Origin of the sequence: Kribbella sp. NPDC056861 (assembly GCF_040687575.1) — a bacterium.
GTDB lineage: Bacteria > Actinomycetota > Actinomycetes > Propionibacteriales > Kribbellaceae > Kribbella.
Genome location: NZ_JBFBNQ010000004.1, coordinates 922747 through 977928 on the forward strand (window position 1 = coordinate 922747; position 55182 = coordinate 977928).

The window sequence follows — 55182 nt, forward strand, 5'->3', positions numbered from 1 at the left end:
GCCCGACGGCGTACCTGGACGACATCGTCGGCAGCTTCATCCCGCGCGATCGCCGCCCGCTGCTCGACCAGGCGTACGACGGCGGCCGGATCTGCCGCGAGGGCGACCCGGAGTGGCGCGACGACGTGCCGGTGCGGGTCGAGACCATCCCGGTACGCCGGGGCAGCCGGGTGATCGCCGTGATCGCGCGCAACACCAACCTGCTCGGCGTCCGGACGCCGAGCCGGCTGGAGATCGCCTACCTGCAGAGCGCCACCGATCTGGCCCGGATGATCACCGACGGCATCTTCCCGTACGGCGGGGAGCGGCTGCTCTCGACCACGCCTCGGGTCGGAGACGGCTGTATCCGGGTGGATCGTCACGGCATGGTGACGTTCGCCAGCCCGAACGCGTTGTCCGCCTACCGCCGGATGGGTCTCGTCACCGACCTGGTCGGCAGCCGGCTGAAGGAGGTCACCGGGGAGCTGATCCACAGCGGGCAGAAGGTGGACGACGTGCTCGCGTCGGTGCTCACCGGCCGGGCCGCCCAGGAGATCGAGATCGAGAACTCCGACGCCACCTTGTTCCTGCGGGCGATCCCGCTGCGCGCCGACAGCGAGCACGTGGGCGCGCTGATCCTGCTCCGGGACGTGACGGAGCTGCGGAGCAGGGAACGGGAGCTGGTCACCAAGGAGGCGACCATCCGGGAGATTCATCATCGCGTCAAGAACAACTTGCAGACCGTCGCCGCGTTACTCCGGATGCAGGCCCGGCGCATCACAGTGCCCGAAGCCCAGGCTGCGCTGGCCGAGGCCGTCCGCAGAGTGGGATCGATCGCGATCGTGCACGAGACGCTGTCGGAGTCCTTCGACGAGCACGTGGACTTCGACGACGTCGCCGACCGGGTGGCCGCGATGGTCGCCGACGTGTCCACGGTCTCGACCCAGGTGGCGATCAGCCGCAGCGGCAGTTTCGGCGTACTGGACTCCGAGATCGCCACCCCGCTGGCGATGGTGCTGACCGAGCTGATGCAGAACTCGGTCGAACACGCCTTCAGCAGCAGGTCGGACGAGGACGCGCACGGCACCATCGAGCTGGCCGCCCAGCGATCGGTGGGCCGGCTGCGGGTGGTGGTGACCGACGACGGCAAGGGGCTGCCGGACAGCTTCGACTCCGAGACGTCCGGCAACCTGGGGTTGTCGATCGTCCGCACGCTGGTGATCGGCGAACTCGACGGAGTACTGGAATTTCACCCAAGGCCGGATGGGCCCGGTACGACGGTCGTTCTTGATTTTCCGGTCAAGGAGTAACTCTCGTTATTTCTGAACAGCCGTGGGTCCTTGTCCACAGTTCTTCAGGAACAACGCGAGTTTTTGCCGCAGTACAAGGGGAAATCGAAAGGCCCCGCGGATCCCGCGGGGCCTGCATCGAAAATCGTCTCAGGCAGTACGGATGCGAGCGCGGGCGTTGCGGCGCTTCAGAGCGCGTCGCTCGTCCTCACTCAGACCGCCCCAGACACCGTGGTCCTGGCCGGCTTCCAGTGCCCAGGCCAGGCACTGCTCACGTACGTCGCAGCGACGGCACACCTGCTTGGCCTCCTCGATCTGCATGATCGCGGGCCCGGTGTTGCCGATGGGGAAAAATAGTTCCGGGTCCTCATCGAGGCAAATGGCCCGGTGGCGCCAATCCATGGCGGATCCCATCTCTCTCAGTAGTTTTCGCGCTGACGGCTAGGTCTGTGCCCAGTCAGCGCGCTCGTACTCGCACGGGGGTGGTGCGAAGCGTTGTGAACGTTTTCACGAACGACTCCATGTTCCCAATCTCGGGTGAACGAAACAAGGGTTATGGACTTGTCGATCCGATCACAACACTTCCTTAACACTACGAACCGGTGCACAACGGTTTACCCCGTCCGGAAACCGGACAGTTGAACCTTGGTGCGATCACCCGTTCACTGCAAGTAACCGATCCAACAGCCCTGGGGTTACGCAGAATCTTCAATCCCTGTGGGGCTGAGCTTCTCCGGCCCGCGAGCACCCGGGGGAGGAGGGTCGTCGTCCCCGAAGCTCGGCGACTGGGCTCACTCCCGCGCCGAGCCCAGCACTACGCTGGAGCACGTGCCGACCGAAACGACGCCGCCCAGTGCTCCTCGCCCGCTCAAGCTAGCCGCGGCGGTGGTCGCTGGGGAAGGGCTGGTGCTCGCTGTTCTGGGAATTGCCGAAGCAATAACCATCCACAGTGACCGCCTGCTGCTCGGCGTGACCACAGCGGGCTTCCTGTTCCTGTACGGCGCCGGTTTGCTCTTCGCGGCCCGGGGGCTCTACCGGTTGTCGACGTGGAGTCGAGGGCCGGCGGTGTTCGCCCAACTGATCCAGCTCTTCATGGCCTACAGCTTCTGGGGTGGCTCCACCAAGTTCGTGTCGGTGATCCTCGCGGTCGCCGCTGTCACCGTGCTGGTGGCGCTGTTCCGGAAAGAGTCGATGGAGGCCTTGGCCGACGATCCGACCAAGGACCACCCGGTGCTCTAGCTCACTCCTTCAGCAGGCCCGCGCGGAGCTCGGTGAGCGTGCGGGCCAGCAGCCGGGAGACGTGCATCTGCGAGATGCCGATCTCCTCGGCGATCTGGGACTGCGTCATGCCGCGGAAGAACCGCAGCGTCAGGATCCGCTTCTCGCGGTGGTCCAGTTGCGCCAGGAGCGGCTTGAGCGACTCCCGGTACTCGACGCTCTCCAGCGCCTCGTCCTCGCCTCCCAGGCCGTCCAGGACCGTGGTGGCGTCCGCCTCGTTCTGGTCTGGGGCGTCCAGCGACAACGTGTTGTAGGCGTTCGCCGACTCCAGGCCCTCGATGATCAGGTCCGCGGACAGGCCCAGCCGCTCGGACAGCTCGCCGACGGTCGGGGCGCGGCCCTGCTCCTGGGTCAGCTCGGCGGTCGCCGCGGTCAGCGACAGCCGCAGCTCCTGCAGCCGCCGGGGCACCCGGATCGCCCAGCCCTTGTCCCGGAAGTACCGCTTGATCTCGCCCAGGATCGTCGGCGTCGCGTACGTCGAGAACTCGACCCCGCGCTCGGAGTCGAACCGGTCGACCGCCTTGATCAGGCCGATGGTGGCCACCTGGACCAGGTCGTCGTACGGTTCGCCGCGGTTGCGGAAGCGCCGGGCCAGGTGCTCCACCAGCGGCATGTGCAGCGAGACCAGGCCGTCGCGGGCCGCGGTGTGCGCGGGCTCGCCCGGGCTCGACGCCCCCATCGCGGCGAAGAAGGTGGCGGTCTTGGTGCGCAGGTCGGGTTCCTGCGGCTCGTTGCCTACGGGGCGGTCGTCGGTCACGCCTACTCCGGGGTGATCGCGGAGGACGACACCGTGATGGTGAGCCGCCCGTCGACGGTCTCAGCGGCGGCGGACTCCACCAGCGCGGTCAGCACGGTCCAGCCGAACGAGGAGGTGTCCGGCTTCCAGCCGTTCGGCACGGTGGCCGTGGTGCTGACCGTCAGCTGCGGCGGAGCGATCGCGAAGACCAGGTCCAGCACGCCGTCGGAGGCCTGCGGGAGCAGCAGCGAGCAGGCCTCGTCCACCGCGATCCGCAGATCGTCGATCGCGTCCACGGTGAAGTTGTTGCGGGCGGCGAGGTTGCCGACCACGGACCGCGGTACGGCGATGTAGGCGCTGTCCGCGGGAATGCTGAGGCGGACCTCAACGGGTCGTTCGGTGCTGCTCACAGTGTTTGCCTCCCAGGCGGGGCCGGAACTCCTGGGCGCACGGCCCACCGGGGTACATCTTCCACGCTGTGGCCGTTCTATGCACGATCCGTGCGCGAAGACAGCCAGGAGGCCGGCCCCGAACTGCGGAACCGGCCTCCGGACCTGCTGCGGATCGGACTCAGGCGTCCTCGACGTGGGTCGGATCGAGCACCCGGCGCAGGAAGGTGCGGGTGCGCTCCTGCTGCGGGTTGCCGATCACCTCGGCCGGCGGGCCCTGCTCGACGATCACGCCGCCGTCCATGAAGACGACCCGGTCGGCCACCTCCCGGGCGAAGGCCATCTCGTGGGTGACCACGAGCATCGTCATCCCGTCCAGGGCGAGCTTGCGCATCACCGTCAGGACGTCGCCGACCAACTCCGGGTCGAGGGCCGACGTGGGCTCGTCGAAGAGCATCAGCGCCGGGTCCATCGACAGCGCCCGGGCGATCGCCACCCGCTGCTGCTGCCCACCGGACAACTGCATCGGGTAGGCGTTCACCTTCTCGGTCAGGCCGACCCGGTCCAGGTTGCCCAGTGCGACCTTGGCCGACTCGGCCGCGCTGCGACGCAGTACGGTCTGCTGCGCCACGGTGCAGTTCGCCAGTACGGACAGGTGCGGGAACAGGTTGAACTGCTGAAACACCATGCCGATCCGGGCCCGGGCGGCGTCCAGGTGGCAGTCCGGGTCGGTGATGTCCTCGCCGCTGACCAGCACCTGACCCTGCTCCGGTACTTCGAGCAGGTTCACGCACCGCAGCAGCGTCGACTTGCCCGAGCCGGACGGCCCGATCACGCAGACCACCTCGCCCTGCTCGACGGTGAAGTCGATGCCGCGCAGGACGTGGTTGCTGCCGAACGACTTGTGCAGGTTCTTGATCTCTACCAGTGCCGCCATCAGTTCGCCCTCGCAGCCTTGGCTTCCAGCCAGCGGACCAGCAGGCCCAGTGGCAGGGTGATGATCAGATAGCAGAACCCGGCGGTGACCAGCGGCGTCAGGTTCGACGCCGTGTTGGCCAGGTCGCGGCCGAAGCCGGTCAGCTCGTACGCCGCCGCCGTGGTGCCGATGATGAAGACCAGCGACGAGTCCTTGACCAGCAGGATCAGGTCGTTGGCCAGCGGCGGCAGCACGATCCGGAACGCCTGTGGCAGCACGATCTTCCGGGTCGCCAGGCCGACCGGCATCCCGAGTGAACGGGCAGCCTCGATCTGGCCTCGCGGTACCGCCTGAATGCCGGCCCGGATCACCTCGGCCATGTAGGCCGCGGCGACGATCCCGAGCGCCAGCCAGACCGTGCCGTACGGGTCGAACGGGATGACCAGGTCCTCGAACGCCAGCGGCAGCAGGCTGAACGCGACGAACACCACGATGGCCGGCAGGCCACGGAAGAACTCGATGTACGCCGTGGCCAGCCAGCGGTACGGCGCCACCTGGCTGAGCCGCATCAGGGCCAGCACGGTGCCGCCGATCAGGCCGATCACGAACGCGCCGGCGGTGTACTCCAGCGTCTTCAGGAAGGCGCCGGGCAGTCCGGAGACGAACGACTCCTTGATGAACTTCGGGCTGAAGAAGACGTCGATGATCTGGCCCCAGTCGGCCGTGAAGGCGGCCACCAGGACGATCACGATCAGGACGGCGTACTGGATGCCGCGGGACCGCCTGGCCCGCTGCCGCGGACTCAGGCCCCGCCGCGGCTCAGGGACAGTCTCGGTGGAGGTCACTTCTTCGGCTCAACCCCGAACCACTTCTTGAAGATCTCGTTGTACTTGCCGCTGGTCTTCGCCTCGGCCAGCAGTTCGTTGAACCGGGTGATCAGCTTGGTGGCCGACTCGTCGTCCTTCTTGGCCGCGAAACCGTACTGCTCGCCGGTGTCGAACTCGGCGGTCACCTCGGTGTCGGGGTTGTCCTTGACGAAGGAGAACAGCGCGCCGTTGTCGTTGACCGCGGCATCGACCCGGCCGGACTTGACGTTGTTGGTCTGCAGCGCGAGGTCGTTGAAGACGACCACCTCGAAGCCGATCTTCTTGGAGGCCTCGGTGGCGTAGTCCTTGCCGGTGGTGTCGGCCTGGACGCCGACCTTCTTGCCCTTCAGGTCCTCGAGCGTCTTGTAGGGGGCGCCCTTCTTGACCAGCAGCACCTGGGTGGCGTCCATGTACGGGTCGGTGATCCCGATCGCGGCCTTGCGGGCCGGGTTGATCGTCATCGCGCCCATGCCCATGTCGCACTTCTTCGCCTGGTACGCCGCACCGGAGGTGACCTGGGCCCACTCGATGCTGACCACTTCCTGCTTCAGGCCGAGGTCGTTGGCCAGCAGGTCCAGCAAGTCGACGTCGAAGCCGATCACCTTGGTGCCGTCCTTGTACTCGAACGGCTTGTACGACAGGTGCGTGCAGACGGTCAGCTGACCCGGCTTGACCAGCGTGATGCCGGCCGCCTTGGCCTTGTCCTCGCCTCCTCCGCCGCTGCCCGAATCGTCGCTGCCACAAGCTGACAACGCGAGTGCGAGCACGGCGACCGAGGCTACGGCGATCGTGCGGCGACTCTTGCGGAGGGTGGGGACGATGTTCATCGCTATGACTCCTCGACAGTGGATCCGGAACGCCGGTCCAGGCGGTGCCCGGGCCGGATTCTTGGCATCCTGACACAGCAGGGAGGCGGCTGGCGGCTGGTAACCCCGGACGAGACTCGATCGTCACCGGGCGGTGCCGGAGTGGCGGCCCTCACAGACCAGACCAGTGCGGGCCGTGGTTTACTCGTAGCCACGGGTGACCCCCTGGCAACGGCGCCGTTCGACGCACCCCCACCGAACGCCCACTCTCCGTAACTCTGCCTGCACTCCGACGTAAAGGGTCCCTTTTCATGGTTGCCGAAGTCGTTCCGTCCACTGCCGGTCACGGTGCCGATCAGTCCGCCGATCCGTACGCCGGTGACCCGGTCTTCGAGCTGCACCTCGGCGGCAAGATCGAGGTGACGTCGACGGTCCAGGTGAGCACCGCCGACGAGCTCTCGCTGGCCTACACCCCTGGTGTCGCCCGCGTCTGTACTGCGATCGCCGAGGACCCGTCGCTGGCCCGCAAGTACACCTGGCGGTCCAACGTGGTCGCGGTCGTCACCGACGGCACCGCAGTACTGGGGCTCGGTGACATCGGGCCGGCCGCGTCGCTGCCGGTGATGGAGGGCAAAGCCCTGCTGTTCAAGGAGTTCGGCGGCGTCGACTCGGTGCCGATCGCGCTGGACTGCACCGACGTGGACGAGTTCGTCGAGACCGTGGTCCGGATGGCGCCGAGCTTCGGCGGCATCAACCTGGAGGACATCTCCGCGCCGCGCTGCTTCGAGATCGAGCGCCGGCTGAAGGAACGCCTGGACATCCCGGTCTTCCACGACGACCAGCACGGTACGGCGGTCGTCGTGCTGGCCGCGTTGCGCAACGCGTTGCGCGTGACGGGCAAGTCGATCGAGGACATTCGCGTCGTGATCTCCGGCGCTGGTGCCGCCGGTGTCGCTTGCGCCCGGATCCTGTTGCAGGCGGGCGTCGGCGACCTGGCGGTGGTGGACAGCAAGGGCGTGCTTCACGAGGACCGCGCGGACCTGAACCCGGTCAAGCTGTCGCTGGCCAAGGACACCAACAGCGGCGGCCTCTCCGGCCGGCTGGTCGATGCGCTGGACGGCGCCGACGTCTTCCTCGGTGTCTCCGGCGGCACGGTGCCGGAGGAGGTCGTCGCGCGGATGGCGCCGGGCGCGATGATCTTCGCCCTCGCCAACCCGAACCCCGAGGTCCACCCCGACATCGCCCACCGGCACGCCGCCGTGGTCGCCACCGGCCGCTCCGACTTCCCGAACCAGCTCAACAACGTGCTCGCGTTCCCGGGTATCTTCCGCGGCGCGTTCGACGTGAACGCCAGCCGGATCACCGAGGGCATGAAGCTGGCCGCCGCCGAAGCGCTCGCCGCACTGATCCCGGCCGAGGACCTGCGCCCGGACTACATCATCCCGTCACCGTTCGATGCCCGAGTCGCGCCGGCAGTCGCCGCCGCAGTCGCCGCGGCGGCACGGGCCGACGGCGTAGCCCGCGACTGAGTGGCCAACTAGTTCTAGGGTGATGACCATGCTTGCTGCGTACGCCGCCAGGTTTGCTCCGGACGATCCGGTCTCCGCGTTGGAGGTGGGGGAGCGGCCTGAGCCGGTGGCGCCGGACGGGTGGGTGACCGTCGACGTCAAGGCGACCGCGCTGAACCATCACGACCTGTGGTCGTTGAAGGGGGTCGGGCTGCCGGAGCAGAACCTGCCGATGATCCTCGGCTGCGACGCGGCCGGGCTCGACCCGGACGGCAACGAGGTGGTCGTGCACGCGGTCATCTCGGATCCTGGGTGGAAGGGTGACGAGACGCTCGACCCCAAGCGGTCGCTGCTGAGTGAGCGGTATCAGGGGACGCTGGCCGAGAAGATCGCGGTACCGGCGCAGAACGTCGTACCGATGCCTGCTGGGTTGAGCTTCGAGGAGGCTGCGTGTCTGCCGACCGCGTGGCTGACGGCGTACCGGATGTTGTTCACGCAGTCGGAGCTCAAGCCTGGCGACACCGTGCTCGTGCAGGGCGCGGGTGGTGGGGTTGCAACTTCGCTGATCACGCTCGCTCGTGCGGCCGGGTTGCGCGTTTGGGCGACGAGTCGCGATGAGGGCAAGCGGGCCAAGGCCGTGGAGATCGGCGCGCACGAAGCATTTGAGTCTGGCGCGCGGCTGCCGGAGCGGGTGGATGCCGTGATGGAGACCGTCGGGCAGGCGACCTGGTCGCACTCGCTGAAGTCGCTCAAGCAGGGCGGCACCGTGGTGATCTCCGGCGCGACCAGCGGCCAGGCGCCGAAGTCCGCGGAGCTGAACCGGATCTTCTTCCTGCAACTGCGGGTGCAAGGCTCGACGATGGGCACCCGCGCGGAGCTTGCCCAGCTGGTCCGGTTCATGGCGAACGCCGGCATCAAGCCGCACCTCGACAGCACCTTCGCGCTCGCCGACGCGCGGGACGCGTTCGCGAAGCTGAACTCGGGTGACGTGTTCGGGAAGATCGTCTTGACTGTCTGAATGGAGATCGAGATTCGCCGGGCCGAGGTCGCGGACGCCGAGGCCGGTGCCTGGTGCCAACTGAAGTGCTGGCAGGAGGCGTACGCCGAACTGCTGGATCCTGACCGGCTGGCCGAGCGAACCGCTGACCTCGACCTCCGGATCGAGCGCTGGACGAGCCGGCTCGAAGAGGGCGTACTGCGCTGGGTCGCGATCAACCCGGATCCCGCGGCGCCGGTCCAGGATCAGGTGATCGGGTTCGCCTCACCCGGGCCGACCCGGGACGAGGACGCGCCGACGCCGCTGGAGCTCTACGCGATCTACGTCCGGGCGAAGTGGTGGGGCAGCGGCCTGGCGCACCGGTTGATGGATGTTGCCATCGGCAAGGAGGCGGCCAGCCTGTGGGTGCTGGCCGGGAACGAGCGGGCGAAGGCCTTCTACCGCCGGTACGGCTTCGTCGAGGACGGCGCCCCGATCGACGAGCCGTTCTTCGGCGTACCGGAGATCAGGATGGTGCGGCCGGCCCAGGAAGCGGTGGGGTAGCCGCCCGGTAGCCGGACAGGGGTTGCCCTGCTTTGATACACGATCTATGTTACATAGAGACTGTTGTATCTGAGCGGGAGGTTCTCCATGCACGGCACGGACGAGACCGCACAACGGCTGCTCGACTCCTCGGCCCGGTTGTCCCGGGATCCGGAGACGGAGATCGACTGGGACGCCCCGCTCGGTGACGGCTACGGACTGAGCCCCGAATGGAGCACCCTCTACGGCACGGCTTACTGGGAAGAGCTGACCGAAGTCCAGCGCCGGGAGCTGACCAGGCACGAGGCCGCCTCGGTCGCCTCCACCGGGATCTGGTTCGAGCTCATCCTTCAGCAGTTGATCCTCCGCGATGTCTATGCCTTGAATCCGGCCGGCGCGGAGTTCCAGTGGTCGCTGACCGAGATCGCCGACGAGTGCCGGCACTCGATCATGTTCGCCCGGGCGACCGGCCGGCTGGTCGACGTGGAGTACCGGCCGCGGCCGCTCGCCCGCGAACTGGGCCGGGCGTTCAAGACCGTGGCCACCGGCGAATCGGCGTACGCCGCGATCCTGGTCGCCGAGGAGGTGCTCGACGTGATGCAGCGGGACTGGATGCGCGACCGCCGGGTCGAGCCGCTGGTCCGGACGGTGAACCACATCCACGTCGTCGAGGAGTCGCGGCACATGGTGTTCGCCCGCGAGGAGACCCGGCAGCGGCTGATCGGCGCGAGTGGTCCGCGGCGCTGGGTGAGTGCACTGGTGATCGCGCTGGCCGCCGACATGATCGTGAGCAGCATGGTGACCCGGGCGGTCTACGCGAATGCCGGGCTCGACGCCGACCGGGCGGTGCGGGAGGCACGGCACAACGAGCATCACCGCGCGCTGCTTCGGTCGAGCTGCGCCAACCTGATGGACTTCCTCGGCGAGGTCGGGCTGCTGACGCCCGCTGCGACGCGGGTCTATCGGCGGACCGGACTGCGCTGATGACGTATGTGATCGCGGGGGACTGCTGCTCCGACGCGAGTTGCGTGGCGGTCTGCCCGATGAACAGCATCCATCCATCGCCGGGGGAGCCGGGGTTCGGTACGACGGATGGGTTGTTCATCGATCCGCGCACTTGTATCGACTGTGGCGCGTGCGCTGATATCTGCCCGGTGGGCGCTGCCAAGCCTGCCGATCAGGCGACGCCGGTCGAGGTGGAGTTGAATCGGGCGCACTATGCGTCGGCTCCTGCACTCGATGCTCTTGATCTGGGCAGTTGGGTGCCGCCGACTTTCTCGCCCTGGACGGGCGGCCCTCGCCGCGTCGCAGTCGTCGGCGCCGGACCGGCGGGGATGTATGCGGCTCGGGAGTTGTTGCTGCGCAGTACGGCCGAGGTGACGGTCTACGACCGCCTGCCGGTCGTCGGCGGCCTCGCCCGCTTCGGCGTCGCGCCCGATCACCCGCTGACCAAGCAGATCGTCGCCACCTTCGAGCGAGTGCTCTCGCATCCCCGCGTGAACTGGCGACCCGGCACCGAGGCGATCACAGCAGACCTCGAAACCCGGTACGACGCGGTCGTGCACGCCGTCGGCTCCTTCCGCTCCCGCCGCCTCGGCATCCCCGGCGAGGACTCCGACCGCAGCTGCACAGCCGCCGACATAGTTGCCTGGTACAACGGTCGCCCCGGCGCGACCCAGCTCCCGGTCCAGCTCGTCGGCCCCCGCGCGGTGATCGTCGGCAACGGCAACGTCGCCCTCGACCTGGCCCGGCTGCTCGTCAGCGACACCCAACGCCTGGCCACCCTCGACCTCCCGCCCGCGGTCCGCGACACGTTGGCGACCAGCGGAATCACCGAGGTGGTAATCATCGCCCGCCGCGGCCGCGATGCAGCGGCGTACTCCGCCTCCGCCCTCCGCGATCTCCACACCCTGGAAAATGTCGAAGTCGTGTTCGATGCCGAAGAACTCAGCTCCCCGCCTCGCCCTGGACGACGGATCGTCTTCCGCTTCAACACCTCGCCTACAGCGTGGGATCCGGCAGTCGGACTCTCTGTCGACGGTCAGACGATCTCAGCCGGCAATCTCTTCACCGCGATCGGCTTCGTCGGGCAACCAGTCCCCGGCCTGCCGTTCGACGACCTGCGAGGCATCGTGCCGAACGACCGCGGCGCAGTACTCGACCGCCCCGGCCACTACGTCACCGGCTGGATCAAACGCGGAGCGCAAGGCGGCATCGGCGCCAACAAGGCCTGCGCCGCCGAGACCGTGCGGACGCTCCTCACCGCGGCGCCCCGAGAGGCGCTGACAGCGGCACCGATGTGACACAAGCCCGCTGTGACGTTTCATGGCTGAAACATTGCCGTCGCACCGGGGCAACGAGGCTGGCGCACGCTGGTCGTACCGCGGGAAACCCCCTCGGGTTCGATCCGCCCGATCGATGACGTGAGCAGGAGTGCCCATGAGGCCGACCTTGACGGTGATCGCCGACCCCGCCGACCGCTGGATGATGCGTGCCGCGTGCATCGGCCAGGCGCCGTCGTACGACGAGACCGCGAGTGCCTGGGAGCAGCGCAAGGCGCAGGCGATCTGCCTGACCTCGTGCCCGGTGATCGACGAATGCCGTGAGTGGGCCCGCCGGACCAAGTTCACCGGCACCGCCGCGGGGGAGAAGTTCCTCTCCGGCCGTCGCCGCGGCCGCCCCGGTCCGCAGGAGCGGCGCCGCCCGACCCCGATGGTCGAAGAGCAGCAGCAAGCCAGCTAGCTGCGGCTCAGACCCCGACCAACTCTCGCTCCTGTTCCGCTGCAACCTTCGGGGTGCGGCGGAACGGTGACGTCAGGGTGGCAACGACGTACTGGCGGTTGTGGATCACCGCTGCGATCGCCAGCACCAGGTAGATGCCAGACAGGATGTACCGCCCCGTCTGCCCCGGTACTACGAACTGCACGGCGAACAGCCCCAGCAGCGTCCAGGCGGCCCAGCGCGGGAAGCGCAGGCTCAGCAGCACCGCCAGGCCCAGCAGGGTCTGGGTAGCGGTCAGCAGGAACTCCTCGACCTGGCGCCCGTCCAGCGGCAGCGCGGCAGGGCCGCCGCCGATGCCGTAGGCGATCGGGAGGCTGCCGATCAGCAGGGTCCACTGGTTCACCTTCGCGGAGATCAGCAGGCCGAGAGCGGCGCCGCCCTTGCCGCGCCAGGCGAACAGGATCGCCACGATGAACTCGGGCGCCTCGGAGGCCAGTGGAGCCAGCCACTGCACCAGCAGGAACTGGTCGATGCCCAGCGCGTGCCCACCCTCGACCAGCGAGTCCGCGAACGGCTCGGCCGACAGCAGGATGATCGCGGCCGCGACCAGGAACATCGAGACGACCGTGATCCGCCGCTGAACCTTGTCCAGCCCGCCGATCCGCGCGGCCGGCCCGACCAGGTCAGGCTCCTCGTCGTGCTCCGAGGCAGCGGCGCGCCAGAGGTAGTAGGCGAAGAAGGCCAGCAATGCGATCCCCAGCAGCAGGTGGATCTGACCGGTGATCGGGATGACGAAGGCGACGATGCTGGCGACCGCCAGGAAGCCGAGCTCGCGCCGGTAGCCCGAGTCGAGCACCAGGGCCTTGATCGTGCGGCCGCTGCGCTTGCTGGCGACGTACAGGCTGATCAGGACGACGCTGGACCAGCCGAGGCCGAGCAGCAGCCGGTTGGAGCCGGTCATGTTGGCGGCGGCGTACGCGACGTACTCCGGTTGGCTGCCGGCCGTGTGGGCGAAGTACAGATCCACCGCGTACTCCGGCAGCACCGCGATCACCGCGAGCAGCGCGATCGCCAGGCCGCCCGAGATGTCGACCTCCGCGGCCTCGGCCGCCCAGGCCAGCACGAACGACGCCGCGACCACGCCGAGCCCGAAGACAACGATCGACACCAGGGCCGACGGATGCGCGCCGCTCAGCCGCAGAGCAACGGCCGGAACCGCTGCGAGAAGCAGCAGGAGGACGGGGCGCAGGGCTCTGATCACATGGTCAATAATCCCACCGTTTCGATACTTTCGCAATTGCGCAAGTATGAGACCGTCCTCACCCACGGGGTGCCGCGTTCCCTGCAGGCTCCGCAGCGGTCACAATGACTGCGCAATGACGACACCTCCGGAACCGACGCGAGCGCAGCTCGACGCCGCCGCCAGCACCTTCGCGATGCTCTCGGCGCCCGTCCGGCTGCACCTGGTCTCGCTGGCCGCGCAGGGCGAGTACGACGTGGGCACGCTGGCCGAGCGGGTCGGGGTCAGCATCGCGACCGCCAGCCAGCATCTCGGCAAGCTGCGGCTGGCCGGCATCATCACCGCCCGCCGCGAAGGCCGCCGGCACATCTACACCGTCGACGACCCGCACGTGCTCAACATGGTCGACCAGATCTTCGAGCACATCGCCCCCGACGGCTCGCTGGCCCCGGACCCACCGCTGCGCCGTCGCCCGCCGCACACCGACTAGCCCGTACTGCGTATCACTCGCTGCTCGTGATGTGCCGCAGGTAGCGCTCCGGCGTCTCCAGGTAGGCACGCCAGTTCTGCACGAGCTGCAGGTCGTCCCACGTCGACTCACGGATGCCCCACTCGCCGACCTCAAGAATCGTCGCGCCAGGCAACGCCGAGATGACGGGGGAGTGGGTCGCGCAGAGCACCTGCGACCCGGAGTCGGCCAGCTGCTCGAGCACACCGACCACGGCCAGGCTGGACGAGAAGGACAGCGCGGACTCGGGCTCGTCGAGGCAGTAGAAGCCGCGACGGGTGAAGCGGTCGCCGATCAGGCTGAGGAAGCTCTCGCCGTGACTCATCCGGTGGAACGGCAGGTCCTGCGGACCGCTCGTCCGTGGGTTGTCCTCCAGATACGTGTAGAAGCCGTGCATGGTCTCCGCGCGGAGGAAGTACCCGGCCCTGGCTGCACCGGTGCCGCGCGTCAGGTGGATCTCCTCGTACAGCGGCGACTCGGTCACCCGCGTGGTCAACCGGGCGCCGGTCGAGCCGCCTTCCGGCGACATCCCATAGGCGACGGCGATCGCCTCGACCAGGGTCGACTTGCCCGCGCCGTTCTCGCCGACCAGGAAGGTGACGCCCGGGTCGAGGTCCAGCCCGTCGTCAGCAGTTGCCGGACCGCGGGGATGGTGTGCGGCCAAGCGTCAGAAACGCTGATGCCCTCCGCCGCGGCAACCCGGCGTACTGGGTGAACGGCGAAGGGCATCTACTCAAGCTAGACCACAACGGACTAGAGGATGTGCCGCAGGTACCTCTCGGGTGCATCCAGGTAGGCGCGCCAGTTCTGGACGAGTTCGAGGTCGGTCCAGGTGGACTCGCGGATACCCCAGGCGCCCACCTCGAGGATCCTGGCACCGGGGAGTGAGCAGACCACGGGGGAGTGGGTCGCGCAGAGGACCTGCGCACCACCGCCGGCCAGTTCGTTGAGGACGCCGACGAGGGCGAGGCTGGAGGAGAAGGACAACGCCGACTCGGGCTCGTCCAGGCAGTAGAGCCCGGGGCTGTCGAATCGGCTGCGCAGTACTTCGAGGAAGCCCTCGCCATGGCTCAACTCGTGGAAGTTGGGATCGCGTCCACCGGGGTTCTGCTCCAGATACGTGTAGTACCCGTGCATGGTCTCCGCGCGGAGGAAGAATCCCCACCGAGGGGACCCGGCCCCCCGAGTCAGCCGGATCTCGCTCGACAGCGGGGACTCCGTCGCCCGCGTGGTCAGGCGTGCGCCGGTCGAGCCGCCCTCGGGGGACATCCCGAACGCGACCGCGATCGCCTCGACCAGGGTCGACTTGCCCGCGCCGTTCTCGCCGACCAGGAAGGTGACGCCCGGGCCGAGGTCCAGCCCGTCGGTCAGCAGCTGCCGCACCGCCGGGATGGTGTGCGGCCAAGCGTCCGAAACGCTGATGCCCTCCGCCGCGGCAACCCGGCGTACGGGGTGAACGGCGAAGGGCATCTGCTCAAACTAGAGGACGGCGGGGTTAGTCGTCGTCATCGTCCAGGCGCGCCAGCCAGGTGGCGAAGCGCTCGATCGGGGTCTCGAACTCGGGGTTCAGGTCGACGAACTCGCGCAGCCGCTCGGCGACCCAGGCCAACGGGACTTCTTCCTCGCCCCGCCGGCCCTCGAGCTCCTCAATCCCTCTGTCGGTGAAGTACACGTCAGCTGAAGGCCTGCTTCATCAGCGTCGCGTTCTCGGCGACGTGCACGCTGTGCGAGCCGACCGAGGTGGCCGACATGGCCGGCCGGGAGACCCGGTAGAACGGCTTGCCGGCCAGGTGCTCGGTCAGGTTGAGCGCCATGAACGGCCACGGACCCTGGTTGGCCGGCTCGTCCTGCACCCAGCGGATCTCCTGCAGGTTCGGGTACTTCGCCAGCTCGGCCTTGATCTCCTCGGCCGGCAGCGGGTAGAGCTGCTCGATCCGCAGTACGGCGGTGCTGAGCTTGTCCGGCTCGGCCTTCTTCCGCTCGGCCAGCAGGTCGTAGATGATCCGGCCCGAGGACAGGATCACCCGCTCGACGGTGGCCGGGTTCTGCTCGGCCTCCGTGTCGCCGATCACCGGGCGGAAGGTACCGCTGGTCAGCTCCTCCGGCTGCGACACCGCTGCCTTCAACCGGAGCAGCTGCTTCGGCGTGAAGACGATCAGCGGGTTGTGCTCCTCCTGCAGCGTGTGCCGCCGCAGCAGGTGGAAGTACGACGCGGGCGTCGACGGCTGCGCCACCGTCATCGCGTTCTCCGCGCACAGCGCCATGAAGCGCTCGATCCGGGCGGACGAGTGGTCCGGGCCCTGACCTTCGTAGCCGTGCGGCAGCAGCAGCACGACCCCGGACTTCTGGCCCCACTTCGCCTCACCGGCCGAGATGTACTCGTCGATGATCGACTGGGCGCCGTTCACGAAGTCGCCGAACTGCGCCTCCCAGAGCACCAGCGCGTCCGGCCGCGCCACGGAGTACCCGTACTCGAAGCCGAGCGCGGCGTACTCGCTGAGCAGCGAGTCGTAGACGTAGAAGTTCGCCTGGTTCTCGTCCAGGTTCTGCAGCGGGACGTAGTCCTGGCCGTTCACCCGGTCGATCACCGCTGCGAACCGCTGGACGAACGTGCCCCGCCGGCTGTCCTGGCCCGCGAGCCGGACCGGACGCCCGGCCAGCAGCAGCGAACCGAAGGCGGTGATCTCCGCGCTGGCCCAGTCGACCGGGCCCTGCGTGATCGCGCCGGCCCGGCGCTGCAGCTGCGGCATCACCTTCGGGTGCGCGGTGAAGCCCTCCGGCAGCGTGGTGTACGCGTCGGCGATCTTCTTCAGCACCTCCGGCGTGGTCGCGGTCGCGTCCGGGCCCTCCGGCTTGTCGGGGTAGACCGGGACGGTGACGTACGGCGCCGGGGTGTCCGGCTGGCTCTTCGCCTCGCGGACCTCGACGAAGACCCGCTCCAGCCGCTGCTGGAAGTCGCGCATCGCCTGCTCGGCCTCTTCGACCGTGATGTCGCCACGGCCGATCAGGGCCTCGGTGTAGAGCTTGCGGACCGAGCGCTTCTGCTCGATCAGGTCGTACATCAGCGGCTGGGTGAAGCTCGGGTCGTCGCCCTCGTTGTGACCGCGGCGGCGGTAGCAGACCAGGTCGATGACGACGTCCTTGTTGAACGCCTGGCGGTACTCGAAGGCCAGGTCCGCGACCCGGATGCAGGCCTCGGGGTCGTCGCCGTTGACGTGGAAGATCGGCGCCTGGACCATCCGCGCGACGTCGGTGCAGTACATCGACGAGCGCGACGAGGCCGGCGAGGTGGTGAAGCCGACCTGGTTGTTGACGATCACGTGGATCGTGCCGCCGGTGCGGTAGCCGCGCAGCTGGGACAGGTTCAGCGTCTCGGCCACGACGCCCTGGCCGGCGAAGGCCGCGTCACCGTGGACGAGGACCGGCAGCACCGGGAAGGCCGCGCCCTGGTCGAGGATGTCCTGCTTGGCCCGGACGATGCCCTCGAGCACCGGGTCGACGGTCTCCAGGTGGGACGGGTTCGCCGCCACCGACACCTTGATCTTGTCGCCGAACTCGGAGACGAACTCGCCCTCGGCGCCCAAGTGGTACTTGACGTCACCGGAGCCCTGGACCGTGCGCGGGTCGATGTTGCCGTCGAACTCGCGGAAGATCTGCCCGTACGACTTGCCGACGATGTTCGCCAGCACGTTCAGCCGGCCGCGGTGCGCCATCCCGATGGTGACCTCGTCGAGGCCGGCCCCGGCGGCTTCCTCGCACAGTTCGTCGAGCAGCGGGATGGTGGTCTCGCCGCCCTCCAGCGAGAAGCGCTTCTGGCCGACGTACTTGGTCTGCAGGAAGGTCTCGAACGCCTCGGCCTCGTTCAGCTTGGCCAGGATCCGGAGCTGCTCCTCGCGCGGCGGCTTGGTGTGCGGCCGCTCGACCCGCTCCTGGATCCACTTGCGCTGCTCGGGGTCCTGGATGTGCATGTACTCGATGCCGGTGGTGCGGCAGTACGAGTCGCGCAGGATGCCGAGGATGTCGCGCAGCTTGAGGAACCGGCGGTCGCTCTGCGCCCCGAAGGAGCCGGTGGCGAACTCGCGGTCCAGGTCCCACAGGGTCAGGCCGTGGGTGGCCACGTCCAGGTCGGGGTGGCTGCGCTGCTTGTACTCCAGCGGGTCGGTGTCGGCCATGATGTGGCCGCGCACCCGGTACGCGTGGATCAGCTCGAGGATCCGGGCCTGCTTGCTGATGTCCTCCTCGTGGCTGTGCGGGAGGTCGGCGGCCCAGCGGATCGGCTCGTAGGGGATCCGCAGCGACTGGAAGATCTCGTCGTAGAAGCCCTCGTCGCCGAGCAGCAGGCGGTGCAGCCGGCGCAGGAACTCACCCGACTGGGCGCCCTGGATGATCCGGTGGTCGTACGTCGAGGTCAGCGTCATCACCTTGGAGACGGCCAGCTTGGCCATCGTCTCCTCGGCCGCGCCCTGGTACTCCGTCGGGTAGTCCATCGCACCGACGCCGATGATGCAGCCCTGGCCGGTCATCAGCCGCGGTACCGAGTGCTGGGTGCCGATCGTGCCGGGGTTGGTCAGGCTGATCGTGGTGCCCTGGAAGTCGGGCAGGGCCAGCTTGTTGTCGCGGGCCCGCCGGACGACGTCCTCGTAGGCCATCCAGAACTCGGCGAACGTCATCGACTCGGTCGCCTTGATCGACGGCACCAGCAGCTGCCGGGTGCCGTCCGGCTTCGACATGTCGATGGCCAGGCCGAGGTTGATGTGCTCGGGCTGGACCAGGGTCGGCTTGCCCTCGGTCTCGTCGTACGACGCGTTCATCTCGGGCAGCGTCTTGAGCGCCTTCACCAGGGCCCAGCCGACCAGGTGGGTGAAGGAGATCTTGCCACCGCGAGCCCGGCGCAGGTGGTTGTTGATGACGATCCGGTTGTCGATCAGCAGCTTGACCGGCACCTGCCGCACGCTGGTCGCGGTCGGCACCTGGAGGCTGAGCTCCATGTTCTGCGCGGTCCGGGCTGGGGCTCCGCGCAGGATCTTCCGCGCCGCGTCCGTGCTGGTCGCGGGTGCGGGCTTGGTCTGCGCGCTGGGCGGCTGGTTCACCGTGCCTCCGGTCGGGGCGCCGCCGGCGGCGGGCGCTGCCTTCTGTGTCGAAGCTGCTGTCTGGGGCTGCTGGGCTTGCTGTGCCGCGGCGGTCGGCTGACCCGCGGCAGGCTGAGCAGGGCTCGCCGCTGCGGCGGGGGCCGGCGCTGCCGGAGAAGGGGCAGCTGCCGCGGCCGCTGCGGCCGGCTGGCTCGAGGACGGCGCCGCGGGCGCAGTACCGCGGCTCGGCGCCTCCGGCGTCTTGTTGTCCGACACCGCGTCGGGTCGGGGAGCGTCGGCCGGGCTGGACGTCACCGGCTTCGCATCACCCGGGCTGTTCTGCTTGAAGCTGTCGCCCTCGAAGTAGGCGCTCCAGGCCGGATCCACCGACTTGGGATCCTTGAGGTAGCTCTCGTACATCTCGTCGACCAGCCATTCGTTCGCACCGAAGGCTGCAAGGGAGTCAGATTCTGATGGCTCGGTGGCCACTTGGCAGTTCGCCTCTTCCGATCGGGTCAGATACCACGGGATGTCTGCAGAAGTTATGAGGGACTTCCCGAGGCAAGGTTAATAGCTGCCGCAACAGATCCGCAGCCCGGGATCACCGGACCAGTCGATCGAGTGGTTGGTGTCGCGGAAGTTGATCGATCGAGGGCTGGAACACTGTGGTGGCAGGTGTTCCAGCAATCGGCTGATCGCGGGTCGTCGTCGGCAACTGGACTGACGCGCGGGGAACCGCCGGAGACGTTGCAGGTGTGGGTTTCCAGGCGGCGTCCAGGGGTATTCCTGATTCCGGCGCACGCCTGTCTGGCCACTGTATGCAGTCGAGGTCTTGCGGGCGGTGATGGTCGACTGTTGAGCGGGGTGTGGCCAACGTCACTCTGGGGATCAGTCCAGTTCTCACCGATTGGCCAGGCGACGGACCAGTTTGAGCCCGGACCAGGTGGCATCGATCGCACACACCTTCACGTCCACCACCCCGAGCGGCAGGGCCAGCTCGCGGACGCCGTTCTCGTCCAGATCGGTCGGTACGCCGGACGCGCGCTTCGGCCAGGCGACCCAGATCATCCCCGCCGGCGCGGTTTTCGCCAGCAACGGCGGCAGTCTGGCGGCCAGCCGGGCCCGATCGGGGCAGAACGCGAGCACCACCTCGTACTGCGCTCCGCGGCCGGCCCTGGTGACCGTCCTGGCGTCGTCCGGCAGCCCCTCGATCACGAACCCGGGCGGCGCGTTGTCGAGCAGCACGGTGAGGCCGGGTTTGATCCCGAGCTTTCCGGCAAGCGGCTTCCCGGAGTACCCCGTTGTCATATGGCCGATCATCGACGCTCGGCGGCGCGGTGCCAAGCGCCGGATGTGGCCGCCGGCGACCGGGCCGGGCGGCATACTGACCGAATGGCGTTGACGGATGAGGCGATCGTCAAGATCAAGGACATGATCACCTCGGGGGAGCTGGGCCCGGGCGACCGGTTGCCCAAGGAGGCGGACCTCGCCGCCCGGCTGGGGCTGTCGCGGAACTCGCTGCGCGAAGCCGTGAAAGCGCTCACCCTGGTCAACGTGCTCGACGTCCGGCACGGCGACGGCACCTACGTGACGTCGCTCGACTCGGCGCACCTGCTCGACGCGCTGAGCTTCATGGTCGATCTGCACCAGGACGACTCGGTCCTGCAGTTCTTCGAGGTACGTCGGTTGCTCGAGCCTGGCGTCGCCGCGCTGGCGGCCGTCCGGATCAGCCGCGAGCAGCTTGCCGATTTGCGGTTGCTGACCAGCGATCTGACTGCTGAGGCTGGGGTGGATGAGTTGGTGGCTAATGATCTCCGCTTCCACCGAGGCATCGCTGAGGCCAGCGGGAATGCGGTGGTCTGCTCGCTGCTCGACGGGATCTCAGGTGCGACGCAGCGGGCGCGTATCTGGCGCGGGGTGACGCAGGCTGGGGCTGTCGAACGCACGCTGGCGGAGCACACGGCGATCCTCGATGCCATCGAGATCGGCGACACGGATGCTGCGCGGGCGTGGATGACAGCGCATATCGCCGGCGTTGAGAACTGGCTCCGCAAAGCCCGCTGAACAAGCAAGAGCAACAGACAAGAGCAACAGACAGTGCCCCCGTCGGCGCCGGGTTGCTGCGGCAGCCGGAGGTGGCCCGCAGTGGCTAGCTGATATTCCAATCCCGCACCAGGTGTAAGCCCTCGGCGAGCGTGTGCCGCTCGACTGCGAAGCGGGCAATGAAAACCAGCTGTCGGGTAGTTGCAGATGATTGGACAGATGACCGACGACCAGCCTCGGTGAGATCGGGCCGGGGGACATCTCCGAGGACTGCGCCTTCCATCCGGTCCTCTGCACCTACGTCAACGAGGACGAGATCGGTAGCACCTCGCTCATCGACGCCACGCCTATACGAGCGTGCCCCTCAGCAGCTATGTGCTCATCAAGCTCCCCATCGACGAGGTCATCGAGTCTAGGCCTACGGTGCGACCGTCGGGAAATGGGTTGAACGAACGTCGGGCCACCTTCTACTCTGGTTGGCGTCACATTTCCTGCGTCAGGAGCCTGGGTTGTCGAACTGAGATCTCTCTTCAGTAGCGGTTGATCGCCACCGGTCGGTGTGTGGTCTCGTTCGAGATCTCGGAGTACAACCTGATGTCTTATTCCCTGACGTGTACTGACCTCTTTTTCGCCTGGCCGGACGGCGACGTGCTGTTCGACGGGCTGACCTTCGTCGCGGGGCCGGTGCGGTCCGGGCTGGTCGGGCGCAACGGCGCCGGCAAGTCCACGCTGCTGCGGCTGATCGCCGGGCGCCTCACGCCGCAACGCGGGGCGATTCGGGTCAGTGGTGAGCTCGGCTACCTGCCGCAGGACCTCACGCTCGACACCGCGTTGCGCGTCGACCAGGCGCTCGGCATCGCGGAGATCCGCGCCGCGATCACCGCGATCGAGCAGGGCGACGCCTCCGAGGCGAACTTCGCGGTCGTCGGCGACGGCTGGGACGTGGAGGAGCGGGCCGAGGCGACGCTCGGCAAGCTCGGGCTCGGCGCGATCACTCTCGACCGCAGCGTCGGCGAACTGTCCGGTGGCGAGACGATCCTGCTCGGCCTGGCCGCCGAACTCCTCAAGCGCCCCGACGTGCTGCTGCTCGACGAACCCACCAACAACCTCGACCTGCGCGCCCGCAAACACCTGTACGACGCGGTCGACGCGTTCCGCGGCGCGCTGGTGATCGTCAGCCACGATCGCGAGTTGCTCGACCGGGTCGACCAGATCGGTGACCTGCGCAAGGGCGAGGTGACCTGGTACGGCGGCAACCTCACGGCGTACGAGGAAGCGGTCGCGCTGGAGCAGGAGGCGGCCGAGCGGATGGTCCGATCGGCCGAGTCCGACCTCAAGAAGCAGAAACGCGAACTGGTCGAGGCGCGCATGAAGATGGATCGCCGCCGAGCGGCGGGCCAGCGTGCCTTCGAGCAAGGCGGTATCCCGAAGATCATCGCCGGTGGGCTGAAGCGTTCGGCGCAGGTGTCGGCCGGCAAACACCTCGGCATGCACAGCGATCGCCTCGATGCCGCCCAGGACGCGCTCGCCGACGCGGAGGAGAAGGTCCACGACGACGACAAGATCCGCGTGGACCTGCCGAAGACCACGGTCCCAGCAGGCCGGATCGTCCTGCGCCTAGAGGACTACGTACTACGTACCGGCCTGCACGCCGACCTCGAAATCAGAGGCCCCGAGCGCATCGCCCTGACCGGCCCCAATGGTGCTGGCAAGAGCACTCTCCTCCACGCCCTCACCGCCGACGAACTACCCCTGGTCCCATGGCGCCTGCTACCCCAGCGCCTCGACCTACTCCAGGATTCCTTGTCCGTAGTGGAAAACCTGGCCCTCCTCGCCCCCAGCGTCGAGAACCAGGACCGCCGAGCCCGCCTGGCCCGCTTCCTCTTCCGCGGCCGCGCGGCGGACCAGCCGGTCAGCACCCTGTCCGGCGGCGAACGCTTCCGCGCCACCCTCGCCGCCCTCCTCCTCGCCGAGCCCCCACCCCAACTCCTGATGCTCGACGAACCCACCAACAACCTCGACCTGGCCAGCGTCGCCCAACTCCAGGACGCCCTCGCGTCGTACAACGGAGCCCTGGTGATCGCCAGCCACGACCTCCCTTTCCTCCGCGAGATCGGCATCACCCGCTGGCTCCACCTCGACCACAACCAATTGACCGAGATCGACCCGCTCTAACGAAGCTTGCTATCGGCAAGCACTTGGACCTGCCGCGCGAACGCGATCAGGTCCGGCTCGTTGAAAGTGGGGGAGCTGCTGCCGATCTTCACGGCGTACGTCGCGGTCGCGAAGGAGACATAGGCCTCGCGATGCACCACGCCCCGGAGGGAGTAGGTCCGCAGGACGTACCGCGAGCGCACGCCGAGGCCGGGGATCGGACGCTCGACGATGAAAGCAGATTCGGTGCCGTCGATCCGAATCCTGGTGCACTGGGGTGCGGCCAGCGGATGCAGAGCTATGTACTTCTCACCCCAGGCAAGCGGCAGTGAAACCAGGTTGACGGACAAGGAGACATCGGTGTCGGCCGGGTGAGCAAGGGCGGTCGGCAGATACGGCCACTTGGCGTAGGTGTTCCCCAGTTGGCCGCCCGCCCACACCGCCAGCCGGCACGCTTCAGGCTCGACCTGGTGCCCCGCGAGCGGGTCCTCGCGCGGGGAGCCGTCCCCGCCGGCGAGTTCGGAGTACAGGTTCAGCTGGTGTTTCCCGTACTTCGTCGGTAGCGCGGCCAGCAGTTGCCGGTGAGTGTTCGGGAACTTGATGTCGTACAGCGTCGGCGGAGTCGCCGAGGGTGAGGTCGCAGCGGCGGGAGTCGACGCCGAGGGGGAAGGCGCCGGTGTCGAGACCAGGTCCGTGCAGCAGCCGGTCAGGAGCAGCAGGGCCAGGGCGGCTGCGATGCAGGAGCGGAGTCGGGTGGTCATCAGTTGTCGCGGGGGAGGGCGGCGGCGAGCATCGACTGGTCGGCGCCGTACTCCTCGAAGCGGTCGATCTCCACGAAGCCGAGTTTCTTCAACAGGCGCAGGGAGGACTCGTTGGTTGTCTGCGTCACGGCGACCACCTGCTCATCCGGTACGACGCTCGCGAGCCAGCGCAGTACTGCGGTGATCGCCTCCTGCGCATACCCCCTGCCCCAATACTCCGGCAGCAGCAGATAGCCCAGGTCGACCGGCCTGACCAAGGGTTCCGTCCGGTCGTTCCGCTTCACACTCACGCCGCCGACGAACTCGCCGGTCGCCCGCTCGCGGATCACGAACGACGCCGGCCGGGTCCCGTACGGCGGTTGCACGGCGATCTCCGCCTCGCCGCGGGACATCGCGCCGCCCAGATACCGGTAGACGTCCGGCGAGGTGAGCATCGCGATCAGCCCGTCACGATCCTCTGGGCGCGACTCCCGCAGTACGAGCCGCTCGGTCGTCAGCTCGCCGATCGGCCAGGTGTCGAGTTCGAGGTCCGCCATCGGGCCATCCAACCAGTCAGGCGTCGAAGGCCTGGCGGGAGGTTTCGATCTGGGTGAAGTACTGGTGGGTCCAGTCGCACATCTGGTGGACCGTGGCGCGGAGCGCGTGGCCGGGCTCGGTCAGGGTGTACTCGACCCGCGGCGGCACGGTCGGGTAGACGGTGCGCACGGCCAGGCCGTTGCGTTCGAGCATCCGGAGGTTCTGGGTGAGCATCTTGTGGCTGATGCCGTCGACCCGGTCGCGGAGTTCGCTGAACCGCTGGGTGCCCTCACCGAGGATGTCGATGATCAGGAACGCCCACTTGTTGGCGATGTCGGAGAAGATCTCCCGCGCCAGCGTGTCCGCGCGGGTGAAATCGGCCTGGTCGAGCTCGTCGCCGACCTGCTTGGTTCCCATTTGGTGCCCCAGTCACGAAAAAGTGCGTTCTTCCGGTCTGCCTCACACTCTCCTATGGTTTCTGAGTAACCGCAAGTGACCACGACAGAGGAGCCAGACCAGCCATGCCGATCACCTTCGTCAACCCGCCCGGCCTGCCGCAGTTCGACATCTATCACCAGGTGGCCGTCGCGAGCGGCTCCCGGCTGGCCTTCATCGCCGGCCAGGTCTCCTGGGACGCAGACCAGAAGACCGTCGGCGCCGGCGACCTCGCCGCCCAGGTCGAGCAGTGCTACCTCAACATCGCCAAGGCCCTGGACGGCATCGGCGCGACCTTCGACAACGTCGCCAAACTCACCGTGTACGTCGTCGACTACACCCCTGACAAGCTCGCCGTCTTCCTCGAAGGCGCAGCGGCAGCCGCCAAGAAGCTGGGCATCACCCCTGCCCCGCCCGCCAGCCTGATCGGCGTCGCGGCCCTGGACATCCCCGATCACCTGGTCGAAATCGAAGCCACCGCCGCCCTCGACTAACCCGGGGTCGGCGCGTCTTCGCGCAGCAGTCCGGCTGATTTGAGGTCTGACCAAACCCCGTCCGGTACTGCGGTACGCGCCAGCTCAGCGTTGGCGTGAACCTCGGCCGCGGTGCGGCACCCGACCGCGATCCCCGCCACAGCAGGGTGGAACAGTGGAAACTTCAGCGCGACCGCAGGCAGCGTCACGCCATGGGCGTCGCAGACATCGGCCAGTTTGTTCGCCTTCTCGATCAGGGCGGCCGGCGCCGGCGCATAGTTGAAGGTCGCGTCGGCCGGCGGTCGTGCCTGGGACAGCAGACCGGAGTTGAAGACGCCGACGGCAACCACCTGGACGTCGTTCTCCGTGCAGGCCGGCAGCACGTCGTCGAGACCGTCGGGGTCCAGGACGGTGTAGCGGCCGGCCAGCATGATCACGTCGAGGTCGACCTCGCGGACGAAGCGGGTCAGCATCGCGGCTTGGTTCATGCCTGAGCCGATCGCTTGAATCACACCTTGATCCCTGAGTTCGATCAAGGCAGGAAACGCCGTCGCCACCGCCTCGTCGTAGTGGTCGTCCGGGTCGTGGACGAACACCACGTCGAGCCGATCCGTGTCGAGTCGTCGCAGCGAGTCCTCGATGCTCTGCAGAACCCCGTCCCGGCTGAAGTCCCAGCGTCGGCGCCGTTTCGACACGACCGCGAAGCCTTGGTCATCAGCCACAGCGGTGTCGGCCTCGTAGATGATCCGCCCGACCTTCGACGACAGCACATAAGACGACCGCGGCTTCCCGGCCAGCCCCGCCCCGAGCCGCTCCTCGGCAAGACCGAGACCGTAATGCGGCGCAGTGTCGAAGTACCGCCAGCCCTCGTCCCAGGCAGCCTGGACGGTGGCGACCGCCTCGGCGTCCGGGACGGGGGAGAAGAGCCCGGCCAGAGGAGCGCCGCCGAGGCCGATGCGGTTGTCGTCGGCAAAGAGTTTCATGAGCGGGCCGCCGGGAGTCGCAGGTTCTGCATGCCGCCGTCGACGGCCAGCGCAGTACCGGTTGTCGAGCCGGCCAGTGGGCTCGCCAGATAGGCGATTGCCGCGGCGACCTCGTCGGCCGAGACCAGTCGGCCCATCGGCTGCCGGGCTTCCAACGCGGCGCGCTCGGCGGCCGGATCGGTCGCGACATCGAGGAGTCGTCCGACCCACGGCGTGTCCGCAGTACCGGGGTTGACGCAGTTGACCCGGATGCCTTCGCGCACGTGATCGGCCGCCATCGCCATCGTCAACGCCAGTACCGCGCCCTTGCTCGCGCTGTACAACGCGCGATTCGGCAGCCCGGCCGTCGCGGCGATCGAGCAGGTGTTGACGATCGCGGCCGCCGCGGACCGACGCAGGTACGGCAGCGTGGCGCGGGTGACCCGGGCGACGCCGACGACGTTGACATCGAGTACGCGATGCCATTCCTCGTCGTCGTTGCCCGCGACCGTGCCCTGGGCGCCGATGCCCGCGTTGTTCACCAGGATGTCGATGCCGCCGAGCTGCAGCGCCGCCGCCGACACCGCGTCCCGCACCGAGCTGTCGTCGCTGACGTCAGCGGCGATCCCGATCAGCGGAGCGGGGACGTCCGGCTTCAGGTCGAAGACCACCACCTGGGCGCCGCGCGCCGCGAGCAGGGAAGCCGTCGCCAGGCCGATTCCCTGCGCTCCTCCGGTCACCACGGCCTTGAGGCCGGCGAAATCCGTCACTGATCGCTCTCCTTAGTCAGCTCGGTCCAGATCCGGCCGGCCGGGTACCGGTAGTCGGCCAGCGTCTTCGCGTCCATCTCCGCGCTGAAGCCGGGCCTCAGCGGTACGACATAGTTTCCGTCCTTGATCACGACCGGTTCCAGGAAGTGCTCGTGCAGGTGGTCGACGAACTCGATCACCCGGTCTTCGGTGCTGCCACTGACCGCGATCAGGTCGAACATCGACAGGTGCTGCACCAGCTCACACAGCCCTACCCCACCAGCATGAGGGCACACCGGTACGCCGAACTTCGCCGCCAGCAGCAGGATCGCGATGTTCTCGTTCACCCCGGCCACCCGGGCCGAGTCGATCTGCAGGAACGACAGCGACCCGGCCTGCAGCAACTGCTTGAAGACCACCCGATTCTGCACGTGCTCACCGGTCGCCAGCCGCACCGGCGCGACCGCCCGCGCGATCGCCGCGTGCCCGAGGATGTCGTCCGGGCTGGTCGGCTCCTCGACCCACCACACGTCGTACGGCGCCAGCGCCTCGATCCAGCTGATCGCCTCGGCGACGTCCCAGCGCTGGTTGGCGTCGATCGCGATCCGGATCCCCGGGCCGACCGCCTCGCGGGCCAGCCGCATCCGGCGGACGTCGTCGTCGAGGTTCGCACCGACCTTGAGCTTGATCTGGGTGAAACCCTCGGCGACCGCCTCGTGGCAGAGCCGGACCAGCTTCGCGTCGTCGTACCCGAGCCAGCCGGGAGTGGTCGTGTACGCCGGGTAGCCGCGCTCGCGGAGCAGCTTCTCGCGCTCGGCGCGGCCGGGCTGGGCGGCGTACAGGATCTCCATGGCCTCGTCGCGGGTGAGCGCGTCGGTGAGGTAGCGGAAGTCGACCAGGTCGACGATCTGCTCGGGGGAGAGGTCCGACAGCAGCTTCCACAGCGGTACGCCGGCGCGCTTGGCGGCCAGGTCCCAGACGGCGTTGACGACCGCGCCGATCGCCATGTGCATGACGCCCTTCTCCGGCCCCAGCCACCGTAACTGCGAGTCGTGAACCAAGGACTTCCAGAAAGCCCCGAGGTCGTTCAGTGTCGCCTCGACGTCCAGCCCGACCACGTGATCGCGCAGCGCCTCGATCGCCGCCGTCTGGACGTCGTTGCCGCGACCGATGGTGAAGGCGAACCCGTGCCCCTCCAGTTCGTCGCCGGCGTCGGTCCGCAGGATCAGGTACGCCGCGGAGTAGTCCGGGTCGGCGTTCATCGCGTCCGAGCCGTCCAGGTCCAGCGATGTGGGGAAGCGGACGTCGTACGTCTCGACCTCGGTGAAACGCGGCATGCGGGGATCCGTTCTGGGCAGTGATCCGATCTGTCTCGTAGATCCTATAGGATATGTGAGTCGCTGGGTACGGGCTTTCCGATTTGCCCGGAGACCCGGTGGATAGAGTCGGGACGTGGCTGACGACGGGGTTCTGCGGTTGGGTGGGCGCAGCTTCGCGCCCGGGGAGTTCGCGCTGATGGCGATCGTGAACCGGACGCCTGACTCGTTCTTCGACCGCGGCGCCACCTTCGCCACCGAAGCGGCGTACGAGGCGATCGACCGGGCGGTGGCCGACGGCGCGGATCTGGTCGACATCGGTGGCGTCAAAGCGGGGTACGGCGAGCCCGTCAGCGAGGAGGAGGAGCTCCGCCGTACGGTCGACTTCGTGGCCGGTATCCGCGAGCGGCACCCCGAGCTCGTGATCAGCGTCGACACCTACCGCAGCGCGGTGGCCCGAAGGGTCGGCGCCGCCGGGGCGAACCTGATCAACGACACCTGGGCCGGCTCGGACCCTGACATGCCCGCCGCGGCAGCCGAGGTCGGTGCCGGACTGGTCTGCAGCCACGTCGGCGGTCTCACTCCACGCACCGACCCGCACCGGATGGCGTACGCCGACGTCGTGGCCGACGTGATCGCGACGACCACCCGCCTCGCCGAGCGCGCGGTGGCCGAAGGCGTCAGCCGCGACGCGCTCGTCATCGACCCGACCCACGACTTCGGCAAGAACACCCTGCAGTCCCTCGAGCTCACCCGCCGGCTGGACGAACTGGTCGCCACCGGCTGGCCCGTACTCGTTGCCGTCTCCAACAAAGACTTCATCGGCGAGACCCTCGACCTGCCACCCGGCCAGCGCGGCAACGGGACGATCGCCGCACTGAGCGTCTCGGCCTGGCTGGGCGCCCGCGTCTTCCGGGTGCACGACGTGCCCGCCGCCCGGCAGGCGCTCGACCTGATCGCCGTACTACGCGGCGCAGCCCTGCCCGCTGGAACCCGGAGGAGCCTGGCGTGATCCGACAACTGTCCGACCTCACCGACGACGAGGTGATCGCGACGTACCAGGTCGACGATCGCTCGAAGCCGCACCTGCGCAGCAACTTCGTCTCCACGGTCGACGGGGCGGTCGAGATCGACGGCCAGTCGAAATCGCTGTCGACCAAGGCGGACCAGGAAGTGTTCGGCAAGCTGCGGATGCTGTCCGACGTCGTACTGGTCGGCGCGGGCACGGTGCGTGCCGAGGGCTACAAGCCGCTGAGGCTGGGGGCCGAGCGCAGGAAGTGGCGACAGGCGCACGGGCTCCCGGAGAACCCGACCCTCGCAGTCGTCTCGGCGCGGCTGGATCTCGACCCGGTCGACCCGGTCCTCGCGGAGGCGCCGATCCGGCCGATCGTGCTCACTCATGCCGCCGCCGCGCCTGACCGCCGGGAGGCGCTGAGCGAGGTTGCCGACGTACTGGACTGCGGTGAGTCGGAGGTCGACCTCGCTGCGGTGATCGCGACGCTGGCGGAGCGCGGGTTGCCGCAGATCCTGTGCGAGGGCGGGCCGCATCTGCTCGGCGCGCTGACCGCGGCCGACTTGGTGGACGAGATGTGCTTCTCGCTGGTCCCGTTGCTGGCCGGTCCCGGCTCCGGGCGCATCACTGCCGGTCCGGACTCGACAGCCGCCCGCAAGCTCGTACTGCGATCCGCTCTGCTCGCCGACGACGGCACCCTCCTCATGCGCTACCTCCGGGCCGCCTGATGCCAGTCGTCAGCGCAGCCGTCTGCCCCCACCCGCCGCTGCTGGTCCCCGAGGTGGCCGGTGGCGCCGCTGCCGAGCTGGACGACCTCCGAGCAGCTTGCCTGGCCGCCATCGACCCACTGGCTGCCGCCGACTCCCTGGTGATCGTCGGAACGGGACCAGCCACCGGCACCCGGTACGACGCCTCCGCAGCCGGCAGCTTCGGCCCGTACGGCGCCCACTCGGTCCACGTCGGCTCCGGGGACGCAGTACTGCCCCTGTCTCTCGCAGTAGGCGCCTGGCTCGTCAACCAGAGCAAAGCCGCCGACCTACCCCGTACGTCGATCACTGTCGCCGTCGACGAGCTCCCCGCAGCCTGCCTGGACCTAGGCCGCGACCTGGCCCACGGCCCCGACCGCATCGCCCTACTGGTGATGGGCGACGGCTCCCCGCGCCGCAGCGAGCACTCACCGGTCCACCTGCACCCCCGCGCCGAACTCTTCGACACCACGGTCGCGGCCGCTCTCGACCTGGCAGACCACACCACCCTCGCCGCCCTGGACCCAGACCTGGCCACCGAACTCCACGCGGCAGGCCGAGCCCCCTGGCAAGTACTGGCCGGCGCAACCACAACAGCAGCCCTCCGCGGCCACCTCAGCTACCACGCTGCGCCGTACGGCGTCGGCTACTTCGTCGCCAGCTGGACGCCCTAAACCGCAACAACCTGTACTTCGGGCCAGCGGCTCGCACTGGCCGCGAGATCCGTGTGCCCAGCCTCGGCCAGCTGGTTGGTCAGCTCGACCCGAGCAGCCTTGATCGCATCAGCCGCTTCCTCTGCCGTCGGATAAGGCCCCGACCAGTTGCAGACCGCGTCCCCGGCAAACCACTCACCTGCAGCCGACTGCTTCACGTGAGAAGCCGCCAGCCGGTCAGCCGGAAACGCGTCACCGCGCTCCGCCGTCAACTGCAACACGGCATCAACCGTCACCACCTCCGCGCTCAGCTCAGTCAACGGCCGCAAATAAACAGCATCACTGAACACGAACTCATACCCCTCCGGAGCCCGCTCCTCCAACCACCCCAGAGCCTCCCGCGCAGTCTCCGCCAGCAACGCAGAGTTCTCGGAGTCCTTCAGCGTGTGCACCCCACACATCCGCGTATGCGTCGGCCGAAGCTCGTTCTGCCACAGCCGAACCTGCAACTCCTCCCGCCCCGACAACCGCCGCCCAAGAATCCGCGCCAGCCCGACCACATCGAAGTTCAGCTCATCCGGCGTCCGCTTCCGCCCCGGCTCGAACGGCTCACCCGGCAACGACCCATGCGTCGTCCAAGGCCCCACATGCCACCGCTCCAACGCAGCCATACCCCCGACCCTACCGAGCGTGGCAGTGGCGGACCGTAGGCTGGCGGTATGAACTACACCGCGGGACGGCTCGCGGACATGCTGGATGGTGAGGTGTCCTGGCTGTCCGTGCGTACTGCGTCCGCGGTGCCCGGGCCTGACTGGATCTCCTGTGCCGAGTTGCTCGGGGACCAGCAGGCGGGTGGTGATCCGACGTACGGGTGGCGCAAGGCACTGCTGGACGACTACGGCCGGGAGTACGCGATTGATCCGCCGTTGCAGGTCGCCGCGATGTTCGTGCTCATGTGGTACGTCTCGGTGCCCGCCATGGTCGCCGGGCTCGCCACTGCGCTTACAGGTGTCTCGCCGGATGTGTCTCCCGAGTCGCTGGCCTTCCGCAGGCATCCGACGGCGCACTACCCGACAGAGGTCGCGCTGCTGTCCGACAGCCTGGTGCCGATGGCTACGGCTGCCCAGCAGGTCGACGAGCACACCAGGGCGTTCACCGACAGCTACCGGCCTGGGGTGAAGATCAGTTCGCGCCAGAAGCGTGGTGCCGTCGACGACGAGCTCCGTGGCGCTCTCCGGCTTCCGGAAGAGGCACTGCAGGCCGCCGAGGCCGCCGAGGCGTTCCGGATCGACCTGGACCAGCAGGTCCGCACCTCTTGTTGCTTCTTCTACGCGCTGCCCAACGTCAAGCCCTGCGGCGGCTGCCCCCGCATCAAAGCCTGAAGGACTCAGGCGTCGACCCGGCACCGGTCACCAGGTCCGTCAGGTAGCGGGCGATCAGCGGCACGAACTTGAAGCCCTCCCCGTGGAACCCGGTCGCCACGCTGATCGGCCCGCGCCGGTCGACCACGAAATCACCCCGCACGGTGTTGTCGTAGACGCAGCTGATCGCCTCCGAGCGGGTCACGTCCAGCCCCGGGAACCACTCCTCGGCGTACGCGATCAGCGCCGCGTCACGGGTGGGCTCGACCAGGAAGTCGCGCTCCTCGAGCGAGATCCGCGGCCCGGTCGCGTGCAGCCCGATCTTGACCCCGCGCCCCTCCTCGAACACCCCGTACGCCGGGGTGCCCTCCCGCCGGTCCACGAACACCGGCCACGGCGTCGACTCGTCCACCGGCGCGAAGAACCGCGGCTGCTCCTGGGACGCCGAGATCGCCGGCACCTCCAGCGCACCCGCCAGCAGCTCAGCAGTCCAAGGCCCAGCCGTCACCACCACCTGCCCAGCCCGTACTACGCCCGCTGCCGTCTCCACCTCGACGCCATCCCCGACAACCCGCACAGCAGTCGCCGCACACCCTGTACGGAACTCAACCCCCAACCCCCGCGCCGACGCCCGGATAGCCGTCAGCGCCTGCTCAGCCAGCGCCCGCGCCGACCCCGGTTGGTACAGCACCTGGGAGTCGAACCGCATCCCCGGCCACCGCTCCATAGCTGCCGCCGGCTCCAGTACCTCGTACTGCACGCCATGCCGCTCCAGTAGCGCCGCAGACTCGGCTACCTGCGGCTCAGCCAGCCCGTGGTCGACACCGCCGACCACATCCAGCATCTGTACGCCGGTCTCGTCCTCCAGCTCCGACCACAGCACCTTCGCGCGTGCTGCCCGCAGCAGCTCGGCCTCGTCGTCGATCGACAACCGGAACAGCCTGGTACCTCCGTGCGAGCCACCTTTGGAGTGGCCCAGCTCGTACTGCTCCAGCACCAGCACCTCACGGCCGGCGACCGCCAGCGCACGGGCAGCGGCCGAGCCCATCGCCCCGGCTCCGACCACCACGACGTCATAGGTCTCCATGGAGCCTTCCTACCGTCCGCATTCCGCCCAGGGCGCCATCGGTTCGCTCAAAGCGCAACGACCACCGTCAGCAGTTCGCAGTACCGGAAAGGCCGTTTGAAGCGCTACAAAAGGGATCTGAGGTTGTGCGCGGAATATTGTCGGTGGCCTCGGGCACTGTGTCGATCATGACTTCGACACAGTGTTCGACGGCCCCATCCCCAGCCGTCACGTCATCGAGGGGTAACCCACAATCGGTTGTCCGCACCCAGGGCCACGGTTAGGTTCGCTGACGTGACCACGTCCGGCGAGTTCCCGTCGACCACCCCGATCGGCTCCCGCGTGGAAGCCGAGGGGTACGTCGCGATGGTCTGTTTCAAGCACGGTCCGCCGCTGCTGCACGGCGTCGAGCTGGAGTGGACGGTGCACCATGCGGATGACCCGCACCGCCCGCTCGATGCCTCCCATCTCAGCAAAGCCCTGGGCGCGCACGCGCCCGCGACCCTGGTCCAGGACAGCCCACAGCTGCCTCTCGGCCGGGGTTCTCTGGTCACTGTGGAGCCCGGTGGCCAGGTGGAGATCTCCGGCGCCGCCTCCGCCTCGATTCCCAGGCTGATCGAGGACACCACCGCCGATGCCGCGGAGCTGACCGCTCTGCTGGCCGCCGAAAACCTCAGGCCGGGTGACCACGGCCTCGACGCCTTTCGCCCGCCGCACCGCATCCTGACCGTCCCGCGCTACGTGACCATGCACTGCGCCCTGACGAAGGTCGGCCCACACGGCCCGCGGATGATGTGCAGCACGGCCGGCCTGCAGGTCTGCCTCGACGCAGGCGAAGCAGACCAGACCGCCCTGCGCTGGCGAGCCCTGCACGACCTCGGGCCGGCGCTGATCGCCCTGTTCGCCAACTCGCGCCACCGCGAAGGCGCCGACACCGGTTGGGCCTCGGCCCGGACGGAGGCGACCTTCGGCACCTACGCCCCGTTCACCGAGCCGCCACCCCTCGACGGTGATCCAGCCGAGCTCTGGGCCCGTACTGCGATGGAGGCGCCCGTCCTCTGTCTCCGTCGAGGCGACAACTGGGACGCGCCTCCCGGGCTCACCTTCGGGGCCTGGGCCGACGGCGCATTGGGAGCTGACAGACCGACGTACGGAGATCTGGAGTATCACCTCTCGACCCTGTTCCCACCAGTGCGACCACGCGGGTATCTGGAGGTCCGGTACCTCGACACTCAGCAGGGCGACGGCTGGATCGCGCCAACCCTGGTGCTGGCGACCTTGCTGTCCGACCCGGCCATCACCGATCAGGCGTTGGCTGCTGCGGCACCGGCCGCCGGGCGCTGGATCCCGGCCGCGCGGGACGGGCTGGACGACAAGCTCACCCTGCAGGCCGCGCGCGAGCTGGTCGAGCTCGCCACCACGCACTTGAGCCGCACCGGAGTGGATCAGGACCTGATCTCCACGGTCGGCGACCGACTGCACTGCATCGTCGACGACACCCAGAGAAGGCGAGCATCATGACCCACCAGTTGTCCGACCTGACCGCCGAGGAGCTGCGCTCGTTCGTCGCCGAGCAGCTGACCCGGTCCCGCGACCGGACCGTCCAGCTGACCGACGCGGTGGACACCGACGACCTGGTCCGGCAGCACTCCAAGCTGATGTCGCCGCTGGTCTGGGACTACGCCCACATCGGCAACCAGGAAGAGCTCTGGCTGGTCCGTGACGTCGGCGGCCGCGAACCGGTCCGGCAGGACATCGACGAGCTGTACGACGCCTTCATGCACGCTCGCGCCGACCGTCCTTCGTTGCCGTTGCTCAGCCCGACCGAGACCAAGCAGTACGTCGTCGAGGTCCGGAACAAGGTGCTCGACGTGCTCGATCACGTGAAGTTCGGCGGCGACCGCGAACTGGTCGAGAACGCCTTCGCCTTCGGCATGATCGTGCAGCACGAGCAACAGCACGACGAGACGATGCTCGCCACCCACCAGCTTCGCACCGGTGCCCCGGTGCTCGACGCGCCTGCCCCGCCGCCCGGCCGCCGGCTGGCGACGCCTGAGGTGTTCGTGCCGGGCGGCGTGTTCGAGATGGGCACCTCGATCGAGCCGTGGGCGCTCGACAACGAGCGGCCCGCCCACCCGGTGCGCGTCGCGCCGTACGTGATCGACACCGGGCTGGTCACCAACGGCGACTACCTGAAGTTCGTCACAGGCGGCGGCTATCAGGACCCGCAGTGGTGGTCGGAGGCCGGTTGGGCACATGTGCAGAAGGCATCGCTGGTCGCGCCGCGCTTCTGGGGCACCGAGGACGGCAACTGGCTGCGCACGAGATTCGGCCACCGGGAGCTGTTGCCGCTGGACGAGCCGGTGATGCACGTCTGCTTCTACGAGGCCGAGGCGTACGCGAAGTGGGCCGGCAAGCGACTGCCGACCGAGGAGGAGTGGGAGTTCGCGGCGCGATTCGACCCGGCGACCGGGCGCACCCGACGCTTCCCCTGGGGAGACGAGAGCCCGGCCGCGCACCACGCGAACCTCGGGCAACGGCACATACGGCCGGCACCCGTCGGGGCGTACCCGGCCGGTGCGTCGCCGCTCGGCGTCGAGCAGCTGATCGGCGACGTCTGGGAGTGGACCAGCAGCGACTTCACGCCGTACCCGGGCTTCCGCGCCTTCCCGTACGACGAGTACTCGCTGGTCTTCTTCAGCAGCGACTACAAGATGCTGCGCGGCGGTTCCTTCGGCACCGACGAGGTGGTTGCCCGCAGTACGTTCCGCAACTGGGACTACCCGATCCGCCGCCAGATCTTCGCCGGCTTCCGCTGTGCCCGAGACCCCCGTCCGGAGGAGCTGGCGCAGTGACGGGGAGCCGGCCAGGAGGCCGCTGATGTGCCGACACCTGGCGTACCTCGGTCCGCCGGTCACCCTCGCGTCCCTCGTCCTCGATCCGCCGCACTCGCTGTACCGCCAGAGCTGGGCCCCGGCGGACATGCGCGGCGGCGGCTCGGTCAACGCCGATGGCTTCGGCCTGGGCTGGTACTCCGACGACTCCGTGGTCAGGTATCGGCGGAGCGTGCCCATCTGGGCCGATGAGTCGTTGCCAGAACTGGCAGCATCCATCACCTCGGGCGCGGTGCTCGCCGCAGTACGGAACGGAACTGTCGGCGCACCACTCACCGAGACCGCCGTGGCGCCCTTCACCAAGAACCAATGGTTGTTCAGCCACAACGGCCTGATCAGCAACTGGCCCAGTTCGGTCTCCAAGCTCGCCGAAGCTCTACCGACCACCGAGCTGCTCACCCTTGACGCCCCGATGGACTCCGCACTCATCTGGGCCCTCGTCCAACACCGCCTGCACCTGGGCGCACCCGAGGCAGTCGCCTCCGTGGTGCGCGACATCGCAGCAGCCGCCCCCGACTCCAGACTCAACCTCCTCCTCACCGACGGCGAGCAACTCGTCGCGACCACCTGGACCCACTCGCTCTGGACCCGCCGCACCACCGACGCCATCGCCGTCAGCTCAGAGCCGTGGACCACAACCGGCTGGGAACAGGTCCCCGACCATTCCTTGCTCATAGCAACGAAAGACACGCTGGCCGTCACCTCACTGATGGAAGGACGACTGTGACCTCGATCGACATTCACCTGACCCCGGACTACGCCTCCCGTGCCCTGCGGGAGGACGCCCGGGCCGGCCTGACGGCCGAGCCGAAGTGGCTCGCGCCGAAATGGTTCTATGACGCCCGCGGCAGCGACCTGTTCGAGCAGATCACCCGGCTGCCGGAGTACTACCCGACCCGCGCCGAACGCGAGATCCTCGAGGCGCGCAAGGCCGAGATCGCCCAGCTCACCGGCGCGCACACGCTGGTCGAGCTCGGTTCGGGGTCGTCGGAGAAGACCCGGCTGCTGCTCGACGGCCTGCGTGACCACGGCACGCTCACGACCTTCGTCCCGCTCGACGTGTCGGAGTCCGCGCTGCGCGAAGCCGCCGCCGCGATCAACAGCGACTACCCGGACCTCACCGTGCACGGCGTCGTCGGCGACTTCACCGAGCACCTCGACAAGCTTCCCGGCGAGGCACCCCGCGTGGTCGCGTTCCTCGGCGGCACGATCGGCAACCTGCTGCCCGACGAGCGCGCCGACTTCTACCAGTCCGTCCGCGACGTACTGGAGCCAGGCGAGTGGCTGCTGCTCGGCACGGATCTGGTGAAGGACCCGGCCACCCTCGTCGCGGCGTACGACGACAGTGCGGGCGTCACCGCCGAGTTCAACCGCAACGTGCTGCGAGTGCTGAACCGGCAACTGGGCGCGGACTTCGACGTGGAGGCGTTCAGCCACCGGGCGGTCTGGGACCCGGAGAACGAGTGGATCGAGATGCACCTGCGCGCCGACCGCGCGATGCGGGTGCTGATCCCGGAGATCGGCCTCGAGGTCGACTTCGCCGAGGGGGAGGAGCTGAGCACCGAGGTGTCGGCCAAGTTCCACCGTGACGGGGTCGAGGCCGAGCTCGACAAGGGCGGTTTCACCAACGGCGCCTGGTGGACCGACTCCGAGTCCCGCTTCGCCCTGTCCCTGTGGCAAGCCGTCTGAGAAAACTAGAAGGCCCGGCGAGAAGTTGCACCTTCCCGCCGGGCCTCCGCTCGGTGCCTAGCCCTGCGACTTGATCAGTTCGTTGATCTTGCCGACATATGCCTGCAGGTCGGAGACCGGCTTCTTGCCGCTCAGGATCGGCTGGTACATCGCCGTCGTCAGGTCACCGACCTGCGACGCCCACTGCGTCGTGAACCGCACGCCGACCGTCTTCTCGGTGGCCAGATCCGCCTTGACCGTGTCGACCACCGTGTTCTGCCCAGCCTTGGTCAGAGCACCGAAGTAACTCTCCTGGGCCGGCGTGTACGCCGGGGGAGCGACCGGCGAGGCCGGCAGCACGGCGTCCCACACCTTGGTGTTGATGAACTCGAGCACCTTGTACGTCGCGTCCTCGTTCGCCGTGTACTGCGGGGTGCAGATCCCGACCGAGTCGTAGAGCGTCGCCGCCGTGGTGACCTGCGGGAACGGCGCGAACCCGTACTTGATCTTCGGCTTGTCGGTCTGGAACCCGGCCGCCAGCCACTGCCCGCCGAACATCATCGGCACCTTGCCGCCGGAGAACAGCGCCGGCACGTTCGACGCGTCGTACCCGGGCGGCGCCACCGCGCCGGACTTGATCGCCGCCACCAGCTTCTCCACGCCCTCGGTGTACTTGCCGTCGATCTCCGCCTTGGTCGGCCGGTTCACGTTGTCGGTGAACGGTGCGCCACCAGCTGACACCGAGTACATCGACATCGTGAACGGCGCGTCCGCCGAGGTGAGCTGATCCGCGACCAGCCCGTACTTCGCGCCGTTCTTCCCGGCGAGTTTGCTTGCCGCGGAGTACATCTCGTCCCAGGTCCAGCCGGCTTTCGGCTCCGCGATCCCGGCCGCCTTGAAGGCATCGGCGTTGTACCAGACGCCGTAGGTGTTCATCAGCGACGGCAGCCCGCCCATCTGGCCGTCCCCCGTCTTCCAGTTCTCCATCGCCGAGCCGACGAACTTGTCCGCCTTGAAGTCGCCGTCGCCGCCGTCGAGCTTCTTCGACCAGTCGACCAGCAGGCCCTGGGAGGTGTACTGCTGCTCGGTGTCGTTGCCGCACCAGAACAGGTCCGGCAGCTTCTTCGCCTGGGTCAGCGACGCGAGTTTGTCGCCGTACCCGCCGCTCGGGGTGTCGACCAGTTCGACCTTGATGTTGTCGTCCTTGAACCCCTCCAGCGCCTTCTTGATGGCGGTGTTCGTCTCGGGCGACTCCCACGTCATCACGGTCACGGTGACCGGGCCGTCGGCCTTGCCGCCGGAGTCCGATCCGCCGCAGGCAGCTGTTGCCGTCAGCAACCCCGCACAGGCGAGGGAGGTAGCGATGATCCTGTTCACTGTTGTGCTCCTCAGGGGGTGAGTCACTTCTGCGTCGTGCTGCCCAGCGAGCCGAGGCCCTGGATGAAGTAGCGCTGCGCGGCGAAGAAGAGGATCAGCGGCGGCAGCATGTAGAGCAGGTTGGTGGCCATGTAGTAGCTCCAGTTCGGCGTCTGCCCGGCGAACGGCGAGACGAACTGCGCCATCCCGACCGACAACGGCCACTTGTCGGCGGAGTACAGGTAGACCAGGGGATTGAGGAAGTCGTTCCAGGACGCCTGGAAGGCGAGGATCGCCATCGTGATCCAGGCCGGGCGGGTCAGCGGCAGCATCACCGAGACGAAGATCCGCAGGTGCCCGGCGCCGTCGATCTTGGCCGCCTCGTCGATCGAGTACGGGATGGCCAAGAAGTACTGCCTGGCCAGGAAGATGAACAGCGGATTGCCGCCGAAGAAGGCCGGCACGATCAGTGGCAGCCAGGTGTCGTACCAGCCGATCGACTTGTACAGCTGGAACAGCGGGATCAGCCCGACCACGCCGGGCAGCAACATGCTGCCGACGAACAGGTAGAACCACAGCTTGCGGCCCGGGAAGCGCAGCCGGGCCAGCGCGTAACCGGCCATCATCGCTGTCATCACGCCGCCGAGCACGCTCAGCAGAGTGATGATCGTCGAGTTGAACAGCAGTCGCGGGAAGTGGATCGCCTCCGGCCCGTCGATGAAGTTGCGCCAGTTGAACTCGTGCGGCAGCAACCTCGGCGGCACCTCGAAGACGGCGTTGCGGCTCTTCAGCCCGATCGTGATCATCCACAGCAGCGGCACGATCATCACCGCGCAGATGAACAACGCCGTCGCGTACCACGCGGTGGTGCGCACCGGCCGCTTGCCGGTACTGCGCTGTTGCTCCTTGCCGGGCGTGTCGACGGCAGCAGTCACCGCGGGCGCGACGGTCTCGGCGGGGTCAGTCGGGAGTGTTGTCACTGTACGTCCAGAGCGAGGAGAACTTCGCGGTCAGGGCGATCACGGCGATGATCAGGACGAACAGCACCCACACCTGGGCCGAGGCGTAGCCGAGCTGCGGAATCCTGCCCAGGTTGGAGAATCCGTTGTTGTAGATCGACAGCATCAGCACGTTGGTGCTGAAGCCGGGACCACCGCCGGTGAGGATCTTGGGCTGGTTGAAGGTCTGCAGCGCGGCGGTGGTCTGCAGGATCACCTGCAGCAGCATGATCGGGCTGATCATCGGCAGGGTGATCCGGAAGAACACGGCGTACGGTCCGGCGCCGTCGACGCGGGCCGCCTCGTACAGCTCGGTCGGCACCGCCTGCAGCGCGGCCAGGAAGATGATCATCGTGCCGCCGACCCCCCACAGCATCACGATCACGATCGACGGCATCGACATCGTGGGGCTCTGCAGCCAGGTGCTGGTCGGCAGGTGCAGCTTGTCCAGCACCGTGTTCAGCAAGCCCACCTGGGGATTGAGGATGAACTTCCACAGCGTGATGGTGGCGACCGCCGGCAGCACCACCGGCAGATAGGCCAGCGTCCGGACGATCCGGACCCCGGCGAAGCGCTGGTTGCAGAACATCGCCAGCGCCAGCCCGAGCGCCAGGGACAGCGGCACGTAGAGGACCACCAGGTACCCCGTCGCGCGCAGCGAGGGCCAGAACGACGGGTCGACGGTGAACAGCCGGCGGAAGTTCGCCAGCCCGACGAAGACCGGATCGGTCAGCCCGTTGTACTTCGTCAGGGCGAGGTAGAAGGAGCGAATCAGCGGGTAGACCACGAACACGGTGAAGCCGATGATCGCCGGCGAGATGAACAGATAGCCGGCCTTGGTGTCCGACCCGGCGTGACGGCTCAGGCCGCCGGCTCTTTTTGGTCCGGCACGTTTCATCCTGCCTCCTGGACGGTAACGTTTCCAAAGTTTACTGTGAGGTGACGATGCCGCGCGGTGAAAGGGAAGTCAACCCCGTGTCCGAAACGTTTCCAAAGGATGTCGAGTCAGCTCGGCCGACGATGATCGACGTGGCCAAGCGGGCCGGCGTGGGGTTGGGCACGGTCTCCCGGGTGGTGAACGGTGGCGCCGGGGTCCGCGACGAGACCGCTCTGCGGGTGCGGACCGCGATCGACGAGCTGGGCTTCCAGCGCAACGAGGTGGCCCGCGCGCTGCGGCCCGGCAAGAAGTCGTCGAGCCTGGCGCTGGTGCTGGGCGACCTGACCAACCCGTTCTACGCGACCATCGCCAAGGCGTCCCTCGAGGTGGCCGGGCAGGACGGCTTCGCGGTGGTGCTCGGTTCGGTCGACGAGGATCCCGAGGGGGAGCGGCGGGCGATCCAGGAGTTGATCGGGCGCCAGGTCGCGGGGTTGATGATCGTGCCCGACCAGGGTGATCACTCGTTCCTGCGCAGTGCCGGCGTGCCGGTGGTGTTCGTGGACCGGCCGGCGCACGGGATCGACGCCGACATCGTGATGGTCGACAACGAAGGCGGCGGCAAGCTGGCCACGGATCACCTGCTGCAGCAGGGCCATCGGCGGATCGCGATTCTGCTGGCGCCGTCGTACTACACGACCGGTCGGCGGCTGCGAGGGTACCGGCGGGCCTGCCGAGCGGCCGGAGTCGAGGTCGACGAGAGCCTGGTCGTCCAGCTGCCCGAAGGTACTGCCGAGGCCGCGGAGAAGGCGACCCGCGAGCTCATGCATCGGCCGGACCCGCCCACCGCGTTGTTTGCCTCCACCAACTTCCTCACCGAGGGCGTACTGCGTGCGCTGCGGGAGGTGGACGCAGAGCCGGCAGTGGTCGGCTTCGACGATTTCCGTCTCGCCGACATGCTGCCGACCCCCGTCACGGTCGTTGCCTCCGACATCGCCGAACTGGGGCGGACAGCGGCCCGGCTGTTGTTGAACCGGGCCGCCAAGACCGAGACCCGCCCACCTCAGCGCATAGTGCTGCCGTGCGAACTGATCCAGCGAGGCTCAGGTGAACGGCCGCCTGGTTAGTGCGAAGGCCCCTGGATGCGCGCGGGGCGGCGCACATCCAGGGGCCTGAGGGGGCGAGGTCAGAAGTTCGGCCAGGCCCAGCCGAGGTACTTGCTGAAGTAGGGGAGTTTGGCCAGGCCGATCTTGCCGTTCACGCTGGTGGCCCAGAAGTAGCCGTCGCCGCGGGCGACCCCGACGTGGCCGTAGGGGGCGGCGAGATCCCAGAAGACCAGTGCGCCCTTGGGTGGGTTGAGATCACCGCGATGCGCGACGCCGCGCGCGATGGCGTCGTTCCAGTCGGCCTTGGCCGAGGCCCAGATGCCTGACTTGCCGTAGGAGTTCTCGGCGGCCAGTTCGCAGTACCCCTGGAAGGCGGTCGAGCCGTTGCGCGCGACGTACCAGGCGATGGCTTTGTCGGCGCGTGGGTTGGTCGCGCACAGTGGAGCGACCAGGCCGGTGCTGCCGGTGTTGACGTAGGCGTCGGAGATGAAGCCCTTGCCGGGGACGTGGTCCCAGACCAGGCTCCGGCCGAACTTGCCGGTGACCGCTTCGCCGTACAGCTGGCAGTCGATCTGGACCGCCCCGTTCGGCTGGGTGCCGACCGCGCCGAAGCTGGTGGCGTTGCCGGAGCGGATGGTCACGCCGAGGCCGGAGTCGGTGACGACGGTTCCGGTCGCGGCGTGCGCGGGGAGGGTGGCGCCGCCGACGACGGCGACGCCGCCCAGTAGCGCGGTGACGGTGATTCGGGAGACGGTACGGAGGAGGGCGGTCCGCATGGGGGTGGTCCCTTCTGGGAGAAATGCTTACCCTCAGGGAATCAAGGCGTGACCGGGTTGTCGCAGTGGGCAACTGGTCACTGAGTAACCGCCAGATGGATAATGCGTGGAGATTACTGACCGTGAGGGCGGGGAGTGGCGTCGTGCGACCAGCTCAGGCTCGCTTCGTGATCGGCAGCCGGATGCGCGAACTGCGGGAGGCCGCGGGGGTACCCCTGACCAGGGCCGCGACGCTGTCCGGCTGGGACAAGGGGCACCTGTCCCGGGTGGAGCGCGGGCACACCAAACCGAGCCGCGAGCTGATCGAGTGGTACGACGAATCCTTCGGCGCCGGCAGCGCGCTGGTGACCCAGTTGGTGGAGCTCGATGCCGCCGTCCGGGCCGGCAAGGACACCTCGATGCGGGACACCCGGCGGCGCGACTCGATGCCGCATCCGACGCTGCTGGGCGGTTCGGTGCCGGCCGACCATCACCCGGAGGACCGGGCAGAACTGGTCGGTGAGACCGTGCCCGACGGCACCCAGGTCGTCCGCGACGAGGAGTTCGAGAAGACCTGGCAGATCCGCAACAGCGGCAACAGTTCCTGGCGTGACCGCTGGCTGACCAGACAAGGCGCAGCCGGTACGCCGGGCTGGCTCCGGTCGCCGTCGCGCGCCCGGCTGCCGGACGCCGTACCGGGGGAGATCGTGACGGTCCGGATGACGTTGCAGGCGCCGCTGCAGGTCGGTGCCTCCACGGCTTATTTCAAGGTCACAGACGAAGCCGGCCGGCTCTACTATCCGGGGCTGGAGTCACCACCCGTCTACTGCACGATCTTCACGGTGCACGAACTCTAGGGCCCGGCCTGCCTGCGGGTTTGCCCTTGACGTGTGTCCAAGGTGGCCTCAATGCCTGTTGCTCGGGGCCTTCGGCCGCTTACGTTGCTGCTTTCCTGTCCGCCTGAAGCAGGGAGCCTTTAGCGTGTTCAGCCCTCGCAAGATCGCCGCGGCTGCCGCCGTGGCGCTGGTAGTCCCGTTCCTGACTGCCGTGACCGCTCCGGCGGCCAGTGCCGCCGGTCCCAAGGACCCCGCGGTGCCGTCCATTCCGCAGCGCTACCTCGACCAGCCGATCACCTGGTCGGTATGCTCGTTCGATGCCGCGGTGAAGCGGCTTTACCCGCAGGCACCGACCACCAACTGCGCCAAGGTCAACGTCCCGATGGACTGGGCCCACCCCGACGCGCACCCGGACATCCAGGTCGCGATCGCGTACAGCAAGGCCATCGGCACGTCGAAGGGCCTGATGAGCACCAACCCGGGTGGCCCGGGTGGCGCCGGTCTGTCGCTGTCGGCCTCGCTGGCGACCCGCAAGACCCAGCTCTTCAGTGACTTCGACCTGGTCGGCTTCGACCCGCGCGGATTCGGTGCGAGCACGCCGTTGCAGTGCATCACCACCGCCGAGAAGCTGAACGCGCTGCCGGTGACGCCGGACTACAAGGAGCGCACCAAGCTCACCCACAAGGTCGAGGAGGCTGAGGCGAAGCTGCAGGCCGAAGCCTGTGCGTCCACCGAGTTCGGGCAGTTCGTCAGCAGCCAGCAGACCGTCTACGACATGGACTTCATCCGGGCCCTGTTCAAGGCCCGGCAGCTGAACTTCATCGGTTACTCGTACGGCACCTGGCTGGGCGGCTGGTACGCCGACACCTACCCGTCGAAGGTCGGCCGGTTCGTGCTCGACTCGAACATGGACTGGACCCACACCCAGTGGCAGAACGTGAACTTCGACCCGTTCTCGGGTCAGCGCCGCCGCGACACCCAGCTGTTCCCGTGGATCGCCCGGCATGCCGACCAGATCACCGGACTCGGCAGCACGCCGGCCCAGGTCACGGCGAAGTACAACGGGGTCCGGGCCTCGCTGACCACGCTGGTCAAGGCCGGTGAGAGCGAGGTCCGCGGCGACAACCTGGACGGCTTGATCTACAGCGCGATCTACGGCAACACGCGCTTCATCCGGGCGACGCTCGACGTGCTGGTGCACGACGAGTTCACCAAGGCGCCGTCGGCCTCCGGCACGATCGACCTCGGTCACGTCGACCGCGCCTGGGCCCGGCTCGCGCCGAACCTGCAGGCGTTCGACACCCTGGCCGCGCTCCGCACCCGGTACGGCGTGACGCCGCCCGCAGCGGCGCCGCCGTCCGCGGACGCCGAAGCCGCGACCCAGGTCGACTCGCTGAAGGACGTCATCGCCGACGCCCGCGAGGTGGCCGCCAAGGCGACCTCCGGGGACGAGCCGGTCAACCTCGGCGCGATCGGGACCACCGTGCGCTGCAACGACACGGCCTGGAACAAGGACCCGAAGTTCTACACCAAGGAAGCCGACAAGATGGCGAAGAAGTACGACTTCTTCGGCTACATGAACGGCGTCCCGATGTGCGCGTTCTGGAAGTACGCGCCGCAGGACCGCAAGCTCGACCTCCCGGGGTCGCCGCGGATGCTGATCGTGCAGGGTGAGCTCGACCCGGCGACGGCGTACGAGGGATCGCTGCGGACCCACAACGACACCAAGGCCGCTACTCGGTTCGTAGCGATCGACGACGAGGGTCAGCACGGCCAGTACATCGGCTCGGCGTCGTCGTGCGCCGAGGCGATCGGAGACAAGTTCGTCTTCACCGGCGAACTGCCCGGCAAGGACCAGGTCTGCGGTACGACGCCGCTGCCGGCCGAGCTGTCGGTCTACCCGGTCAAGGGCCCGGTGGACGGCAAGGCCGTGCACCTGCCGAACTCGAAGGCCGGCGCCACCAAGGTGAACCCGCTGCTTCAGCAGGTGCTGGACCAGGTAGCGGCCAGCTCGCTGCGGTAGTACGAAGTACTGGTGACGAAACGCGGGTGGCCGGCGCACTGCCGGCCACCCGCGGTACGTCGGCCCTGGAGTCCTTGACCCGCCCTTGCCCCTATCTTGCGAACCAGTGCGGCTTCGCAGGGAAGCAAGGCGCTCGGTGAAAGGGACTTCATGGTTACTGGGGATGGAATCGGCCGGCTGGCGCGGACGGTGGTCGCGCTCGGCGCCGCCACCGCGCTCACCATCGGCAGCACGGTGAGCGCGAGTGCCGCTCTGCCGAAGGTCACCGGCCCGACGCTGGCAGGGACCGCCAAGCCGACCTCCGCCAAGTACACGGCGCTCAACGGCGGCGTCACCGACGGCACGTACTGGTACGCCGTCGTGTCGGAGCACGCCAAATCCGGCTCCAAGGTCTACGACTCGACCCAGCTGATCAAGACCAAGCTGTACGCCGGCAAGCCGACCAAGATCGCGACTTTCCGGATCCGCTCCGGTCACCACACGAACCTGCTCGGGCACGGCAACGACATCGCCTACAACGCCGACACCAAGCGGCTGCTGATCCCCGCCTGGACCAACGACGACTCGGTCCAGGGCGCCACCCAGGGGCGGGCGGTCCGGATCATCAACCCTGGCACGCTCGCGATCGAGAAGACCGTGCGGCTGCCACACACGACGACCGGGCTGTGCTACGACGCGGTCAACAACCGGTACGCCGGCGGCACGCTGAACCAGTACTACGCCTACGACAGCGGGTTCAAGGAGACCGGCAAGTCGGCGAAGCTGACGATGACCGGCCTCGGCCAGGGCATCGATTGCGACCAGAGCTACGTCTACGTGATCACCAGCCCCAAAGGCGCGCAGAAGACCAACCGCATCTTCGTCTACGACTGGTCCTTCAAGCTGGTGCGCACCTACGAGCACGCCTCCGGCTCCGAGAGCGAACACCTCACCCACCAGCGCGGTACCTACTACCTGGGCTTCAACATCGGCGCGGGCCGGCTCTACCGGCTGGACAACTTCCAGTTCACGGTGACCTACGCCGCCGCGGGCGGTACCGGGTCGATGTCGCCCACGGTGGTGCTCCACGGCCGGTCGACGGCGCTGCGGAAGAACACCTTCAGCCGCTCCGGTTACACCTTCGCGGGCTGGACGGCGAAGCGTTCCTACGACGACAAGACCCGCTACCAGAACCCGAAGGACACCAGCAAGACCGGCTGGTACGCCGCCGGCAAACAGCCGAGCAGCTGGAAGCCGTACCTCTACAAGAACGGCGCCGCAGTACTGCACACCACTCCGCGGGGAGCCGTCGCGCTCACCGCGGTCTGGCGCGCGGCGTAGTACCGGGCGGCTTTCCCCGGACCTCCTCGGTTCGGGGAAAGCCGCGCAGAGTTATCCGTTGCCTTCCGCGTCGATCTCGGCCTTGCGCTTGATCCAGCGCTCGCTGATCCCCTCGACCTCTTCCTGGATGAACTCCAGGAACCCGAGGGTGGCGCGCAGCCGCCGCTGCGACTCGCTGCCCTTCCCCGCGTTCTCCATCATCTGCACGATGATCTCCTCCCACCGCACCAGCTGGTGGTCGCGCCGCATCATGCTCTCGTACCAGAAGTCGTCCTGGACCACGTAGATGTCGCGCCGGCTGCCAGGCTCCCGCTCCCGGCTGGCCAGCCGCAGCTGCAGCAGATACCGCACCGCGCCCGAGATCGCCGCCGGGCTGGCCTGCAGCTGCTCGGACAACTCGGCCGCCGTCATCCGGCCGGTCTCGCTGCCCAGGATGGTGGCGAAGGCGCGCGCCGGCATCCGCATCCAGCCCGAGTCGACGAGCACGTTGGCGAACTGCTCGGCGTACCGCTGGACGGCCTCGTCGTCTCGTCGTCCGGTTGCGCTCACCACGCCATCATCCCCTCGCCTTCCAAAGATTCACAATCTTCTGAATGAAGTGTACGTTATGAAACATGACATCAGCGATCGTGGTCTCCGGACTGCACAAGTCGTACGGGAGTACGCACGCCCTCGACGGACTCGACCTCGAGGTCGCGACCGGTGAGGTGCACGGCTTCCTCGGCCCGAACGGCGCCGGGAAGTCCACCACCATCAGGGTCCTGCTCGGTCTGCTGAAGGGCGACGGCGGCGACGTCTCGCTGCTCGGCGGCGACCCGTGGCACGACGCCGCGGCGCTGCACCGCCGGCTCGCCTACGTCCCCGGTGACGTGAACCTGTGGCCGAACCTGACCGGCGGCGAGGTGATCGATCTGCTCGGCCGGCTCCGCGGCGGGCTGGACCCGAAGAAGCGTCAGGATCTCCTTCAGCGCTTCGATCTGGACCCGACGAAGAAGGGCCGGACCTACTCCAAGGGCAACCGGCAGAAGGTGGCGCTGGTCGCCGCGCTCGCCTCCGACGTCGAGCTGCTGATCCTGGACGAGCCCACCTCCGGTCTGGATCCGCTGATGGAGGAGGTCTTCCGGCAGTGCATCGAGGAGGAGCGGCACCGCGATCGCACGGTGTTGCTGTCCAGCCACATCCTGTCCGAGGTCGAGGCGCTCTGCGACCGGATCAGCATCATCCGGCGCGGCCAGGTGGTCGAGTCCGGCACCCTGGCCGACCTGCGGCACCTCACCCGGACGTCGATCCAGGCCGAGCTGTCCTCGTCGCCCAACGGGCTGGCCGACCTGCCCGGCGTTCACGGACTCGATGTCGAGGGCAACAGAGTTCGCTGCGAGGTCGACACCGCCCAGCTCGACGGCCTGATGAAGCAGCTCGCGGCGAGCGGGATCAAGAGCCTGGTCGCCCAGCCGCCGACGCTGGAGGAGCTCTTCCTGCGGCACTACGAGGACGACACCGTGGCCCCGACCGAACCGGTGGCGGCGACCCGATGACCAACTTCGCCGGTACTACGACCCTGCTGCGGCTCGCGCTCCGGCGGGACCGGGTGATCCTGCCGGTCTGGATCCTGGTCTTCGTCGCGATGGCCGCGGGCTCCGCCAAGGCGTCGATCGACCTCTACCCGGACGTCGCGTCGCGCGTCTCGGCCGCGAACACCACGAACTCGTCAGCGGCCCTGGTCTCCTTGTACGGAAGGATTTTCGACCCCACCTCACTCGGCGAACTGTCGCTGTTCAAGCTGACCTCCTTCGGTGCACTCCTGGTCGGCCTGCTGGCCGCGATGCTGGTCGTCCGGCACACCCGCGCCGAGGAGGAGACCGGCCGATTGGAGCTGCTCAGCGCCGGCGTACTCGGCCGGTACGCCGCACTCACGGCCGGGCTGATCGTGTCGATCGGCACGGTCGTCGTCCTGGGTCTCCTGACTGCGCTCAGCCTGATCGGGAGCGGCCTGCCCGCGGGCGGCTCGTTCGCGTTCGGCCTCACCTGGATCGTCGCCGGCCTCGCCTTCGCAGGCGTAGGCGCGCTGGCCGCCCAGGTGACGGAAGGCGCTCGACCGGCCAACGGCATCACCGCGGTCGTGCTGGGCGTCAGCTACATATTTCGCGCCATAGGTGATTCGGCCGCCGACGGTGGCACGCGCTGGGTCTCGTGGTTCTCCCCGATCGGCTGGGCCCAACAGATCCGCCCGTACGCCGGTGACCGCTGGCTGGTCGCCTTGGCCCCGATCGCGTTCCTGGTACTGCTGGTCGTGGCAGCCTTCGCCCTGCTCCGTCGCCGCGATGTCGGCGCCGGTCTCGTCCGGCCGCGACCGGGCCCGCCGGTAGGCGCGCCTTCGCTGCGATCCCCGCTCGCACTCGCCTGGCGGCTGCACCGCGGTTCCCTTTACGCGTGGGGATTCGGCTTCCTGCTGCTCGGCTTCGTGGTGGGCAACATCGCGTCGAACGTCGACGGTTTCGTCGCCAGCGAGGGCGCGAAGGAGATGGTGCAGAAGCTTGGCGGAGTCAACGGCATCACCGACGCCTTCCTCTCCACCGAGATCGGCGTCCTCGGCCTGCTCGCCTCCGCCTTTGGGATCCAGGCAGCACTCCGGCTCCGCTCCGAAGAAACCGCCCTGCGCGCCGAACCCCTGCTGGCAGCCGGCGTCACGCGGTACAGCTGGCTGGCAAGTCACGTGCTGATGGCGCTGCTCGGTACCGGCGTACTGATCCTGCTCGCCGGCCTCGGCTCAGGAATCTCGAGCGGCGCGTCGCTCGGCAACATGGGCCGCCAGTTACCGCGCATGCTGGCCGCCGCAGCTGTCCAGCTCCCCGCGATCTGGATCGTCACCGCGCTAGCCGTCCTCCTCTTCGGCCTGCTCCCCAAACTGACCACCGCGGCCTGGGTGCTCTTCGGCGCCTTCCTGCTGCTCGGCCAGTTCGGCCCACTCTTCGACCTACCTCAAGGCCTGATGGATGTCTCGCCCTACGCCCACACCCCCCGCCTCCCCGGCGGCGACTTCTCCGCCACCCCGGTGATCGTCCTGGCCGCCATCGCCGCGATCCTGCTGGCAGTCGGCGCAACCTCCTTCCGCCGCCGCGACATCGGCTGAGCAACGGTGCCGGTCCGATGGGGCCGGCACCACCCGGCTGGAGGCTGGGGGCGCGGTGTCTACGATCACTAGGTGGAACTGCGCCTGAGTGAGCGGTCTGAGTCGTTTGCGGATTTCTGGACCGAGCGGCACCTGTGCGTGCTCAGCACAGTGCGGCCGGACGGGACCGTGCATGCGACGCCGGTGGGCGTGACGGTCGACCTGAAGACAGGCATCGCGCGGGTGATCTGCTCCGGCACTTCGCAGAAGGCCCGCTTGATCCGCGCCGCAGGCATCGGCGGTGCGGCTGTGGCGGTGAGCCAGGTCGACGGTCGCCGATGGTCGACGCTGGAGGGGCGTGCGGTGGTCAGCGACGACCCCGAGCGCGTCGCCGACGCAGTACGCCGGTACGCCGAGCGCTACCGCGAGCCGCGGGTGAATCCCCAGCGCGTGGTGGTGGAGATCACCGTCACCAGGGTGCTCGGCAATGCCTGATCCGCTCACGGTCATCGGCCTGGGTGCCGACGGCTGGCAGGGGCTGTCTCCGCAGGCGCAACACCTGATCGCGAACGCCGAAGTACTGATGGGCAGCACGCGGCAACTGGCCTTGGTGCCGGATGGGCAGGCTGAGCGGGTTGCCTGGCCGTCTCCTCTCTCCGAGTCGCTGCCGGGGCTCCTGGCGACCCACCGGGAGCGACGGATCTGTGTGCTGGCCAGTGGGGATCCGACGTTCCACGGGATCGGTACGACGCTGACCCGGCTGCTGGGGGCGGAGGCGGTGCGGGTGATCCCGCATCCGTCGAGTGTCTCGCTGGCTTGTGCGCGGTTGGGGTGGGCGCAGGAGCAGGTTCAGGTGGTCAGCTTGGTGGGGCATCCGCTGGAGCTGGTCCAGCCACATGTCCAGCCGGGGCGGCGGCTCGTCGTACTGAGCTGGGGTGCGCACACACCTGCGGAGGTGGCCGCGCTGCTGGTTGCGCGCGGGTATGGCGGGAGTGAGTTCACCGTGCTGGAGCAGTTGGGGTCGGGGGAGGAGCGCGTACGTCGTACCAGGGCTGATGCTTGGGATCACGAGGTCGACGCGCTCAACGTGATCGGAGTCCACTGCGTGCCGGACTCCGGGGCGCCGTTGCTGTCGACCAGCCCGGGCTTGCCTGATTCGGCGTACGAGAATGATGGGCAGTTGACCAAGCGCGAGGTCCGCGCGGTGACGCTGTCGCGGCTCGCGCCGGTGCCCGGTCAGTTGCTGTGGGATGTGGGCGGGGGCGCGGGAAGCATCGCGATCGAGTGGCTGCGGCACCACCCGAGCTGCCGGGCGGTGGCGATCGAGAAGGACCCCGATCGCGCCAAGCGCCTGGATCGCAACGCTGCGACGCTCGGAGTTTCGGTGCGCACGGTGGTCGGCGCGGCTCCCGCTGCGCTTGCCGGGCTGGAGACCCCCGACGCGATCTTCGTCGGCGGCGGCGCGACGGTGCCCGGCGTGATCGAGACCTGCTGGGAGGCGCTGCAGCCCGGTGGTCGGCTCGTCGTCAACGGTGTGACGCTGGAGACCGAGACCCTGATCGCCCGCTGGTACGCCGAACTGGGCGGCGACCTTGTCCGCCTCGCGATCCAGCGAGCCTCCGCGGTCGGCGGGATGACCGGCTGGCGCCCGGCGATGCCGGTGACGATCTGGAGCGTGACCAAGTGACCGTCCACTTCATCGGCGCCGGCCCCGGCGCCGCCGACCTGATCACCGTCCGCGGCCGCGACCTGATCGCCACCTCACCCGTCTGCCTGTACGCCGGTGCGCTGGTACCCGTCGAGTTGCTCGACCACTGCCCGGTCGGCGCCCGCAAGATCGACACCGCCGAACTCAACCTCGACCAGATCCTCGCCGAACTCACCGCCGCCCACGAGTCAGGCGCCGACGTAGCCAGACTCCACTCCGGCGACCCCTCCGTCTTCAGCGCCATGGCCGAGCAGATGCGCCGACTCGACGCCCTGAACATCCCGTACGACGTAACCCCCGGCGTACCGGCGTACGCCGCAGCAGCCGCGTCACTCAGTCGCGAACTGACCGTCCCCGAGGTCGGCCAGACAGTGATCCTGACCCGAATCGGCGGCCGCGCCAGCGCCATGCCGCCCGGCGAAGACCTCGCCACCCTCGGCGCCAGCCGCTCGACCCTCGTCCTGCACCTCGCCGTCCAGCAGATCGACCGCGTCGTCGAGGAGCTGATCCCCAACTACGGCGCCGACTGCCCGGTCGCCGTGGTGGCCCGCGCCTCCCGCGACGACGAGCTGATCCTGCGCGGCACCCTCGCCGACATCGCCGACCAGGTCAGCGCCGCAGGTATCCGCCGTACCGCCGTCATCCTGGTCGGCAAGGTGCTCTCGGCAACGGCCTTCCGAGACAGCCACCTCTACTCCACCACCCGAGACCGTGCCTGAAGTCCGATGAGAATCCTGCTCCTCGGCGGCACGGGGGAGGCGCGGCGGCTGGCCGACAACCTGCTGCCCGATCACGACGTCGTCTCGTCACTAGCTGGCCGGACCACCGACGCCGTGCTCCCCGCAGGCGAGTCGCGGCAGGGCGGTTTCGGCGGTGTACCAGGTCTTACTTCATGGCTCGAACAACATCAGATCCAAGCCGTGGTCGACGCCACCCACCCGTTCGCCGCAACGATGACAGCCCATGCTGTCGCCGCCTGCACTGCTCTCGACCTGCCCTTGCTAGTACTGCGCCGCCCTGGCTGGCAGCAGCAACCCGGCGACGATTGGCACTGGGCATCCGATGCTCCAGCAGCCGCAGCTCTGCTACCCGCTCTGATCGCGCCCGCCACCGCACGCCCGCCCAGCACCCGGCCCTCTCCCGGCGCCCCGCCTCCGCCCGGCACCCCGCCTCCGCCCGGCACCCCGCCTCCGCCCGGCACCCCGTCGCCCCCCGGCCGCGTCTTCCTCACCATCGGCCGCCAAGGCCTCTCCGCCTTCGCCACCACCGGCCTGTGGACCCTCGCCCGCTGCGTCGACCCACCCGACCCCATCCCCACCTGGTGCGAGCTACTCCTCGACCGAGGCCCCTACGACCTCCCCGCGGAACGAGCCCTCCTCCAAACCCACCAGATCGACGTACTGGTCACCAAGAACAGCGGCGGCACCATGACCTCCGCCAAGCTGACAGCAGCCCGCGAGCTAGGCATCCCCGTCATCCTGATCGAGCGACCACCACTCCCGCCCGCCGTCGCCGTGGCGCACACGACAGACGAAGTACAGGCCTGGCTCAACAAGCAAGCACCCGCCCAGCCAACCGGGTGATCAGCCCACCCGACGCCCGCCGGTAGATTGTCGGCCATGGGAATCCAGATCGCACCCAGCATCCTGTCCGCCGATTTCGCCAAGCTGGCCGACGAGGCGGTGGCGGTGTCGAACGCCGACTGGCTGCACGTCGACGTGATGGACAACCACTTCGTCCCGAACCTCACCCTGGGCATGCCCATCGTCGAGTCGCTGGCCAAGGCCGCCGCGCAACCGCTCGACTGCCACCTGATGATCGAGGACCCGGACCGCTGGGCCCCCGGGTACGTCGAGGCGGGCGCGTCCAGCGTGACCTTCCACGCCGAGGCCTGCCGCGCCCCGATCCGGACCGCCCGCGAGATACGCGCCAAGGGCGGCCGCGCCTCGCTCGCCCTCAAGCCGGCCACCCCGATCGAGCCGTATGAGGACATCCTGTCCGAGTTCGACATGATCCTGATCATGACCGTCGAGCCCGGCTTCGGCGGCCAGAAGTTCCTCGACGTCTGCGTCCCCAAGATCCGCCGCACCCGCGACCTGATCGCCAAACACGGCCTCGACCTGTGGATCGAGATCGACGGCGGCATCTCCGCCGACACGATCGAACAGTGCGCCGAAGCCGGCGCTGACGTCTTCGTAGCCGGCTCAGCCGTCTACAACGCCGACGACCCCAACGCGATGGTCGAGAAGCTTCGCTCGCTGGCCACCGCCGCGAGCACCCACTGACCCGATGGTCTCGTCCGGCCGGCGACCTCCACGCTGGGTCGAGTCCATGGGCGGCCCGCTGATCGTCGTCCCGGTCTCCGCGCTCGGCAACTGGAACGGCTGCACCTTGCAGGGCATGATCGCCGGCGAAGGCCTGATCGTCGATGACTACGATCGGGCGTGCGAGCTCGTTGAGCTGGCCGGCGTCATCGACATCGGAGACCAGCAGGGGCTGCTCCTGGGGGACATTTCCTCGCCCAGTTGCTATCTCGCTGAGCACAAGGTGTTCGTTCGATGGGACGGGGCCGACTCCGCGGAGCAGTTGTTCGAGGCAACCGAGAGGCTGCTCGCCGACGAGAACACAGCATGGGACGACTGCGGAGTCTGGGAGACGGACGGCCCTGCGGTGCTGATGGACTCGGCAGAGGCCGGCTCGGACCTCGGAGTGCCGTACCCGGACGGTAGAGGGATACCTGAACAGGCGCCGGTCGACGTGGAGGCGGGCCGGTGGCGGGTGAGTGCTGTTCAGATCGCTGGAGACGTGGATCCCTGGGTTGGGGTGGTGCGGCTCCTACCGGCATGACTGCTCGTCTACGATGCGAAAGTAGCCGAGCCGAGGAGCGCCTTGATGAGTGAGCACAAGCCGGTCGAGAGCTGGCTGACCGATATGGACGGCGTGCTGGTGCACGAGGAGCGCGCGATCCCGGGCGCGAGCGAGTTCATCGGGTCGTTGCAGGCCTCGGGCAAGAAGTTCCTGGTGCTGACCAACAACTCGATCTTCACCCCGCGCGACCTGCGCGCCCGGTTGCTTGCCGGGGGCATCGATGTGCCGGAGCAGGCGATCTGGACCTCGGCGCTGGCGACCGCGCAGTTCCTGGACGACCAGCGACCCGGCGGTACGGCGTACGTGATCGGCGAGGCCGGTCTGACCACCGCGCTGCACGAGGTCGGCTACGTGCTGACCGAGCGCGCGCCGGACTACGTCGTACTGGGGGAGACCCGCACCTACTCGTTCGAGGCGATCACCCGCGCGATCAGGTTGATTGCCGACGGCGCGCGTTTCATTGCCACCAACCCCGACCCGACCGGCCCGTCCACCGAGGGCCCGCTGCCGGCCACCGGATCGGTCGCCGCGCTGATCACCCGCGCCACCGGCGTCGCGCCGTACTTCGTCGGCAAACCGAACCCGCTGATGATGCG

General features: G+C 68.4%; 58 protein-coding genes (2 of these 58 cut by a window edge). 33 read left to right on the top strand and 25 right to left on the bottom strand.

Going from position 1 to position 55182, the window contains the following annotated elements; all coding sequences use genetic code 11:
• Positions 1 to 1289, top strand: partial view of a histidine kinase N-terminal domain-containing protein gene (locus tag AB0P21_RS23885; protein ID WP_363699352.1) — the 3' portion only. The gene continues 187 nt to the left of window position 1, outside the view; only the last 1289 of its 1476 coding nucleotides appear in the window; its start codon lies off the left edge, out of view; the stop codon is at positions 1287 to 1289.
• Between the two features lie 129 nt (positions 1290 to 1418).
• Here the strand turns inward: AB0P21_RS23885 and AB0P21_RS23890 are convergent, their stop codons facing one another.
• Positions 1419 to 1670, bottom strand: a complete 252-nt coding sequence (locus AB0P21_RS23890; protein WP_270137079.1) for a WhiB family transcriptional regulator — start codon at positions 1668 to 1670, stop codon at positions 1419 to 1421.
• A gap of 426 nt (positions 1671 to 2096) precedes the next feature.
• Between AB0P21_RS23890 and AB0P21_RS23895 the strand changes: the two genes are divergently transcribed.
• Positions 2097 to 2507: a hypothetical protein gene (locus AB0P21_RS23895; RefSeq protein WP_363699353.1), complete on the top strand. Its 411-nt coding sequence runs from the start codon at positions 2097 to 2099 to the stop codon at positions 2505 to 2507.
• Position 2508: 1 nt separating this feature from the next.
• Here the strand turns inward: AB0P21_RS23895 and AB0P21_RS23900 are convergent, their stop codons facing one another.
• The 5 genes from AB0P21_RS23900 to AB0P21_RS23920 all read right to left on the bottom strand — a co-directional run bounded on the left by AB0P21_RS23900 (position 2509) and on the right by AB0P21_RS23920 (position 6280).
• Positions 2509 to 3303, bottom strand: coding sequence for an RNA polymerase sigma factor SigF (locus AB0P21_RS23900; RefSeq protein ID WP_363699354.1), 795 nt, complete (start codon positions 3301 to 3303; stop codon positions 2509 to 2511).
• A 2-nt stretch (positions 3304 to 3305) separates the two neighbouring features.
• Positions 3306 to 3692 (bottom strand): anti-sigma regulatory factor, encoded by a 387-nt coding sequence (locus tag AB0P21_RS23905; protein WP_363699355.1) that lies wholly within the window; start codon positions 3690 to 3692, stop codon positions 3306 to 3308.
• Between the two features lie 160 nt (positions 3693 to 3852).
• Positions 3853 to 4608, bottom strand: a complete 756-nt coding sequence (locus tag AB0P21_RS23910; protein WP_363699356.1) for an amino acid ABC transporter ATP-binding protein — start codon at positions 4606 to 4608, stop codon at positions 3853 to 3855.
• Positions 4608 to 5432, bottom strand: a complete 825-nt coding sequence (locus AB0P21_RS23915) for an amino acid ABC transporter permease (protein ID WP_363699357.1) — start codon at positions 5430 to 5432, stop codon at positions 4608 to 4610. The genes AB0P21_RS23910 and AB0P21_RS23915 overlap by 1 nt, the downstream gene beginning before the upstream one ends.
• Positions 5429 to 6280, bottom strand: coding sequence for an ABC transporter substrate-binding protein (locus tag AB0P21_RS23920; RefSeq protein WP_363699358.1), 852 nt, complete (start codon positions 6278 to 6280; stop codon positions 5429 to 5431). The genes AB0P21_RS23915 and AB0P21_RS23920 overlap by 4 nt, the downstream gene beginning before the upstream one ends.
• Positions 6281 to 6570: 290 nt before the next feature.
• Here AB0P21_RS23920 and AB0P21_RS23925 point away from each other — a divergent pair, with 290 nt between their 5' ends.
• The 6 genes from AB0P21_RS23925 to AB0P21_RS23950 all read left to right on the top strand — a co-directional run bounded on the left by AB0P21_RS23925 (position 6571) and on the right by AB0P21_RS23950 (position 12028).
• Positions 6571 to 7788, top strand: a complete 1218-nt coding sequence (locus AB0P21_RS23925) for an NADP-dependent malic enzyme (RefSeq protein WP_363699359.1) — start codon at positions 6571 to 6573, stop codon at positions 7786 to 7788.
• Positions 7789 to 7816: 28 nt separating this feature from the next.
• Positions 7817 to 8785, top strand: a complete 969-nt coding sequence (locus tag AB0P21_RS23930; RefSeq protein ID WP_363699360.1) for a zinc-binding dehydrogenase — start codon at positions 7817 to 7819, stop codon at positions 8783 to 8785.
• Positions 8786 to 9307 carry a GNAT family N-acetyltransferase gene (locus AB0P21_RS23935; protein WP_363699361.1) on the top strand — a complete coding sequence of 174 codons (522 nt, stop codon included), beginning with the start codon at positions 8786 to 8788 and terminating at the stop codon, positions 9305 to 9307.
• An 87-nt stretch (positions 9308 to 9394) separates the two neighbouring features.
• On the top strand, positions 9395 to 10270 hold the full coding sequence (locus AB0P21_RS23940) for a diiron oxygenase (RefSeq protein ID WP_363699362.1): 876 nt from the start codon (positions 9395 to 9397) through the stop codon (positions 10268 to 10270).
• Positions 10270 to 11589 (top strand): FAD-dependent oxidoreductase, encoded by a 1320-nt coding sequence (locus AB0P21_RS23945; protein WP_363699363.1) that lies wholly within the window; start codon positions 10270 to 10272, stop codon positions 11587 to 11589. Before AB0P21_RS23940 ends, AB0P21_RS23945 begins: the two co-directional genes overlap by 1 nt.
• A 136-nt stretch (positions 11590 to 11725) precedes the next feature.
• Entirely contained in the window at positions 11726 to 12028 is a 303-nt protein-coding gene (locus tag AB0P21_RS23950) for a WhiB family transcriptional regulator (protein WP_363699364.1), read from the top strand.
• 7 nt (positions 12029 to 12035) lie between these two features.
• On the opposite strand, the gene AB0P21_RS23955 is transcribed toward AB0P21_RS23950, so the two are convergent.
• Positions 12036 to 13268, bottom strand: coding sequence for a sodium:proton exchanger (locus AB0P21_RS23955; RefSeq protein WP_363699365.1), 1233 nt, complete (start codon positions 13266 to 13268; stop codon positions 12036 to 12038).
• A 115-nt stretch (positions 13269 to 13383) separates the two neighbouring features.
• On the opposite strand from AB0P21_RS23955, the gene AB0P21_RS23960 reads away from it, so the two are divergent.
• Positions 13384 to 13737 carry a metalloregulator ArsR/SmtB family transcription factor gene (locus AB0P21_RS23960; protein ID WP_363699366.1) on the top strand — a complete coding sequence of 118 codons (354 nt, stop codon included), beginning with the start codon at positions 13384 to 13386 and terminating at the stop codon, positions 13735 to 13737.
• 13 nt (positions 13738 to 13750) lie between these two features.
• On the opposite strand, the gene AB0P21_RS23965 is transcribed toward AB0P21_RS23960, so the two are convergent.
• The 5 genes from AB0P21_RS23965 to AB0P21_RS23985 form a co-directional block, all read right to left on the bottom strand.
• Positions 13751 to 14419, bottom strand: a complete 669-nt coding sequence (locus AB0P21_RS23965; protein WP_363699367.1) for an AAA family ATPase — start codon at positions 14417 to 14419, stop codon at positions 13751 to 13753.
• A gap of 89 nt (positions 14420 to 14508) precedes the next feature.
• Positions 14509 to 15225, bottom strand: coding sequence for an AAA family ATPase (locus tag AB0P21_RS23970; RefSeq protein WP_363699368.1), 717 nt, complete (start codon positions 15223 to 15225; stop codon positions 14509 to 14511).
• Between the two features lie 25 nt (positions 15226 to 15250).
• Positions 15251 to 15427 carry a DUF6104 family protein gene (locus AB0P21_RS23975; RefSeq protein WP_363699369.1) on the bottom strand — a complete coding sequence of 59 codons (177 nt, stop codon included), beginning with the start codon at positions 15425 to 15427 and terminating at the stop codon, positions 15251 to 15253.
• A gap of 1 nt (position 15428) precedes the next feature.
• On the bottom strand, positions 15429 to 19313 hold the full coding sequence (locus AB0P21_RS23980; RefSeq protein WP_363699370.1) for a multifunctional oxoglutarate decarboxylase/oxoglutarate dehydrogenase thiamine pyrophosphate-binding subunit/dihydrolipoyllysine-residue succinyltransferase subunit: 3885 nt from the start codon (positions 19311 to 19313) through the stop codon (positions 15429 to 15431).
• Between the two features lie 411 nt (positions 19314 to 19724).
• Complete coding sequence (locus tag AB0P21_RS23985; protein WP_363699371.1) at positions 19725 to 20132, bottom strand: DUF3052 domain-containing protein; 408 nt, start codon at positions 20130 to 20132, stop codon at positions 19725 to 19727.
• Positions 20133 to 20216: 84 nt separating this feature from the next.
• Between AB0P21_RS23985 and AB0P21_RS23990 the strand changes: the two genes are divergently transcribed.
• Entirely contained in the window at positions 20217 to 20888 is a 672-nt protein-coding gene (locus AB0P21_RS23990; RefSeq protein ID WP_363699372.1) for a FadR/GntR family transcriptional regulator, read from the top strand.
• 573 nt (positions 20889 to 21461) lie between these two features.
• The gene (locus AB0P21_RS23995; protein ID WP_363699373.1) at positions 21462 to 23042 is read left to right on the top strand and encodes an ATP-binding cassette domain-containing protein; all 1581 of its coding nucleotides are present in this window, start codon (positions 21462 to 21464) and stop codon (positions 23040 to 23042) included.
• On the opposite strand, the gene AB0P21_RS24000 is transcribed toward AB0P21_RS23995, so the two are convergent.
• Genes AB0P21_RS24000 through AB0P21_RS24010 form a run of 3 tightly spaced genes read right to left on the bottom strand, consistent with a single transcriptional unit; the run spans position 23039 to position 24715 of the window.
• Positions 23039 to 23782 carry a hypothetical protein gene (locus AB0P21_RS24000; RefSeq protein ID WP_363699374.1) on the bottom strand — a complete coding sequence of 248 codons (744 nt, stop codon included), beginning with the start codon at positions 23780 to 23782 and terminating at the stop codon, positions 23039 to 23041. The two genes, AB0P21_RS23995 and AB0P21_RS24000, sit on opposite strands and share 4 nt — an antisense overlap.
• The gene (locus AB0P21_RS24005; protein ID WP_363699375.1) at positions 23782 to 24318 is read right to left on the bottom strand and encodes a GNAT family N-acetyltransferase; all 537 of its coding nucleotides are present in this window, start codon (positions 24316 to 24318) and stop codon (positions 23782 to 23784) included. Before AB0P21_RS24005 ends, AB0P21_RS24000 begins: the two co-directional genes overlap by 1 nt.
• 16 nt (positions 24319 to 24334) lie before the next feature.
• Positions 24335 to 24715, bottom strand: coding sequence for a helix-turn-helix domain-containing protein (locus AB0P21_RS24010; RefSeq protein WP_363699376.1), 381 nt, complete (start codon positions 24713 to 24715; stop codon positions 24335 to 24337).
• Between the two features lie 104 nt (positions 24716 to 24819).
• Here AB0P21_RS24010 and AB0P21_RS24015 point away from each other — a divergent pair, with 104 nt between their 5' ends.
• Entirely contained in the window at positions 24820 to 25227 is a 408-nt protein-coding gene (locus AB0P21_RS24015; protein ID WP_363699377.1) for a RidA family protein, read from the top strand.
• On the opposite strand, the gene AB0P21_RS24020 is transcribed toward AB0P21_RS24015, so the two are convergent.
• The 3 genes from AB0P21_RS24020 to AB0P21_RS24030 are packed head-to-tail and all read right to left on the bottom strand — an operon-like array spanning position 25224 to position 28254.
• Entirely contained in the window at positions 25224 to 26189 is a 966-nt protein-coding gene (locus AB0P21_RS24020) for an aldo/keto reductase (RefSeq protein ID WP_363699378.1), read from the bottom strand. The two genes, AB0P21_RS24015 and AB0P21_RS24020, sit on opposite strands and share 4 nt — an antisense overlap.
• Positions 26186 to 26938: an SDR family oxidoreductase gene (locus tag AB0P21_RS24025; RefSeq protein ID WP_363699379.1), complete on the bottom strand. Its 753-nt coding sequence runs from the start codon at positions 26936 to 26938 to the stop codon at positions 26186 to 26188. The genes AB0P21_RS24020 and AB0P21_RS24025 overlap by 4 nt, the downstream gene beginning before the upstream one ends.
• Positions 26935 to 28254, bottom strand: a complete 1320-nt coding sequence (locus tag AB0P21_RS24030) for an L-fuconate dehydratase (protein ID WP_363699380.1) — start codon at positions 28252 to 28254, stop codon at positions 26935 to 26937. Before AB0P21_RS24030 ends, AB0P21_RS24025 begins: the two co-directional genes overlap by 4 nt.
• Positions 28255 to 28369: 115 nt before the next feature.
• On the opposite strand from AB0P21_RS24030, the gene folP reads away from it, so the two are divergent.
• From folP to AB0P21_RS24045, 3 genes are read left to right on the top strand one after another with little or no spacing between them, the layout of a single operon-like run.
• Positions 28370 to 29245: a dihydropteroate synthase gene (gene folP / locus AB0P21_RS24035; RefSeq protein ID WP_363699381.1), complete on the top strand. Its 876-nt coding sequence runs from the start codon at positions 28370 to 28372 to the stop codon at positions 29243 to 29245.
• On the top strand, positions 29242 to 29973 hold the full coding sequence (locus AB0P21_RS24040) for a pyrimidine reductase family protein (RefSeq protein WP_363699382.1): 732 nt from the start codon (positions 29242 to 29244) through the stop codon (positions 29971 to 29973). The genes folP and AB0P21_RS24040 overlap by 4 nt, the downstream gene beginning before the upstream one ends.
• Positions 29973 to 30665, top strand: a complete 693-nt coding sequence (locus AB0P21_RS24045; protein ID WP_363699383.1) for a class III extradiol dioxygenase subunit B-like domain-containing protein — start codon at positions 29973 to 29975, stop codon at positions 30663 to 30665. Before AB0P21_RS24040 ends, AB0P21_RS24045 begins: the two co-directional genes overlap by 1 nt.
• On the opposite strand, the gene AB0P21_RS24050 is transcribed toward AB0P21_RS24045, so the two are convergent.
• Entirely contained in the window at positions 30662 to 31315 is a 654-nt protein-coding gene (locus AB0P21_RS24050; protein WP_363699384.1) for a hypothetical protein, read from the bottom strand. The two genes, AB0P21_RS24045 and AB0P21_RS24050, sit on opposite strands and share 4 nt — an antisense overlap.
• Positions 31316 to 31363: 48 nt before the next feature.
• Between AB0P21_RS24050 and AB0P21_RS24055 the strand changes: the two genes are divergently transcribed.
• Positions 31364 to 32026 (top strand): (2Fe-2S)-binding protein, encoded by a 663-nt coding sequence (locus AB0P21_RS24055; protein WP_363699385.1) that lies wholly within the window; start codon positions 31364 to 31366, stop codon positions 32024 to 32026.
• On the opposite strand, the gene AB0P21_RS24060 is transcribed toward AB0P21_RS24055, so the two are convergent.
• Positions 32016 to 33092, bottom strand: a complete 1077-nt coding sequence (locus tag AB0P21_RS24060; protein WP_363699386.1) for an FAD-dependent oxidoreductase — start codon at positions 33090 to 33092, stop codon at positions 32016 to 32018. The genes AB0P21_RS24055 and AB0P21_RS24060 overlap by 11 nt on opposite strands.
• Before the next feature lie 273 nt (positions 33093 to 33365).
• On the opposite strand from AB0P21_RS24060, the gene AB0P21_RS24065 reads away from it, so the two are divergent.
• Genes AB0P21_RS24065 through egtD form a run of 4 tightly spaced genes read left to right on the top strand, consistent with a single transcriptional unit; the run spans position 33366 to position 37654 of the window.
• On the top strand, positions 33366 to 34592 hold the full coding sequence (locus AB0P21_RS24065; RefSeq protein WP_363699387.1) for a glutamate-cysteine ligase family protein: 1227 nt from the start codon (positions 33366 to 33368) through the stop codon (positions 34590 to 34592).
• Complete coding sequence (gene egtB / locus AB0P21_RS24070) at positions 34589 to 35926, top strand: ergothioneine biosynthesis protein EgtB (RefSeq protein WP_363699388.1); 1338 nt, start codon at positions 34589 to 34591, stop codon at positions 35924 to 35926. The genes AB0P21_RS24065 and egtB overlap by 4 nt, the downstream gene beginning before the upstream one ends.
• 25 nt (positions 35927 to 35951) lie before the next feature.
• Entirely contained in the window at positions 35952 to 36692 is a 741-nt protein-coding gene (gene egtC, locus AB0P21_RS24075) for an ergothioneine biosynthesis protein EgtC (protein ID WP_363699389.1), read from the top strand.
• The gene (gene egtD, locus AB0P21_RS24080) at positions 36689 to 37654 is read left to right on the top strand and encodes an L-histidine N(alpha)-methyltransferase (protein ID WP_363699390.1); all 966 of its coding nucleotides are present in this window, start codon (positions 36689 to 36691) and stop codon (positions 37652 to 37654) included. The genes egtC and egtD overlap by 4 nt, the downstream gene beginning before the upstream one ends.
• A 57-nt stretch (positions 37655 to 37711) precedes the next feature.
• Here egtD and AB0P21_RS24085 read toward each other — a convergent pair whose 3' ends face one another.
• The 3 genes from AB0P21_RS24085 to AB0P21_RS24095 are packed head-to-tail and all read right to left on the bottom strand — an operon-like array spanning position 37712 to position 40885.
• Complete coding sequence (locus AB0P21_RS24085) at positions 37712 to 39010, bottom strand: extracellular solute-binding protein (RefSeq protein WP_363699391.1); 1299 nt, start codon at positions 39008 to 39010, stop codon at positions 37712 to 37714.
• Positions 39011 to 39033: 23 nt separating this feature from the next.
• A complete protein-coding gene (locus AB0P21_RS24090; protein ID WP_363699392.1) occupies positions 39034 to 39969 on the bottom strand; it encodes a carbohydrate ABC transporter permease in 936 nt (311 codons plus the stop codon).
• The gene (locus AB0P21_RS24095; RefSeq protein ID WP_363699393.1) at positions 39950 to 40885 is read right to left on the bottom strand and encodes a sugar ABC transporter permease; all 936 of its coding nucleotides are present in this window, start codon (positions 40883 to 40885) and stop codon (positions 39950 to 39952) included. Before AB0P21_RS24095 ends, AB0P21_RS24090 begins: the two co-directional genes overlap by 20 nt.
• A gap of 77 nt (positions 40886 to 40962) precedes the next feature.
• Here AB0P21_RS24095 and AB0P21_RS24100 point away from each other — a divergent pair, with 77 nt between their 5' ends.
• A complete protein-coding gene (locus AB0P21_RS24100; RefSeq protein ID WP_363699394.1) occupies positions 40963 to 41988 on the top strand; it encodes a LacI family DNA-binding transcriptional regulator in 1026 nt (341 codons plus the stop codon).
• A gap of 59 nt (positions 41989 to 42047) precedes the next feature.
• Here AB0P21_RS24100 and AB0P21_RS24105 read toward each other — a convergent pair whose 3' ends face one another.
• Positions 42048 to 42743 carry a CHAP domain-containing protein gene (locus AB0P21_RS24105; RefSeq protein ID WP_363699395.1) on the bottom strand — a complete coding sequence of 232 codons (696 nt, stop codon included), beginning with the start codon at positions 42741 to 42743 and terminating at the stop codon, positions 42048 to 42050.
• A gap of 143 nt (positions 42744 to 42886) precedes the next feature.
• Between AB0P21_RS24105 and AB0P21_RS24110 the strand changes: the two genes are divergently transcribed.
• The 3 genes from AB0P21_RS24110 (at position 42887) to AB0P21_RS24120 (ending at position 46901) form a co-directional block, all read left to right on the top strand.
• The gene (locus AB0P21_RS24110) at positions 42887 to 43579 is read left to right on the top strand and encodes an NBR1-Ig-like domain-containing protein (RefSeq protein ID WP_363699396.1); all 693 of its coding nucleotides are present in this window, start codon (positions 42887 to 42889) and stop codon (positions 43577 to 43579) included.
• A gap of 124 nt (positions 43580 to 43703) precedes the next feature.
• A complete protein-coding gene (locus tag AB0P21_RS24115; RefSeq protein ID WP_363699397.1) occupies positions 43704 to 45581 on the top strand; it encodes an alpha/beta fold hydrolase in 1878 nt (625 codons plus the stop codon).
• 150 nt (positions 45582 to 45731) lie between these two features.
• The gene (locus AB0P21_RS24120; protein WP_363699398.1) at positions 45732 to 46901 is read left to right on the top strand and encodes an InlB B-repeat-containing protein; all 1170 of its coding nucleotides are present in this window, start codon (positions 45732 to 45734) and stop codon (positions 46899 to 46901) included.
• A gap of 51 nt (positions 46902 to 46952) precedes the next feature.
• On the opposite strand, the gene AB0P21_RS24125 is transcribed toward AB0P21_RS24120, so the two are convergent.
• The gene (locus AB0P21_RS24125) at positions 46953 to 47450 is read right to left on the bottom strand and encodes a MarR family transcriptional regulator (protein WP_363699399.1); all 498 of its coding nucleotides are present in this window, start codon (positions 47448 to 47450) and stop codon (positions 46953 to 46955) included.
• Between the two features lie 65 nt (positions 47451 to 47515).
• Here AB0P21_RS24125 and AB0P21_RS24130 point away from each other — a divergent pair, with 65 nt between their 5' ends.
• The 9 genes from AB0P21_RS24130 to AB0P21_RS24170 form a co-directional block, all read left to right on the top strand.
• A complete protein-coding gene (locus AB0P21_RS24130; RefSeq protein ID WP_363699400.1) occupies positions 47516 to 48436 on the top strand; it encodes an ABC transporter ATP-binding protein in 921 nt (306 codons plus the stop codon).
• The gene (locus tag AB0P21_RS24135) at positions 48433 to 50031 is read left to right on the top strand and encodes an ABC transporter permease (RefSeq protein ID WP_363699401.1); all 1599 of its coding nucleotides are present in this window, start codon (positions 48433 to 48435) and stop codon (positions 50029 to 50031) included. Before AB0P21_RS24130 ends, AB0P21_RS24135 begins: the two co-directional genes overlap by 4 nt.
• 72 nt (positions 50032 to 50103) lie before the next feature.
• Positions 50104 to 50505 (top strand): TIGR03618 family F420-dependent PPOX class oxidoreductase, encoded by a 402-nt coding sequence (locus tag AB0P21_RS24140; RefSeq protein WP_363699402.1) that lies wholly within the window; start codon positions 50104 to 50106, stop codon positions 50503 to 50505.
• The gene (gene cbiE / locus AB0P21_RS24145; RefSeq protein ID WP_363699403.1) at positions 50498 to 51697 is read left to right on the top strand and encodes a precorrin-6y C5,15-methyltransferase (decarboxylating) subunit CbiE; all 1200 of its coding nucleotides are present in this window, start codon (positions 50498 to 50500) and stop codon (positions 51695 to 51697) included. The genes AB0P21_RS24140 and cbiE overlap by 8 nt, the downstream gene beginning before the upstream one ends.
• On the top strand, positions 51694 to 52437 hold the full coding sequence (cobM, locus tag AB0P21_RS24150; protein WP_363699404.1) for a precorrin-4 C(11)-methyltransferase: 744 nt from the start codon (positions 51694 to 51696) through the stop codon (positions 52435 to 52437). Before cbiE ends, cobM begins: the two co-directional genes overlap by 4 nt.
• Before the next feature lie 6 nt (positions 52438 to 52443).
• A complete protein-coding gene (locus AB0P21_RS24155; protein WP_363699405.1) occupies positions 52444 to 53301 on the top strand; it encodes a cobalt-precorrin-6A reductase in 858 nt (285 codons plus the stop codon).
• 36 nt (positions 53302 to 53337) lie between these two features.
• Positions 53338 to 54003 (top strand): ribulose-phosphate 3-epimerase, encoded by a 666-nt coding sequence (rpe, locus tag AB0P21_RS24160; RefSeq protein ID WP_363699406.1) that lies wholly within the window; start codon positions 53338 to 53340, stop codon positions 54001 to 54003.
• Between the two features lie 4 nt (positions 54004 to 54007).
• Positions 54008 to 54565, top strand: a complete 558-nt coding sequence (locus tag AB0P21_RS24165) for an Imm21 family immunity protein (RefSeq protein ID WP_363699407.1) — start codon at positions 54008 to 54010, stop codon at positions 54563 to 54565.
• 45 nt (positions 54566 to 54610) lie between these two features.
• Positions 54611 to 55182, top strand: partial view of an HAD-IIA family hydrolase gene (locus tag AB0P21_RS24170; protein ID WP_363699408.1) — the 5' portion only. It continues 220 nt past the right edge of the window; only the first 572 of its 792 coding nucleotides appear in the window; it begins with the start codon at positions 54611 to 54613; its stop codon lies beyond the right edge, outside the window.

Excerpts from the sequence above, each read along its gene's own strand:
- AB0P21_RS24135 (WP_363699401.1), top strand. The coding sequence starts at position 48,433 with ATGACCAACTTCGCCGGTACTACGACCCTGCTGCGGCTCGCGCTCCGG.
- AB0P21_RS24155 (WP_363699405.1), top strand. The coding sequence starts at position 52,444 with ATGAGAATCCTGCTCCTCGGCGGCACGGGGGAGGCGCGGCGGCTGGCC.
- AB0P21_RS24015 (WP_363699377.1), top strand. The coding sequence starts at position 24,820 with ATGCCGATCACCTTCGTCAACCCGCCCGGCCTGCCGCAGTTCGACATC.
- AB0P21_RS24020 (WP_363699378.1), bottom strand. The coding sequence starts at position 26,189 with ATGAAACTCTTTGCCGACGACAACCGCATCGGCCTCGGCGGCGCTCCT.
- AB0P21_RS23930 (WP_363699360.1), top strand. The coding sequence starts at position 7,817 with ATGCTTGCTGCGTACGCCGCCAGGTTTGCTCCGGACGATCCGGTCTCC.
- AB0P21_RS24060 (WP_363699386.1), bottom strand. The coding sequence starts at position 33,092 with ATGGAGACCTATGACGTCGTGGTGGTCGGAGCCGGGGCGATGGGCTCG.
- AB0P21_RS24030 (WP_363699380.1), bottom strand. The coding sequence starts at position 28,254 with ATGCCGCGTTTCACCGAGGTCGAGACGTACGACGTCCGCTTCCCCACA.
- AB0P21_RS23960 (WP_363699366.1), top strand. The coding sequence starts at position 13,384 with ATGACGACACCTCCGGAACCGACGCGAGCGCAGCTCGACGCCGCCGCC.
- AB0P21_RS24050 (WP_363699384.1), bottom strand. The coding sequence starts at position 31,315 with ATGGCTGCGTTGGAGCGGTGGCATGTGGGGCCTTGGACGACGCATGGG.
- egtC (WP_363699389.1), top strand. The coding sequence starts at position 35,952 with ATGTGCCGACACCTGGCGTACCTCGGTCCGCCGGTCACCCTCGCGTCC.
- AB0P21_RS23910 (WP_363699356.1), bottom strand. The coding sequence starts at position 4,608 with ATGGCGGCACTGGTAGAGATCAAGAACCTGCACAAGTCGTTCGGCAGC.
- egtB (WP_363699388.1), top strand. The coding sequence starts at position 34,589 with ATGACCCACCAGTTGTCCGACCTGACCGCCGAGGAGCTGCGCTCGTTC.
- AB0P21_RS23950 (WP_363699364.1), top strand. The coding sequence starts at position 11,726 with ATGAGGCCGACCTTGACGGTGATCGCCGACCCCGCCGACCGCTGGATG.
- AB0P21_RS24045 (WP_363699383.1), top strand. The coding sequence starts at position 29,973 with ATGCCAGTCGTCAGCGCAGCCGTCTGCCCCCACCCGCCGCTGCTGGTC.
- AB0P21_RS23970 (WP_363699368.1), bottom strand. The coding sequence starts at position 15,225 with ATGCCCTTCGCCGTTCACCCCGTACGCCGGGTTGCCGCGGCGGAGGGC.
- AB0P21_RS24165 (WP_363699407.1), top strand. The coding sequence starts at position 54,008 with ATGGTCTCGTCCGGCCGGCGACCTCCACGCTGGGTCGAGTCCATGGGC.
- AB0P21_RS24000 (WP_363699374.1), bottom strand. The coding sequence starts at position 23,782 with ATGACCACCCGACTCCGCTCCTGCATCGCAGCCGCCCTGGCCCTGCTG.
- AB0P21_RS24105 (WP_363699395.1), bottom strand. The coding sequence starts at position 42,743 with ATGCGGACCGCCCTCCTCCGTACCGTCTCCCGAATCACCGTCACCGCG.
- AB0P21_RS23985 (WP_363699371.1), bottom strand. The coding sequence starts at position 20,132 with ATGACAACGGGGTACTCCGGGAAGCCGCTTGCCGGAAAGCTCGGGATC.
- AB0P21_RS23945 (WP_363699363.1), top strand. The coding sequence starts at position 10,270 with ATGACGTATGTGATCGCGGGGGACTGCTGCTCCGACGCGAGTTGCGTG.
- AB0P21_RS24010 (WP_363699376.1), bottom strand. The coding sequence starts at position 24,715 with ATGGGAACCAAGCAGGTCGGCGACGAGCTCGACCAGGCCGATTTCACC.
- AB0P21_RS23920 (WP_363699358.1), bottom strand. The coding sequence starts at position 6,280 with ATGAACATCGTCCCCACCCTCCGCAAGAGTCGCCGCACGATCGCCGTA.
- AB0P21_RS24055 (WP_363699385.1), top strand. The coding sequence starts at position 31,364 with ATGAACTACACCGCGGGACGGCTCGCGGACATGCTGGATGGTGAGGTG.
- AB0P21_RS23935 (WP_363699361.1), top strand. The coding sequence starts at position 8,786 with ATGGAGATCGAGATTCGCCGGGCCGAGGTCGCGGACGCCGAGGCCGGT.
- AB0P21_RS24005 (WP_363699375.1), bottom strand. The coding sequence starts at position 24,318 with ATGGCGGACCTCGAACTCGACACCTGGCCGATCGGCGAGCTGACGACC.
- AB0P21_RS24120 (WP_363699398.1), top strand. The coding sequence starts at position 45,732 with ATGGTTACTGGGGATGGAATCGGCCGGCTGGCGCGGACGGTGGTCGCG.
- cbiE (WP_363699403.1), top strand. The coding sequence starts at position 50,498 with ATGCCTGATCCGCTCACGGTCATCGGCCTGGGTGCCGACGGCTGGCAG.
- AB0P21_RS24130 (WP_363699400.1), top strand. The coding sequence starts at position 47,516 with ATGACATCAGCGATCGTGGTCTCCGGACTGCACAAGTCGTACGGGAGT.
- rpe (WP_363699406.1), top strand. The coding sequence starts at position 53,338 with ATGGGAATCCAGATCGCACCCAGCATCCTGTCCGCCGATTTCGCCAAG.
- AB0P21_RS23890 (WP_270137079.1), bottom strand. The coding sequence starts at position 1,670 with ATGGATTGGCGCCACCGGGCCATTTGCCTCGATGAGGACCCGGAACTA.
- AB0P21_RS23940 (WP_363699362.1), top strand. The coding sequence starts at position 9,395 with ATGCACGGCACGGACGAGACCGCACAACGGCTGCTCGACTCCTCGGCC.
- AB0P21_RS23990 (WP_363699372.1), top strand. The coding sequence starts at position 20,217 with ATGGCGTTGACGGATGAGGCGATCGTCAAGATCAAGGACATGATCACC.
- AB0P21_RS23995 (WP_363699373.1), top strand. The coding sequence starts at position 21,462 with ATGTCTTATTCCCTGACGTGTACTGACCTCTTTTTCGCCTGGCCGGAC.
- AB0P21_RS23925 (WP_363699359.1), top strand. The coding sequence starts at position 6,571 with ATGGTTGCCGAAGTCGTTCCGTCCACTGCCGGTCACGGTGCCGATCAG.
- AB0P21_RS24095 (WP_363699393.1), bottom strand. The coding sequence starts at position 40,885 with ATGAAACGTGCCGGACCAAAAAGAGCCGGCGGCCTGAGCCGTCACGCC.